Genomic DNA, 57,671 nt, shown 5'->3' on the forward strand with positions numbered 1-57,671 from the left:
AAGCCCGCCTGCGCCGATGGTACTGCGCTGCAATGCGGGAGAGTAGGTGGCTGCCTTTTTTAATTTCGCGTCCGTTCGGGATAACTTCCGTGCGGACGCTTTTTTATATATACAACCTATACCTATTGTCTGAATACGAGCGGTTTACATCGTGAACCACGGAGGTTGACACCGTGAAGCACGGAGGTTGACACGATGAAGTACGGAGGTTGACACGCTGAAGCACGGAGGTTGACACGCTGAACCACGGAGGTTGACGCGATGAAGTACGGAGGTTGACACGCTGAAGCACGGAGGTTGACGCGATGAACCATGAAAAATCCCTCATAAAACAATTTGTTTATGAGGGAACAATTATTGTATAATTATTGTATATCCGTGCTTACGGTTTGGCTATGCCGTCTTTCTGTGCCCGATCGCTCATGGTCTTGATTCTCTTGTCAAGGTCGGGATGTGACGAAAACATACGTTTCCATTTGCTATCTTTTTGGTATCCGGCATCAGATTCCAGCTTTTTAAGTCTCTCGAATGCCAGTGCCATAGCCCATGGGTTTTTGCCATTTTTCTTCAAGAAATCATATCCATAAGTATCGGCATTGCTTTCTTGCTTTTGTGAATAGGTAGCGTTAACGAGCGCTTCGCCCAGTTCGCCGAGCTGAGAGTCTGTAAGTGCCGCTGCTTGTCCGCTTGTTGAAGATACGCCATCTTTAAGTGCAGAGGTGAGCAATGCCGTGCGGAATGCCTTTTTAGAGTCTTTATGAGCCACATGACCGATTTCGTGACCGATAACACCTAACAGTTCTTCATCCGACATAACGTCCATCAACGATGAGAATACACGCACGCTACCGTCGGGACAAGCAAAGGCATTGACATCTATTACGTAGTAAACTTTGAAATTAAGCGGTATTCCTTCCACATCCGTCAGGCCTTTGGTCAGTTTGTTGAGCCTCGCCGTATATGGGCTTTTCGCGTCGCACACCTTGTTATGAGCATCCATCCAATTAATATACTCCTTTACATAGTTGGCCATATCTTCATCGGTGAGTGTCATTGCCTTTCCGGCCTTGATAGCCCCCGAAGCCGCTTTACCGATGTTGAACTGTGCCATTACCGGCATTCCACTCATGAAGCATATTGCGATGAGTGCCGTTTTGAAAGTTTTTGTTTTCATTGACTGTTATGTTTTAGTGATAAAATTAATCCATATAATATTTTTTGTAATCAAGGTGTTTAAGTGTGTCGGTGCTCGAAGCGAGGCGGTATGTTTGATACAAAAGTACAAAAAAATATAAAAACTTAAGTCGTTTTTATTGAAAAATATTTGTGAATATTCCAAATGGCATAGTCTGTCATAGTATATAGATGTACGCTGTAAGGCGAACAGACCATACCTTTATGCCCGTCGGATAATACTCCTACCGGCGTTATACGGTGCCCCTATATGTTGCATGCTCGGCAGTGTGGCCGGTTATTCGTTAAGGATAAAACAAAAAGGCTATAAATACTGTTTGTTTGGTAATGTCGCTTCTTTGTTGTAACTTTGCTTTTGATTTCAAATCTGATCGGATGCTCAACCGTATAAAGAGAATGTTTATTTGGCTTCGTCGATGCCGCCATTGTCGCGGGTTCGGCATTCAATCGCCATGGGCATATCGGTTTGTGAGGTATGTCGTCAATGAGCATTACCCTTATTACGCTTACGATGAGTTGAAAAAGACCTCTCCATTGACAGATAAAACACGGCTTAAACTCTATAGGCTCTACTTTCGTATAGCCAACTTCGCACAAGCCGAGCAATGGACGGTTTGTTTATCCGGACAAGAAGTCGTTACACGTTACATAAATGCCGGGTGTAAGAAAACAAGAGTAATAAACAACTTACACGGTAATGTAGCAGACAGTCTTAAAAACAGCACTATACTGCTGGTAGATTTAAGGAATGATCGGAAAGAGACGTACTTGCAGTTTATCGAACATGCCGGCCAGCATTCGATACTGATTATAAACGGCATCTATACAACGGCAGAATCGATACGGATATGGCGACGTATAGAACAGGACTATCGTACGGGTATCACTTTCGATTTATATTATTGCGGCATCGTGTTTTTCGATATGAAGAAACATAAACAGAATTATATCATCAATTTTTAACCTATTATACAATGAAAATCTATACTAAAAAGGGCGATAGAGGCGAGACGGTTTTGGCCGACGGAACACGTGTATCCAAATCGGATGTGCGGATAGACGCCTATGGTACGTTGGATGAGTTGAATACCCATATAGGTGTACTTGCGGGGCAAATGCCCCAATCCTTACGTGAAGATAAAGAATATCTCGGCAAGTTGCAGAACATGCTCTTCTCGTTGGGTGCCTATTTAGCATGTTGCAAGGACAGCGAACGCTATATTCCGACTGATGAAGACTTGCTGGATTTAGAGGCTTGTATAGACGGTATGCTATGCCTTTTGCCATCGTTGCGCGAGTTTATTCTGCCGAGCGGCACACCTGCTGCTTTGCAAGCGCATGTTTGTCGGACTGTTTGTCGCCGTTTTGAGCGCCGACTTGTCGATCTGTCATCGGTAGGCAGCTTGCACGCGAATGCCATCCGTTTCGCCAATCGGCTGTCGGATTACCTTTTTGTATTGGCAAGGAAATTAAACTTTATTGAAGGAGTGGATGAAAAAAAATGGCAGAAACCTTGCAAATAATATAAAAATGATTACTTTTGCACGCAAATCAAGTATAACATATAAAAATATAGGCTTATGTATTGGACATTAGAATTAGCTTCTAAACTCGAAGATGCGCCGTGGCCTGCAACGAAGGAAGAGCTTATCGATTACGCGATACGTTCGGGTGCACCGCTTGAAGTGTTAGAGAACTTGCAGGAGATAGAGGATGAAGGTGATGTCTACGACAGTATTGAAGATATTTGGCCCGACTATCCCACAAAAGAAGATTTCCTTTTCAACGAGGACGAATATTAGGCATGTTTGTCCATGTTGCGGAAAATAAGCAGCATGCAGGCAGCGGATATGACTTTACAAACCGGACATTTAAAGCGGCAGAAGCTTTGGGTGTCCGGCTTGTTTTTATACAGCTGGGAATAAAAAATGGGTGTATGTGCTTGATAGGAAACTTGTATATTTTTCTCATTTGTACGGAAAATATCGTTAAAATATATAAAATAACTTGATTGTGTTGAAAGAAAAGCTAACTTTGCAATTATAAATTAGACTGACACGGAAAAGAGATATTTTTAACGGCGATGATGAACAACCGATTGCTTTGTATGGGCAATTGAGAGTAAACCATGTTGCCATATTTTAAACCTAAACCAATAAATAAACATTAAAATGAAACACAATTTACTTTTAACAACTGGACTCTTCCTGTTTTTAAGTATCATGTCTGTGCAAGCAGCCCAAAGTATTCCTGCCGGCGAGGGCGAAGAACCCGACGCAAAGATGAGCATGGACCAGAAACGTGTGGATGTAGGGACCGATTTCTCTATCCACTTCACGAATGCGCCCGTGGGTGTAAACGCATGGATAGGTATCTATCCTTTCGGTAAAGGGCCGGAGAATTCCGCTTCTTATACGTATAAATATACCGAAGTTGCCAATGGTTCGGTTACTTTTAATATCGGTGAATCGAACGCATATACTGCGGTATTATTCAAAGACGGAGATGTTCATAACCCTTATCCCGACAGATTGTCTTTCTTTGTCGGCAGAGAAGGCTCGTTTTCTATAGATAAAACAACTTACGAAGAGGGCGAAGAGATTACGATAACCTATGCCGGATTGCCCGCTTTAGATAAAGACTGGTTCGGCATCTATACCGAAGGTAAGGATCCGAATGGTGCCGGTATTACTGCCGATAGGTGGAAATATGCCCCTGTAGGGGTTGCGGATGGAACGTTAAAGATGGCGACCGGTGAAGGTGATGATGCCGTATTACCCCCGGGAAACTACTTTATAACGTATATGATTCGCGATGAGCACTATGAACCGATGGCACGTCAACACTTTACAGTAACAACTCCGACATCCATCAAGCAGGTATCCGAAATCGATGAAATAACTTATGACGGAACTCACAAATGCCTTTTATTGGCAACCTCGCAAAGCGGTACCGTTAGCGTGTATACAGCCGACGGCAAGAAAATTGCAGATAAAACTCTGAAAAGTGGTAAGAATAGCGTGCCTCTGAATGCCGCATCTCACCGGCTCTTGATCGTGACATGGAAAGGTGATGATGGTAATACCATTATTCGCAAGGTGCAGTTATAAAGATATATGTACTGTTAGATGGGCATAAATATGTCATCTTGCATGTAAGAGAATTGCTCGTATCTTTTACGGATATAGGCAGTTCTCTTTTCTTTTTGGCATTATGTCGGGAATATACTCTTTGCCGTTTATACAATAAAATATAATATGATGCGTTATCAGTACGTGTTTAAACGTATTTTGATATTGTCATTCCTGTGTGTTTCCGTGGTTGGTGAGAGCATGGCACAGTACGATGTGTCGTTCAGCCATTATTTCGACATGGAACCTTCTTTCAATCCGGCATCGGTAGGCAAGCAGTCGAAGTTGAATATTACGGCGGCATATGCCCTCGATATGGCAGGTTTCGAACATAATCCGCAAACGATGTATGCAGCTGCAGATATGCCGTTTTACTTTTTTAATGCCTATCACGGGGCCGGATTGCAGTTCATGAATGATAAAATAGGTCTGTTTACCCATCAGAAGTTGGCTTTGCAATATGCTTATAAGCATCGGCTGTTTGGAGGAACTGTTGCTATCGGTGTGCAAGCGGGGCTGCTGAATGAGAGTTTTAACGGCTCCGGACTTGATTTGGGAGAGTCGAACGATCCGGCTTTTACAGCTTCCGAGCTCAACGGAAATGGTTTGGATATCGGTTTCGGGCTTTATTATATGCATGGTCCGTGGTATATGGGTGCTTCGGTGCAGCATGTAAATTCGCCGTTGATAGAACTGGGTGAGAGAAACGAATTGAAGATAGGTGCGACGTATTATTTAACAGGCGGATACAATATTAAGTTGAGAAATCCGTTTTTGACAATAAAGCCCTCGTTCTTGGTGCGTACCGATGGCGTAGCCTATCGTGCCGATATCAGCGGACGGCTTGTGTATGCGTATGAGAAGAAAATGATGTATGGGGGGGTAAGTTATAGTCCGACCAATTCTGTTACTTTCCTTGTAGGGGGAAATTTCCATGGGATTGTCGTAGGATATAGTTACGAATTATATACATCGGCAATTGCTCCGGGGAATGGAAGCCATGAACTTTGTGTGGGATATCTGATGGATATAAACCTTGTGAAAAAAGGAAAGAATAAACATAAAAGCGTTCGGATATTATGACGTGTCGTCAGTTTGATAGTGATAAAGGAAAAAAAGAATATATGAGAAAGAGTGTCATAGCCCTTGGTTTTTGTACGATATCTTTGGTTGTTACCGGATGTTTTGGCAGCAAGACTGCCTCTTCATCCGGTAGAGGCGGTGAAGTTGTCGGCGTAAGAGGTCGCTCGTTTGTTGAACCTACGCCTTATGGAATGACCAAAATAAACAGAGGTTACCTCCACATGGGACTTGAAAAACAAGATAGTTTGTGGGGAAAAAAGACGCCGGTTAAAGATATTTCCGTGGATGGCTTTTGGATGGATCAGACCGAGGTAACCAATTCACAATACAAACAGTTCGTTATGTGGGTTCGCGACAGTATACTTCGTACCCGCTTGGCCGATCCTTCTTTTGGCGGAGATGAGACTTATATGATTACCGAAGATAAGAATGGTGATCCCGTACCTCCTCATGTCAATTGGAAAAAACCGCTTCCCCGAAAACCCAATGAGGATGAACAGCGTGCCATCGAAAGCATGTACGTTACCAATCCCGTTACCGGAGAGAAGTCTCTTGACTATCGTCAGTTGAATTATCGTTATGAGGTTTACGATTATACCACGGCTGCATTGCGTCGCAATCGTATAAATCCACAGGAAAGAAATCTCAATACCGATATGACTGTAAATCCTGATGAGGTTGTTATGATCTCGAAAGATACGGCATATGTAGATGATGAAGGACGGATTGTCAGCGAAACGATCAACCGGCAATTAACCGGTCCGTGGGACTTTCTCAATACATATATCGTGAATGTGTATCCTGATACGACTTGTTGGGTGAACGATTTTCATAATTCGGAAAACGAGACTTATTTACGTAATTACTTCAGCAATCCGGCTTATAACGATTATCCTGTTGTGGGAGTTACATGGGAGCAGGCAAACGCTTTTTGTGCGTGGCGCACCGATTATCTATTGAAAGGACTTGGTGGGGAGGCACGCTATATTCAGCGTTACCGCTTGCCGACCGAGGCTGAATGGGAATATGCCGCCCGTGGAAAGGAAGGAACGGAGTTTCCATGGGAGAACAAAGATGTGATGAATGGCGATGGTTGCTTCTATGCCAACTTCAAACCCGATAAAGGGAACTATACTAAAGATGGAAATCTGATAACGAGCAAGGTCGGAATTTATTCTGCCAATACTAACGGACTTTATGATATGGCAGGCAATGTTGCCGAATGGACAAACACTATTTATACTGAAGCAGGAGTAGAAGCGATGAATGATCTTAACCCGGAACTTTCGTATAAGGCGGCTAAGGAAGATCCTTATCGGTTAAAAAAGAAGAGTGTTCGTGGCGGATCATGGAAGGATCCCGAGTCGTACATCCGCAGTGCATGGCGCACATGGGAATATCAAAATCAGCCTCGATCTTATATCGGTTTCAGATGCGTACGCAGTTTAGCGAATACAATAAGTGATAAACAGAAAAAAAGCAAGAAATAATGACTGAATATAGTAAATATAATATCGTCTATCGTCTGCAGAAGTGGATGGATAGTGTTCCCGGGCAAACATTCTTGAATTATGCCTATAGCTGGGGTGCTTCTATCGTTATTCTTGGAACGCTTTTTAAGCTAACCCATCTGCCCGGTGCCAATATTATGCTTTTTTGCGGTATGGGAACCGAGGTTTTGGTATTCTTCATCTCTGCATTCGACCGTCCTTTCGATAAAACAGCCGAAGGACGTGAGCTTCCTACACGTATAACAGAAGAATATCTTGAGACAGGACAAGTCGAGTATAAATACGGAAAGGACAAACAACAGGCTATACCGACAGCGATAGAAAGTGGAACGGTTGCTGTCGGAGGTAATCAGGTTGCCGCCGTAGAGCAAGCTGAATGGATTTCGCAACAGCAAAATGCATCGCCTGAAATGGCAGAAGCACAAAGTAATTATATAGAGGAATTGAAGAAACTTACGGAAACTCTTGGTAAAGTTAGTGAGCAAAGTGCTCGTCTTACGCGCGATAGTGAGGAGATGGAGAACCTCAATCGTACACTTACCGGTATCTGTAAGGTTTACGAGATGCAACTGAAAGGTGCCAGCCAGCAGATCGGTACCATCGATCAGATAAACGAGCAGAGCCGTCGAATGGCGCAACAAATCGAGCAACTCAATAAGATTTATACCCGTATGATCGAGGCCATGACCGTTAATATGAAGGCTACGACGGGTGTCGGTGAAGGATGATAAACGGATCGACGGCAACGATATTTAATGTAGCTCTTCGATGCAATAGGCATTCTTGAATAAAAATTATCGATTAGAAAGATGGCAATAAAGAAACGACCGGTATCTCCACGCCAAAAGATGATCAATCTGATGTACGTCGTCTTGATGGCAATGCTTGCGCTGAATATCTCTACAGAGGTGCTCAACGGGTTCTCCATCGTGGAAGAAAGCCTGAACCGTACCACAGAGAATTCATCTAAGGAGAACGAATCTTTATATGATGATTTCGCTTTGCAGATGAAAACGAACCCCGAAAAGGTGAAAGCATGGTTCGAAAAGGCTACATCTGTGAAGCAAATGAGCGACTCTCTTTATGATTTTGCGCAGCAATTAAAGGAGCAGATTGTAAGAGAAGCCGACGGTAAAGAGGGAAACGTCCGAGATATAGAGAACAAAGACAATCTCGAGGCAGCCGGTATTGTGATGCTGGCCCCCGCAACGGGGCAGGGCGGAAAGCTGTTTCGCGCAATCAACTCGTATAGGGAGCGCATTCTCAATATGGTTACAGACGAGCAACAACGCAAGATTATTGCCAGTAATCTAACCACCACCTTGCCCAAGAAGGCCCATACGCTGGGCAAGAATTGGCAGGAATACATGTTCGAGAATATGCCTGTGGCAGCTGCCGTTACTTTGTTGTCTAAGTTGCAGAGCGATGTACGCTATGCAGAAGGCGAAGTGCTGCACACGCTTGTTTCTAATATCGATGTTAAAGATATACGCGTCAACAAACTCAGTGCATTTGTTATTCCCGAATCTCGTACAGTCATCACTGGCGACCAGTTCTCCGCACAGATCGTTATGGCAGCTGTAGACACCACGCAACAACCGCAAATTTATGTCGGAGGTCGATTGATCGGTGGCGGAAGCTATAGGTTTACGGCCGGCGGAGTAGGAGAACATGAGTTTGGCGGTTATATCACCATGCGTAATGGTAACGGAGAAATCATTCGTCGTAACTTTACGCAAAAGTATTCCGTAGTAGCTCCGAGCGCTACAGTATCGGCCGACCTTATGAATGTGCTCTATGCAGGCTTCGAAAATCCCATTAGCATCAGCATACCCGGTGTGCCTTTGAATGCTGTATCGGCTATCATGACGGGTGGGGGGCTCCGTTCAATCGGCATGGGTAGATTTATAGCACGTCCGACTACTGTGGGTAGCGATGTTTCAATTACCGTTTCGGCCAATCAAAACGGGCGCGTACGCCAGATGGGAAGCTTTCCGTTCCACGTACGTAAACTGCCTGATCCGATTGCATACCTGCAATTAGGCACCGATCGCTTCAAAGGAGGCAGTTTGGCTAAGGCTTCGTTGATGGGAGTTTCCACTGTCAAAGCTGCTATAGACGACGGGTTGCTTGATATTCAATTCCGTGTAATAAGTTTCGAAACCACGTTTTTTGATAATATGGGTAATGCCGTGCCCATGGCTTCTGACGGTGCACAGTTCACAGAACGGCAGCGCGATGCTTTCCGCAAGCTCTCACGCAGTAAACGTTTCTACATTTCGCATGTAACGGCTGTAGGGCCCGACGGTATTACCCGTCGTTTGCCGACTGCTATGGAAGTAGTTGTAAAATAAATATACGATCCGGTCTTTTGTAATATACCCAATCTGGATTCGGAGAAGAGGCCGCGGTTAATAGAAATAAGATACAGAATAAGAATATAGATTATGAAGCAATTATTGTTGATATTGCTATTGGTTTGTTTCGTACAATCAGCCGATGCCCAGTCTGCACGGCGCAGAGCAGAGCAACAGGCGGCACGCAAATCGAATGCCGACAATATGTCTGTACGTGCACAACTGTCGTTTCCTACATCCGATAAGATGTCTGAAGACGTGGTATGGCGTAGGGATATCTATCGTGAAATCAATCTTACCGACGATGCCAATGCCGGACTTTACTATCCGGTAGAGCCTGTAGGTTCGCAAGTAAACCTGTTTACCTACATTTTCAAGCTCTTTATGACGGGCAATATCCGTGCTTATGAGTACCGGCTCGATGGTAATGAGAACTTTGAAGACTCCTCCGCGGTGAAACGCATGGCCTTTCTCGACAATTATCATATCTATTATGAGCGCACGAACGGGCAGGTTCATATCGATAATAGCGATATCCCTTCGCGCGAAGTCACTGCTTATTATGTGAAAGAAAGTGCTTATTACGATCAGTCTACGGCCACTTTTCATACCAAGGTGTTGGCGTTATGCCCTATAATGAAGCGTGAAGACGATTTCGGAGATGGCGCTACGCCCTATCCTTTGTTTTGGGTAAGGTATGATGATCTGGCACCTTTCCTTGCTAAACAGACCATTATGACGAGTAATCTTAACAATGCAGCCACTATGAGTGTAGACGATTACTTCACAAAAAATATGTATCGTGGTAAAATATATAAGACCACAAATATGTTGGGGCGCACTTTAGCGCAATATTGTACCACGGATTCTGCCATGACAAAGGAGCAGAAACGTATCGAAAAGGAGATATCGGACTTCGAAACGAACATGTGGGGCGACAAACTACGTAAGGATTCGCTCGACAGCATTGCCAAACTCGACAAGAAGAGTTTGAAAGCTGTCAAGGAAAACCGTCGTAGCAGCGGTATTGCACCGAAGACCGTACGCACCAATCGTCGCAGTTCCGGCAGTTCGTCTTCTTCCTCTTCCTCTCCGAGAGTAACCGTGCGTCGTGAACGTCATTGATCTGCTGCGGTTTCTCTCGCAGGATGTTTAATTATCGGATCGGTAACTTTTACCGGTCATATTATTTACAAAATTCAGAAATCAGTATGAAAAAGCTTTTCATTTTGGTATTGCTAACATTTGCAATGTGCTTTACCACAGAGTCTCAGGCTCAGGTAAAGTTCGGCTTGAAAGGTGGTCTTAATGTCACCGATATGTCGTTTAACAAGAGTGTTCTTGCAAGTTCCAACCGTGCAGGCTTCTATATAGGTCCTACGGTTCGGTTTTCTTTACCGCTTGTTGGCTTGGGTGTCGATGCTGCAGCTTTGTACGATCAGCGTCAGGCCAAGCTTGATGATGCGGAAACTGTAAAGCAACAGGCCATTAATATCCCTATCAATTTGCGTTACAGCGTAGGTTTAGGCGACCTTGCTTCGGTTTATTTCGCTGCAGGTCCGCAGTTTGGCTTCAATGTAGGTGATAAAGAATTCAAATGGACGAAGAAAGCAGACTATCAGAACACGTTCCAATTCAAGAATTCCAATTTCAGTATAAATCTTGGAGCGGGCGTTTCGTTGATCAAGCATCTCGAAGTAGGTTTCTCATACAATATTGCTTGCGGTAAAACAGCCGATGCCAATGTGTGGGAAACAGTAGGAACAGCCGTACAAAATAAGCTTAAAGGACGGTCAAATTCATGGCAGATCGGCTTAGCTTATTATTTCTAAGTCTTGTTTTCGGTGCAGACGCCATCGGTGTGGAAAGGTTATAAGACTTTTCCATGCCGATATAAGGCAGAATCTTTGCAGGTTCTGCCTTTTTCAGATGACAGCCTTTTTTGCACAATAGGCAGTTACTATATAGAATATTTGTGCTCCGTATCTTTTTTGCGATTTTTTTCTTTTCTCCATTTTTCGGTAAGATATTTTTGATATGGTTTAGGCGAAAGAGAGGTTTCTGTGCTGCCTGTCGCCGATAGACGGAACTTGTATTGCCGGTAGGCATGCGATTTATTATCGGTAGATATATAGCCTGTTCATGAAAGGACGGGCAGATTGCGCCCATAGGAAATATACTCCGTACCAATGCAGGCTTTGTAAAAAATATATCTGTTTTACGGGTACTTGTGTACTCTCGACCGTATGTTTCCGATGCCTAAGTAGTTTGACGCAGACTCATGCTTCGGCGAGCTTACATAGAATAGAGCTTTCGGTGGCACAGGCGGGCTTTCTCTTCGGCTTCGGCTGTGCTTTCTTCGGTGTCGTTTTCGAAGTATGTCGCGATTACGTCTGCCTTGTTGCCCCGCAAAACAGCTTTCCAGTTACCTGCAACCTTTCCTTTTTGCAGAATTACAGGGAAGAAAATGCCATTGTTCGTAAAAGCTTTACGGGCATGGTCGGGAGCAAGTACGTCGCCCCGATACTTATAAGAAATAATGTATTCGTCGTAGGAAGGCAGGAAAATGGTATGCTGTGGCATTCTTACTTTCGTGTTGCATGTCTCGTGTATCAGATAAACTCGATTGCCGAAAGTTGCTTTGTGCAGCTCGTTTGCAATGAATTCCACCGCTAAGCGGGCCTCTTTGAGCGACAATCCCGACCACCAACAGAAATCATCCGTTGTAGCTGGCGCGTGACTTCTGAAGTAATTGCGTGCCAACATGGCAAGGGCTTCTTCTTTTGAGGGCAGAGGCGCTGGCGCTACGCGCTCGTCTAAGAGCATGTAGGTGTGTTCTTTGCCCGTGTTGTGCCCGCTGCATATCAGCGCTTCGTTTTCGGCGTTTTCCAAGAAGCGGGTAAGAAAAACATTCTCGGTGTTGATGCCTGTTCCTGCAAGTCGGTCGGCGATTTGTCGTTTGGTCAGGCTCCTGCCGCCTGTGAGCATATCGTGCAACTGCAGATTAAACTCGTCGTACATGCGTTCGGTGATACCGATACCGTGTGTTTTTACTAAAGATGCGTAGGCCGCCTTGAGCCTGTCGTGCGACAAGGCGAGCATCCAACGAACGTCGTCCGGTGCCACATAATGCCATGTGGGGCGCATTACATGCGTGCGAAGCACACGTCCTTGGTCGATTGCCTGCTCTACCTGCTGCAGGTTTCCGCCGCGTATTCTCATGGCGAGGGCAAGTTTTGCCATCGACGGTTGTTGCGCCTGCATGGCTCCCATCCACTTTACAACGCTTTGCGCATCGGTAAATATGGGCTTTGCCAGTTGTTGACAGTGCAGACGGATTGCAGGGATATTCATTGTGTAGCGGCTTTTTCTAATACCAAGTTTTAATGTTCATATAGTGTGCGGCGAACTCCTCGGCCTGATGCTCGCGTACTTTTTTGATGAATTTTGCGGGTATTCCGCCCCATATCTCGCATGGAGGTATCTCCGTTCCCTGCGTGACGACGGCGCCGGCCGCCACGATTGCTCCCGCTCCGATTACCGAACGATCGAGCACTACGGCCCCCATACCGATGAGCGCCCCGCGGTGTATGGTGCATCCGTGTACGGTGGCATTGTGACCTATCGACACTTCGTCTTCGATATTTACCGGTATTCCGTGCGATTGATGTATGCAGGCGCCGTCTTGCACGTTCACCTTATTGCCCATGCGTATGCCGGCCACGTCGGCTCTGAGCACAGCATTGAACCACACCGAGCAATCGTTACCCATCGTAATATCGCCCACAATCGCCGCATTCTCTGCGAAATAACAATCTTTACCCCATTGCGGGGCCTTTCCATTCACACTTTTTATAATTGCCATATACCTGTTTTATGGTCGCAAAGTTAGGTAAAATCGCCGTAAAATCGGACAGCCTGTGAGAGAAAACCCACTTTAATGTTCCGAACAGACCGTTTTTTGATACAATTTAGTATATTTGTACGAGTAAGTAGTTCGTATGATAAGAATAAGATTAAGGCATATAATATGACTGTTTGTAAAAAGATATTGGTTGTTCCGTTGTTATTATTATCGAATGTTTACGGGCACCCCGACGGCTGTTTATGTTTTGAACGACACGCATAGCCTGTCGTTCGACATGCGCAGAACGAAGACAGAAACGGAAGAACATATCGAGGCGTATGCAAAAATATCTGTGAATAACTTGCCCGTAGACTCGCTTCTATGCTATGAGCATTATAACAATGCCGATACGCTGTCGTACTATGAACAGTTGTATTATATCAGTATTCCTCTGCTAAAAGTCTGCACTGTGCGGATAACTTACGATGAAGATAGTGCTGAGGCTGATAGCATAAACGAGTTTTCTGTAGATTTGAAATCCGATTGTTTTAAGAAATGTGTCGGAAAGGCGGCAAATTCATGATCAGTACTTCTTTTTCCCGCTTTCTGTAAGGATAATCGGTAAAAAGTATGTACATTTGCAATGTTAAAATCAAACTGTACTGATCATGAAATTTTTAAGACTGTTTTTTTCAGCCATGTTGGCGGTATGTCTGGGCGCGAAGGCCCATGCGCAGCACCCCGCCTTAATTCCTGTTCCCAACGAAGTGCATTGGGCAGACGGCTATGTAACGATTACGGACAAGACGACCATTGGGTATAGCGATGCCAAGTTGAAGGCTGCAGCAGAATATCTGAAACAAATGCTGGACAGAGCCACGGGATATAATCTGCATGTGAAGAAAGGGAAGGGTGCCATTCTGCTATCGTTAACGAGGACAGACGCCAATCCGGGCTATTACAAATTGAATGCAAACAGCGGACAGATACGTATTGCGGGAGGCTCGTATCAAGGTGTTATCAATGGTATTTCTACGTTGCGCCAGTTGCTTCCTGCCGATATAGAGCAGAAGAAAGTCGTAGCGGGACAGGTTTGGAGAGTGCCCTGCGTGGCGATTACCGATAAGCCGCGTTTCGAATGGCGCGGACTTGAGCTCGATGTGTCGCGCCATTTCTTCTCGAAGGCAGAGATCAAAGAGTTCTTGGATGTAATGGCTCTCTACAAGATGAATAAGTTTCATTGGCACCTGACGGACGACCAAGGGTGGCGAGTCGAGATAAAAAAGTATCCTTTGCTTACGCAGAACGGTGCATGGCGTACTCTTAACGGGCAGGATGATATATGTCTTGACCGTGCTAAACGGGAGGATAATCCAGACTTCAACTTGCCCGAAGACAAGATGAAGATGAAAGACGGCAAGAAAGTGTATGGCGGATACTACACTCAAGACGATATCAGAGAGGTGGTAGCCTATGCGGCTCAGCGCGGTATAGATGTCGTTCCGGAGGTTGATATGCCCGGACATTCGGCATGTGCCATTAGCAATTACGACGGTCTTTCGTGCTTCAAAGAAACCAAATGGCGTTCTTTTTCTTCGCCGATGTGCCCGGGGAAAGATCGCATGTTGGAATTCTGTAAAGACGTTTATCGCGAGATATTCAGCCTGTTCCCGTATAAGTACGTGCATATAGGCGGCGATGAAGTGGATATGACCGACTGGAAAACATGCCCCGATTGCCAGAAACGCATGCGTGAGAATAACCTGAAAAGCGAGCCGGAATTACAGGCTTGGTTCAATAAATATATGGAACGTTTTTTCCATGAGAACGGCAAACAGATGATAGGCTGGGACGAAATTCTCGATGGAGGGATTTCTCCCGAAGCTACAGTTATGTGGTGGCGCAGTTGGGCACCCAATGTGTTGGGACGAAGTTTGGCAAATGGAAACAAAGTAATATGCACTCCGAACACACAGTTCTATCTCGATTATAACGAAGATGGCAACAGTATCGGTAAAATATATGATTTCAGAACTATTCCCGGTGTAGAGAATGCACAGCAAGAAGCAATGGTTATGGGCGTTCAGGGGAATATCTGGGCCGAGTTTATCCCGTCGAGAGAACGCATGTTTTTTATGGCTTATCCGCGTGCCGTGGCTATTGCAGAGCTGGGTTGGAGCAATGTAAAAGACATGAACCTCGGTGATTTCAATAAAAGGCTGATTGTACATTTGAAACGTTTGCAGAAACTGAATATACCGTATCATACGCCCGTGCTGCAAGGATTTAACGATGTAAACGTGTTTGTAGATAAAGCAAAGGTGAATGTTAGTTGTTCCGATCCCGATGCTGTGATAAGATATACTACGGATGGTAGCTTCCCGAACGGGCAATCGCCTATGTATAAGGCTGGTATGACTGTGGACAGTACGACGAATTTCATCTTCCGAACGTTCGATCATGCCGGTCGTCGCGGTGAAATGTTCAGAGTTCAGTACCTGCAGGAAGATTATGTACCGGCAGTACAGGTGCCTGCCAAGCTCAACGGTTTGTCTGCAGCATGGCACGATTATGCCGGAGAAAGCTGCCGAGAAATAGACAAGTCGCCCCTCAAGGGTAACTATGTGGCGAAAGGTGTTGTAATACCTGAAGGGGTAAAAGGTAACATCGGATTGATTTTAACGGGCTATATCGACGTGCCGGAAGATGATATTTATACTTTCAGACTGTTGTCTGACGATGGCAGCCTGCTGTATTTGGATGGAAAACTGATGCTCGATAACGACGGCGGGCATGCTCCCATAGAGAAGAATACGCAGCATGCTATGTGCAAAGGCATGCACAAAATCATGGTAAAATACTTCGATCACAACGGTGGGGTGTTGAAAATGACGGTTTTGGACTCTAAGGGTAACCCGCTCGATACACAGAATTTGTACTGGCATTAATATAAAACGCAGTGAACGGCGCTACGGCTGTTCACTGCGTTTTGTTTTATTTATTTTCATCTGAACGGTTGTCTGCCGTTCTTATTTATTTCAATTTACTTCGTAACAACCTGCTTAATACGCTGCAATCCCTCCATCATCTGGCTGCGAGGACATGCAATGTTCAGCCGTATAAAGCCCTCGCCGGTCTGCCGGCCATACATGGTACCGCTGTTGACTTTTACTTTTGCTTCGCTCAGGAGCTTTTCGGTAAGTGCGTCGGAAGATATTCCGAGAGGCTTGATATTTACCCATACAAGGTAAGTTCCTTCGAGGCGTGTAACTTCTAACTGCGGCATGTTGGCCGCAAAATAGGTTTTCAGTGTCAGATAATTGTCATAAAGATAGGCGTTGAGGGCATCTAACCAATCGGAACCTTCGTTGTATGCTGCCTGCAGGGCTATGACTCCGAATGGATTTACATCGCATACTTCGTTGATATTGATAGCACGGTCGATACGCAGGCGTGTTTCCTTATCATTGCAGATGATGTTGGCGATCTGTAAGCCAGCCGTGTTGAAAGATTTCGAAGGTGAGTTGCAGGTTATTGAGTTGTTGAGTGTATCCTCCGAAATCGATGCAAACGGCACAAACGTATGGCCGGGCATAACGAGCTCACAGTGTATTTCGTCGGCTATTACTTTCACTCCGTGCTTCATACACAGTTCGTTCATGCGCAGCAGTTCTTCGCGCTTCCACACCCGTCCGGCAGGATTGTGGGGATTGCATAGAATGAACAGCTTGACAAGAGGATCGCTTAATTTGGCCTCGAAGTCGTTCCAATCTACATAGTAGGTGTTTTTCTGATAAACGAGGGGGCTTTCTACCGCCTCGCATCCGTTGTTTTTTATTGAAGAAAAGAAGCAGTTATATACGGGAGACTGTATAAGTACTTTGTCTTTAGGCTGCGTAAGTGCCTTGATAATGGCCGAAAGAGCGGGCACAACGCCCGATGTATAAAGAATCCACGAGCGGTCTATCTGCCATTGGTGGCGGCGATTGAACCAGCCGATGACCGCATCGTAATACGAACTCGGTACGAGTGTGTAGCCGAAAATGCCATGTTCTACACGGCGTTGCAGGGCTTCGATAATGCAAGGAGCTGTTTGGAAATCCATATCGGCTACCCACATCGGGATGATGTCGCTGTCTTTAAGTTCGTCCCATTTATAGGAATTAGTACCTCTTCGTGTAATGATTTTGTCGAAATCGTAGTTCATAACCTATTTAAGTTTAATGAGCATTTGTTATGATTGGCGGGTGATGATCTCGCAGTCGGCAGGAGCAATCACGTTCTTGTCTATTGTTACCGAGCCAATTTCATCGGCAATGATCTTTCCGGAAGTAGGATTTTTAATATTTGTGATGGCTCCTTTGATGTCTGCGTTTACGGTTGAATATTCGAAAGCGCGGTCGCAATCCTTGTCGAACGTACAGTTTTCGAGAGTCAGGTTGTCTGCATAGCACAGCGGTTGCTCCCCCTTGATGTGACAGTTTACGAGTCTAAGGTTTTTAGAGTGCCACCCTAAATATTCTCCATCGAGTTCCGAGTCGTACACAGTTACGTTTTCGGTTTCCCAGAACGAGTCTTTTGTAGTGATTTTTGCATTGCGTATTTCTGCATTCTTCACATACTGGAACACATATTTGGCATCGCTGGCAAGACCGTCTACCTTGATATTCCGGCTTCCCATGAACGGGTATGTGCCGTCGTGCAGCTCTACATTCTTTAAAATAAGGCCGTCTATGTTCCAAAAAGTCTCGTCTGCATCGGTTATCTTTACGTTTTCAAGCTCCAAATTCCGCATCTCTCGGAAGAATTTAGGGCCGTCTATAATGCTGTCGGTTATCCTCATATTGTATGAATACCATATTGCCGAGCGCGATTCCGGTGCGAAATAGCAATCTGAGATATTGGCTCCATCTACGTGCCACCATGGATATTTGCCGTAAAATCTACAGTTATGAGCATCTACATCGGTACATTCTTTAATGGCCGATTCCCCGTCTGTGATCGTTACATTTTCTAATTGTACGTTATGAATTTCGAAAAGAGGACGCTCGCCACCGAACTCTTTGTCTTTTATAATTTCTTTCTGCATGATAATTTATTTCTATTTGTGCCGGCAAAAGTACAAATATAATCATAATAAACATGTAAACGAATTACGGATAATCGTACCAAAATTGCAGGAGGAAACTGAAGGCATCGGTTCTAAATGCCTATTGTTTCAATATTTCCACGTGCAATGTTTGCTCTATCAGGTCAATGATATAGTCTATATTGTCTGTGTTGAAATCGGCTGTAAGCCGTTTGTTGTAATCATTGGCTGAAAGTTTTACGCCGTAATAGAGTTCGAGATCGTCTAATACTTGACGCATAGATGCATTGTGAAAGTAAAATTTATGCGTCGCCCATGCCAGATGATTTATGTTGCCATTGGCCATAATCCGTGGCTTATCGCTGCCTTTACCAAGCGTAGCACGCATGCCTTGCGTAAGTATTATGCCGTTGTGTGAATTTTTCGAGGAGAATATAACTTTTCCGTTGGTAACGAATACCGTTGCTGCATCTAAGGTTTCGGCGATTTCGAACTTGGTTCCGAGCACTTCCACCTGTCCCATATCGCCTGTAATCCTAAAGGATTTCTCCGGATCATGGTGCACCTCGAAGTAAATTTTACCCGTCATAGCCACCGTACGACAGTCGTTCTCGCTGTATTGAAGTGAGGAGTGAGGCGAAAGCGTTACTTTTGTACTGTCGGGAAGTATAAAGGTTTGCACTGCATTTTCTGCCGTCAGTACCGTTTGTTTTTGGTGGAAAAGCATGAATGCTCCGGCAATTATCAAGGTTATCACGGTTGCCGCTACTGCTGATATGCCCCATGTAGAACGGCGACATGTTCTGCCTGTGCGAACTTTGAACAGGCCGATGGCACGTTGTGTATCGATTTTTCCTTCGCTGTAATATCGAAGTACGAAATCAATTTCTTTCTTGTTGTTCTTTTCCATTTTAAGGTTTCTTTTCATACTGTTTGATTATGTGGGGGAAATGTTATTGTTGAGGAAGGTCTATCCAGTCGCACTGGGTATGGTTGCAGGCGCCCATTACACCGATACCTCCCGTTATATTCGAGAATGTAGGGGTAATTTGTGCCAGTCCGTGTTTGGCCAGATCGTTGTTGATAATATCGTTCAGCGATTTCAGAAAATGATAATATTCCGGAGAGAGCTTATATAAAAATATCTTGAATTGCACTTTAGCCTCGTTTGTAGATTGCACCTGTGTCTGGTAGGTCGGGATATTCAAGTGCAAGGTATAGCTTTTACCGTTGATGCTTCGGTCGTTGAAGATATAGAAATATTGATAGAAATGATTGCTGAAGCCTAAGTTTTTATCAAGATCGGATAGCGGTTTAAAGAGCTCTTCTCCATGTATATCGAGTGCAGCCCATATCAGAGACGTATCTCGTTGTGCCGAAGGATTGCCCTGCATGCCGTTTTTTTGCTTATTGCCATGGCCGGATGACCGCTGTGGAGAGATAGTTCTAATGAGTACTTTTATGCCATAAAAGTCTTCTGTGCCGACAAGATCGGAAAAGGAGGCCTGCAATTGATAGTAGTCGGTCTTAGTATAATCATCGTCGATACGGCTGACCAAATCTATTTGTTTGAATAATATGGGTACGGATTCCGGAATAACTGTGGATGAAGAAATGGCCGGATAGCCTTCGGCAGATACTTGCATTTGAATTATATCACCCACATGTTGTTTGGCCAAAACATAATAGTACCCATGTTTGTAAGGGTGTACTTTGCATATATTGCCGTTTACTGTGTATTTGATATCTGCATTGTTGATCGGGGGTATCTGTTTTTTATCTTTTTCCTGTGAAAGACTTATGGGAATAGAACCCGACAGATAGATGAAAGTTGTATCGTTAAGAGAGGGGAAAGTATATGCTACGATCTTCCGCGTATCGCCCAACTTTCCCAAATCGAAGTTATCGCGACACGATACGTTAATTACAAATATGGATAATATAAATAGGTACCTTTTCATATAGGAGTCAGAATTTGATGGTATAACTTGCCGATGGAATAATCGGAATAAAGCCTTTTGTTTGCGCATAATATTGCCCGTTGTTGTTTCGTTTGATTTTTACATATAAAGTGTTAAGATGACAGTACGCGTTGAAAATGCTTATATTCCATATACGTTCGTGCCCGCGTTTGGTTGTATGGCGAAAATCTACGCCTATATCGAGCCGGTGATATGCCGGCAACGATACATTGTTGGGACAGTTGTAAACAAATCCATGCCTTTCTGTTTGTTCTTCTTCGGGATAAGTGGCTTGCGGGATATGGCCGGGAACTCCCGAAGGTATATCCGGAAAAGCGATATATTGTGTGGGCAATGTGAGCCGATTACCGGTGTGATAGTTCCATGATGCAAAGCCGTAAATACGGTTGGAAAGTCTGTAACGGCATACGATGTTCAGTTTATGACGATTGTCGAACTTATCGTAATACCAGTCTTTGTAAAAGTCGTTAAACTTTCTTTCGTTCCATGATAGTGTGTAAGCGGCATCTAAGTTTATCCGTTTGTTTTTATACGACAGGTCTACTTCCATGCCGTAAAAGCGTCCTTTCCCGGCTATAATATCGTTGTCCCACTTGTCGGCAGGCGGTTCCAGTCCCATCCAATTCTTGTATTGCGTAAGATGACGTGAGTATTTGTAATAACCTTCTACAGAGATAAACAAACGTTTGTTCAGTTGTGAGTATCCTCCCACGGCGATTTGATAAGATCGCATAGGCTTTAGACGTGCGGTTGTGGGCACCCAATAGTCTGTAGGCATATCTAAATAAGTATTCGATATTTTGTGTATGAATTGCGTCATGGTGGTAAACGACGTTTTCAGAGAAGTGTATTGAGAGAGCTGATACTTTATAGCAAAGCGCGGATCTATATTGGCAAAGGTTTTTCTATCTGCATAGAACGTGTCGAAGTGTAGCCCCGCATTCAGACTCCAATGCCTGTTTACCGTAAATTCATCTTCTATATAAAGGTTTGTTTCGAGTGCCTGTTGGTAGTTTCTGCCTTCCATTCTTACGGAATCCAGTTGCTTTGTATCGTCTGCACTTCCATATATATCGAGCCTACTGTAAGTCTGCGGGCGAAACATGTGGTACGTGTAATTGTTGCCGAACCTGATATGATGCTTAGGAATAGGGCGATAATCGAACTCGGTGCGGTAACCCACATCGTAAATGGTAGAGCGGTAACCATGACGGGTGTACGTTATGTTACGCACATCGCCATTGTGTATCGTGCGATCATCATCATAATTATCGTAGATGGAATTATAATATGAGCATACGGCTGTAAAGTTTGCGAAGAGTTTTGGCGATAACTGTATGTTCCAGTTGAGGGCTGCATTGAAGTTACCCCATTTGAATGAAGTCTCTGTAACGTTATGATTGACGGATTGGCCAGATTCCCATTCGTATCTGTCCTTTGTTCTCAATGCATCATGTCCGGAATAAATGCTTAGCGAAATCTTGTTTCGATTGTTGAACAGATGGGTTATTTTTCCGTTGATGTCATGGAAGTGATAGTTTATCGTAAACTTTTCTTCCTTATTGTTGTGGTTGATGATGGCGAAGATCGGTTTCGATAATATGTCTATCCAGCTGCGCCTGATGCCGAAGTTGAAGGATGTTTTTCCTTTACATATCGGACCTTCTACTTGGAAACGGCCGTCGAGTAATCCTATGCTGTAGCTGCTATGGAAACTGTTCATGTTGCCATCGTTGGTACGTACATCTATTACGGAAGACAATCGTCCGCCATAACGTGCCGGAAAGCCGCTCTTGTAGAAATCCACGTTCTTTACAACATCGGTATTGAACGAAGAAAACACGCCGAGAGTGTGATTTGTGTGATATAGAGGGGTGCCGTCGAGCAAGAAGAGGTTCTCGTCGTTGTTGCCACCATGTACATATAAGCCCGATGTAATTTCAATTCCCTCAGCTACACCCGATATGCGTTGCAGACTTTTTACCACGTCAGGCGAACTGAATAGTGCAAATTCCGTCTTTAGGTCTTTCGATGTGAGCGATCGTTTGCCCGTCTGTGTGGTCAATATGGGCGAGTTAAGGTTGCCCGTTACCACTATTTCGGCGATATTTGCATTCTCTATGAGCGATACATCTATGGTCTTGTTGCTATAAAGCATAATTGTATCGTGCACATCTTTATAACCTATGTAAGACATTGTGATGTTGTGTTGCCCTTCGGGCAGGGTAAGACTGAAATAACCATGCTCGTTTGTCATCGTTCCTATGCCGGTTGTTTTATCGAACACGGTAGCATTGATCAGCGTTTCTCCCTTTGTATCGCGGATATACCCGTTTAGTGTGTGGCGTAGCGGTACAGTTTCCTTGCGCTGTTCTGTCCGTTTCTTTTTCTTCTTGGTAAGTATTATGTAATTGTCTTTTAGTGTCCATTCTATTTCCGTATCTGCAAATAGTAAGGTGAGGCACCTTTTTAAAGGGAGTCCGGTAAGCGGTTTACCTCGGTAGGGGCAGTCTACATCGATAGAGGCATCGTAGATGAAGTTTACTTTCAGTTCACGGTGCATACGTTTCATCTGTTGCCTGATGGTCGTAAACGGTTTTTCCGCCCTGCACACATCCGGCAACAGTATGAACAATGATAGAATGATATATGTATAGAAGATTTGCTTCATCCGTTCAAATATATACGCTTTAACTGTTTAATTATTGCGTTTTCAACCTCTTAACCATCTGTTTTAAGGAGTCGGGCGCTTCGATCAGCAGGCGAAATGTTAGTATCTATGATCAAATGTAGTGAATGTATCCTGAAAAAATCAAGCGAGATATTTATGCTATTCTTGCTGTATTCCTGCCTTTCGAGCGCCTTATCCTTTCTTTTTGAGTTAATTGTCTTTTTTGAATATGAATGAATTACTGTTTATGTGTCTGCATCTGCTTCGTGGTTTATAGACCTTTCAACAGAATGCGGGTGTCGTTCTTCGTATCAAATATAAGGCTGCCGTGGCCTTGTCCTATACGGATTTGTCCACAAAAGTTTTATTCATATACATTTTTAAGACGCGAGAAAGAGGAAATCCCCTATACCTATATCGCTTTTTTTCTAAAAATATTTTTTCGGAGGAATGGATGATATACTTGGCTCCATGATACAATTACAGAAAATGCACCCTTGTGGGTGCATCGATATTTCTTCCGTATATATAATATATTTACGTTTAAATATTAATGAAAGACAGTATCTTATCGGTGGCGCCAGCTCTGTTCTTAACGAACATACCGGCTGCGAGACCGCTGTTCTTTAGGTAATCTGAATTGTTGATGAAGCGGTTCATCTGATGTGTAAACGATGGATAATTGATTATTTCGAAGCCTCCTTGGGCCATGAGCAGTCCTTGTGCTTCCTGAAAATGGCGGTTGTTGGGACCGAAGATTACCGGAACTTGCCATACGGCAGCCTCCAGTACGTTATGAATACCTACGCCGAAACCGCCGCCTACGTAAGCAATTTCGCCGTAATGATAGATACTCGATAGTAATCCGAAGCAATCTATGATGAGGCAATCGGCCTGTTGAGCTTCCTCGGGAGTGGCTTGCGTGTAGCGTATGGCCTTGCGATGAAGTTTCTGGGCGATTTCTTTCAGATGGTCTTCCGAAATAACATGCGGCGCAATAATTACTTTCCAATCCTTGTGAATATTGAAGAATTTAATGAAGATATCTTCATCTGGTTGCCAACTTGAGCCTGCCACGAAAACTTTGTTCTCACCTTTGAATGCTTCGATAATAGGAAGTTGTTTGCTTGCCTCTTTGATTTGGAGTACACGGTCGAAGCGTGTGTCGCCTGTAATCGTAACGTCTGTGATACCAATAGTGGAAAGAAGATACTTGCTTATTTCGTTCTGAACGAAGAAATGGGTAAAGCAATTGAGCACTTTACCGTATTGACGGCCGTACCATTTAAAAAAAACTTGATCGGGACGGAATATGCTTGATACGCTATATACGGGTACATGACGGTGTTTGAGGATATGTAAATAGTTGTACCAGAACTCGTATTTGATGAAAAACGCCATCACCGGACGTATGGCACGCAGGAACCTACGGGCATTACGAATAGTGTCGAGGGGGAGATAGCAGATAATGTCGGCTCCCTTGTAATCCTTTCTGACCTCATAACCTGATGGTGAAAAGAATGTCAGTAAAATCTTGTATTCGGGATGCTCGCTTCGTACACGCTCCATCAACGGGCGACCTTGTTCGAATTCTCCCAAGGATGCGGCGTGGAACCAAACGTATTGATCATTGGGATTTACCTTTTCTTGCAGTATCTTAATAGTTTGGCGTTCGCCATGCCACATCTTCTTGACTTTCTTACTGAAGATGCTGGCTATCGCTACGCCCAATAGGTATATGTAAATGGTGAGATTGTACATGCCTTATTTCAGTATCTCAATAGCTCTTCGTAAGCGTTTTATTGTTTCTACTTTCCCGAGGAATGCGCTGATGTCGAACATACCGGGCCCTTTGCCTATGCCTACGAGTGCCAAACGGAAAGCGTTCATCACATCGCCGAGTTTATATCCTTTTTCCGCAACCCATGCAAGTACTGTCTTTTCTTGTTCTTCAATGGAGAAGTCTTCGATATTTTCAAGTACGTCGGCAAGTTCTCCCATTACTTGGGCAGAGTCTTCTTTCCAACGTTTACGTACGGTCTTTTCGTCGTATTCTATCGGGGCGATGAAGAAGAATGAACAAAGTTCCCATAGTTCTTTAACGAAATTTACGCGATCTTTCATCATGTGAACAACGAGTGTAATACGTTCCATGGTCTCGTCTATGCCATTATTGGCGACAATCGGGGCAAAGAGATGTGCGATCTCATCATCGCTTTTTCTAAGAATATATTCATGATTGAACCAAATTCCTTTCTGATAATCGAAACGGGCACCCGATTTAGAGCATTTGGTTATATCGAAAAGGTTAACCAACTCTCTAAGCGAGAAGATTTCTTGGTCTGTTCCCGGGTGCCATCCTAATAATGCAAGAAAATTAACTACGGCTTCGGGGAAGTATCCGCTTTCACGGTAGCCGCTGCAAACTTCACCTGTTTTTGGATCATGCCATTCCAATGGAAAAACTGGGAAGCCGAGGCGGTCTCCGTCGCGCTTGCTTAATTTGCCTTTACCTTCCGGTTTTAGCAGAAGCGGAAGATGTGCGAATTGGGGCATTGTGTCGTCCCAACCGAAGGCGTGATATAGGAGTACGTGCAATGGGGCACTTGGTAACCATTCTTCACCGCGGATTACGTGAGTGATCTCCATCAGATGATCGTCGACAATATTAGCAAGGTGATAGGTAGGAAGCTCGTCGGAACTCTTATAGAGAACCTTGTCGTCTATGATATCGCTTTTGACTGTCACTTCGCCACGGATGAGATCGTGGATATGGATTTCTTGTCCGGGTTCGACCTTAAAACGAACTACGTATTGTTCTCCGTCTTCTATACGTTGTTTCCACTCGCTACGATCCATTGTAAGAGAATTACGCATCTGCATACGTGTATGGGAATCGTATTGGAAGTTTGGAGTTTTATTGCGCTTCTGGTCTAATTCTTCCGGGGTATCGAAGGCAATGTAAGCTTTACCGTTATCCAGCAATTGCTGGACATATTCTTTGTATATCTCTCTTCTTTCACTTTGACGATAGGGACCATGTTGCCCGCCAAAGCTTACTCCTTCGTCGAATTTAATGCCTAACCATTTAAAGGATTCTATGATATATTCTTCTGCTCCCTGTACAAAACGGTGCGAATCTGTATCTTCAATTCTGAAAACAAGTTCTCCATTATGTTGGTGTGCGAAGAGATAATTATATAGTGCGGTACGTACGCCACCGATATGTAAAGGCCCTGTAGGGCTCGGTGCAAAGCGCACTCTGACTTTTCTTTCTGCCATCTTAGTAAAAAGTAGATAAGATATAAATTTTGTGCAAAAATACATCTTTTTTTGCATTTTGGCGTATTTTTTTTCGTATTTTCGCAAAGTAAACGTATTAAAGCAGGATTATATGAATGTTTTAGATAGGGCGCAGCAACATTTTTGGCGTAATTTCTTTACGCGCTTTGTATTGGTTTTTATTACTGTTGTGCTTATAGTTTGGTTTCTTCCGCGCAATGAAGAGGTAAGACTGCGATATGATATCGGTAAGCCGTGGACTTATGGATCGTTTATCGCAAAGTTTGATTTTCCGATCTACAAGACAGATGAGGCTATAAAAGCAGAGCAAGATTCGTTGATAGATACTTTTCAACCTTATTATAATTATAAATCCAAGATAGAATCTCAGGCCCTTGCAAAGTTCTCTGAGGACTTTAAAGAAGGTATTCCCGGGCTTTCTCCGGAGTATAAAATGATAGTAATAGACCGTTTGCATCGTCTCTATCAAGCTGGTATCATGAGTACGCCTGAGTATAATGTTATGTCGGCAGACTCAACAAAAATGATTCGTGTTGTCAATGGAAAGAAAGCACAGAGTGTACTTGTCAACTGCATTTTCTCTACGATGTCGGCATACGAACGTCTTTTTACGGATGAACGGCTCGCACCGGTGAGACATCTCCTGCAGAAATACAATTTGAATGAATATATAGAGCCCAACCTTGTTTATGACAAGGAGCGGAGTGTGACCGAAAGAAACGATCTTTTGAGTGGAATACCCATTGCAAGCGGTATGGTGATGAGCGGACAAAAGGTGATTGATCGTGGCGAGATTGTGGATGACAATACTTATCGGGTGCTCAGTTCTTTCGAAAAGGAGATGAAACGACGTAGCGCCACGTCTCAAGAAATAACCAACGCATTGATAGGGCAAGTCATCTATGTGGCTATTTGGGTAATTCTGTTCACGCTCTATCTTGCGCTTTTTCGAAAAGATTATTTTGAGAAGCCACGTTCCATAATGATGCTTTATACCATGATAACGATCTTCCCAATTGTGGTATCGCTGATGATGGAACACAATTTTTTCAGCGTATACATTATTCCTTTTGCCTTGGCACCGATATTTATTCGGGTGTTTATGGACTCCAGAACGGCATTTATCGCCCATGTTACGTTGGTTCTCCTTTGTGCTGCTGCGGTGAAATACCAGTATGAATTTATCATTATCCAGCTTGTTGCAGGTCTTGTTGCCATTTATTCGCTCCGTGAGCTCTCCCGAAGAGCACAGGTATTCAAAACGGCTGTTTTAGTTACCATAGCAACAGCCGTGATGTATTTTACTCTTCAGCTGATGCAGAACAGCAATATCAATACGTTCAATAACGACATGTATTACCATTTTGTAGCTAATGGAGTATTTTTATTGCTTGCATATCCTTTGATGTATCTCATAGAAAAGACTTTCGGTTTTACTTCAAATGTAACTTTGTTCGAATTATCTAATACGAACAAAGGGGTATTGCGCGATCTTAGTGAGATAGCCCCGGGAACGTTCCAGCACTCTATTACGGTAGCTAATCTGGCAGCCGAGATCGCCAACAAGATAGGAGCGAACAGTTTGCTTGTACGTACAGGCGCACTATATCACGATATAGGAAAAATGCTAAATCCGGTTTTCTTTACTGAAAATCAAGCCGGTGTCAATCCTCACGATAAAATGTCGTGTCAAGAGAGTGCGAAAATCATTATCAACCATGTCTACGACGGCATCAAACTTGCCGAAAAATACGGCCTGCCACAATTTATCAAAGATTTTATTTCTACACATCATGGGCGGGGAATAACAAAATATTTCTACATAAAGTATAAGAATGAGCATCCCGATGAGGAAGTCGATCCGGAAGTGTTTACCTATCCCGGCCCTAATCCCTTTACTCGCGAGCAGGCAATTCTTATGATGGCCGATTCGTGTGAGGCTGCATCTCATTCGTTGCAAGATTATACGGAAGAAAGCATCAGCACACTTGTCAACAGAATTATTGATGAACAAGTGGCATCAGGTTTTTTTACTAACTGTCCTATCACTTTCAGGGATATCTCATTTGCCAAACAGGTATTGATAGAACGTTTGAAAGCCATCTATCATACTCGCATCTCCTATCCCGAACTGAAAAAAGAAGAAAAGGATAAAAACGATATTTAATCTTGCACAAATTAACCGATTTGCGCAAGATTAAATGGCTGCATGGTTAACGTATATTAAATAATTGTTCCGTTTAAAGGAATAAAAGAACAATTTAAATACCTTTGCAAACAATTTTTTAAAGGTATTTAAGATGAATAAATTTAAATTGTTATGCGTTGTTATTGCGATAACATACGTTTCCAACACACAGGCAGGAGGCTTGTTAACTAATACAAATCAAAACATTGCATTCAACCGCAATATGGCACGCGACGGTGCGATAGGCATCGATGGTGTGTATTCTAATCCGGCGGGAGTTGCTTTTTTGAGCAAGGGATTGCACCTTTCATTCAATTTCCAGAATGTTTATCAGACGCGTGTAGTTCAAAGCGGCATTACTGTTCCGGCTTTGAAGGGCACACCTTATTATCAGCCATTCAAGTTGAATGGTGGTAATGAGAACGGCGTTAAAGAGTTCAAAGGCAAGGCATCTGTACCTATTCTTCCATCTTTTCAGGCAGCTTTGAATTACGATCGATGGGGATTTCAGGTGGGTTTTGCACTTAACGGAGGTGGAGGCAAGGCCACTTTCAATCACGGGTTGGGCTCATTCGAGCGCGAAATCTCCATGATACCGGCATTGCTCCATTCTCAAAATCTCACAACCACCACTCCAAGTTATGGTGTGAACAGCTATATTAGCGGGCAACAGTATGTATTTGGCATACAACTCGGAACCACCTATAAGATTAATAAGCACATGGCAGCCTATGCAGGTTTACGCTTTAATTACGTTTGGAATAAGTATGAAGGAAGCATAACCGACATCAGAGCCAATATAAACGGCAATAACGAGAACCTTTATGAATACTTCAACAAGCAGGCAAATACCTATAAAAACATGGGTTTCTATTATAAAATGAGGGCAACGGAGATAACTGATCCTGCTACAAAGGCGAAGTATGAGCAAATGTCGGCCAAATACGAGGCCGGAGCGGAACAACTATCCAAGACAGGAGCCCGTTTTGCAGATAAATACCTTAATTGTACGCAAGAGGGATGGGGCGTTACGCCGATTATCGGTTTCGACTTCAAGTACGGAAACTGGAATGTAGGTACCCGACTTGAGTTCAATACTCATCTTAACATAGAAAACCATACCAAGCGCGACGATACCGGACTCTTTCAAGACGGGGTGAACACGCCGAACGATTTACCGGGCATTTGGACATTGGGTGCCCAATATTCGGTGTTACCCAACCTTCGTGTGATGGGCAGTTACCATTATTATTTCGACAAGAGTGCCAAGATGGCTAACGATAAGCAGACCAAATTGGGCGGCAACACGCAGGAGTATCTTGCCGGAGTGGAGTGGGATATCAATAAAGATGTGCTCGTGAGTGCCGGCGTGCAACGTACCAAGTACGGATTAGGCGACGGCAGTTACCTTACGGATATGAGCTTTGTTACAAGCAGTTATTCTGTCGGTTTCGGTGCTTCTTTCCGTGTAATGAAAAATGCCCGTATGAACGTGGCTTATTTTTGGACGAATTACGAGCATTTTGATAAGACCTACACCCAGAAAGTTGGCGGAATGGATACAGAAAACACCGATAACTTCTATCGTACGAATAAGGTGTTCGGTGTGGGCTTGGATATTGATTTTTAAACATATACAGTAATTAATTTTAATTTTTTGACCGTTTGGCAAGGCTATGGAGACGTGACGAAAGCCGCACCCTAATGCTTTGACCTGACGGTTTTTTTATTGTGTAATATATAGGCGGCAAGTGTAAGCGGTATGCAACATCGGTCTATTATCGATAGACGGGTATTGCATACCGCTTATATATATTGTTTATCTTGAAAGGATAAAATATGTGTGTTAGCAGTTCGAGGCTGCCGGTTGACAAAGACGATACTTTATAGCGGATCGACATCGTAATACACCTGCAACGCAGCGTTCCTCTTGTCTTGCATGAGCTGCTGCAGAGCACTACGAAGATATCGGCGTACAAGTTTTTGGTCGATATTGTTTTCGAGCTTTATCACGATTTTGCGTATATACATTGTTTTTATACGGGCAACGGCAGGCCTGTCGGGGCCTAACACACGTTCGCCGAACCATCCGCGCAAACGGCTCCCCATTTCGATGGCCGCCGTTTCTGCCACGTCTTCATGGCGGTGGCGCAGGTAGACATAGATCAGTCTGTAAAACGGAGGGTAACGGAACATGCGACGCTCTTCCAGCATATCTTGGTAAAAGCCGGCGTAATCGTTGTCGACAACTTGCCGTATAACGGGATTGTCGGGACTCTTCGTCTGTAACAGAACGAGGCCCTGCTCACTTTTTCTTCCGGCCCTTCCGCTCACTTGCGCCATCATCATGAACGCATGTTCATAGGCTCTGAAGTCGGGATAGTTCAACATAGAGTCGGCATTCAGTATGCCTACCACGCTCACCTTGTCGAAATCCAGCCCTTTGCTGATCATCTGCGTGCCGATGAGCACGTTTGTTTTGCCGTTAGAGAAGTCGGCTATCAGCCGTTCGTAGGCGTTTCGTGTGCGCGTGGTGTCTAAATCCATGCGCGAGACATGGGCTTCAGGGAAGATATCTCGTATATAATCTTCTATTTTCTCCGTGCCATACCCCCGCCCTTTCAGATCTGTGTTGCCGCAGTTGGGGCATTCCGTGGGCACCATGTAGGTAAATCCGCAATAATGGCAGGTCAGTTGGTTCATGTTCTTATGGTAAGTCAGCGACACATCGCAGTTGGTACATTTGGGCACCCAGCCGCATACGTTGCACTCAATCATGGGGGCAAAGCCCCGTCTGTTTTGAAATAAGATGACTTGTCGGCCGTTGTTCAATGCTTCTCTGATAGCTGCAAGCAAGGTAGGCGAAAATGGTCCCGTCATCATCTTGCGGTGCTGCAGGTCTTTAATGTCGATTACCTTGATATGGGGCAGCTGTATATCTTTGTAACGCGATGCAAGCGTTACCAGTCCGTACTTGCCCTGTTTGGCATTGTAGTAGCTTTCCATCGAAGGTGTTGCTGTACCCAGCAGCACTTTAGCGCCGTACATCCGTGCCAAGACAATAGCTGCAGAGCGGGCATGGTAGCGGGGCGCCGGTTCTTGTTGCTTGAAACTCGTTTCGTGTTCCTCGTCGATAATCACCGTTCCGAGTCTTTGGAAAGGCAGAAAAACGGCACTTCGGGCACCGAGGATAATGTCGTAGGGGTTCTTGGAGAGTTGTTTATTCCAAATCTCCACACGTTCTGCGTCGCTATATTTGCTGTGATAAATGCCCAATCGGTTGCCGAAAACCTTGTGCAACCGCTCCATGATCTGTACCGTAAGGGCAATTTCGGGCAATAGGTAGAGCACTTGTTTGTGTTCTTGCAGGGCTTTTTCTATTAGATGGATATAGATTTCCGTCTTTCCGCTTGATGTTACGCCGTGCAAGAGCACCACATTTTTCCGCATCATCTGCATGAGTATGCGGTTATAAGCATCCTCCTGTGCGGGGTTCAATTGTTTGATGAGTTCGGGATGAGGCTCGCCTCCGTTGTTCAGCCGGCCTACTTCCTTACGGTAGGTGTAGAGTATTCTCCGGTCGACGAGTGCTTTTACGGCAGTCATGGTGCAGTGCGAAGCGTTCATCAGCTCCTCCCTTGTTACCTCTTGCGGTTTGTCTGTGGCGGCGTTATGGCACAGCAAGTCCCAATGAGAGAGTGCAAGAAAATCGATGAACGCTTTCTGTTGTTTGGTTGCCCTCGCCAGCATATTGAGCGCGATGTGCAGTGCTTGCTCGTTACGATATGCGGGTGTCAGCCCCACATACAGTTCCGTTTTCGGTTTGAACCCCTCTTCAGCCTTGAGACCTGCGGGCAGTGCGGCCGTGAAAACATCGCCCAACGGTGCCATATAGTAATCTGAAATCCAGTTCCACAGCCGTAGTTGTTCGGGTAAAAGCACCGGCCGGTCGTCTGATATCGCCTTTATTTCCTTGACGTCGAAGTCTGGTTTGTGGTCATGAAGGCGCAATGTAATGGCTGTATATGTCTTGCTGCGTCCCAACGGAACGAGCACCCGCATGCCTTCGGTGAGCTTTTCGGCCATCTTATCTTGCACGGCGTAGGTGAATGTTCCGTCGAGCGGCAGAGGCAATATCACGTCTACATATTTCATCAATCGATAGTATAAAGGGGCTGTTTATGTTGACAAAGGTATATAAAAATGCGGAATTATGTAGATGTTGTGTTGGCATTTCTGATATTTCGTCTGCGTATTCTCCATTCGGTTGGGCGGAATAACGGTCGAATATTTATTCTCTAAGGTATTTTCTCTGAACTCGAATGGAAGCGGTATAACGGTTCCAGCCATCGTTTTTCGGTAAAAGTATATGTGAGCAACCGTAGGCTATACGATGAAGAAGTGGATAGTATTACCGATATATTCGAGCCTTTATACAGGCAGTCATGTTATCTGATAAGAGCTGCTCGGCAGGGTAGGGTGCGGAATGTTGGCGAGTTGGAATGCAAGGAATACGGAAAAGTCCCGCGAGCTGCTAAATGAACGGCTGACTGTTTCGTATGATAGCCTACGCGGTGTAGAAAAATAAGTAGAAGAAGTCGTCCACTTTTCCCCTCAATACCTTCAGTGCTTTGCTTATCTGATGCTCTACTGTCCTCTCTGAAATGCCCAGTTCGGCAGCTATTTCGCGATATTTTTTATTGTCGCGTTTACTCATTATGAACACTTGGCGGCATCTCGGTGGCAGCGAGTCGATGGCTGTCCATAGCTCAGCCTCATGCAGTGAGCGTTCTGCAGCCTCTTCATCAGAGATGTTCCCATCGAGGTCGGTAGGTGAGATATTCGTGTCTATCGGATTTGTACGGCGCAATGTGTCGATACATTTGTTGCGTACAGCGGTGTAAAGAAATGCTTTCGGATTTTCTGCCTTGCATTCCCATAGCTTTACAAAGCACTCCTGCACGATGTCTTCTGCTGCATCTGCATCTTTCAGATAGTGGATGGCATAAAGACACAATGGCCTGTAATAGTAGCGAAATGTAAGGTCTATGTTCAATCCTGAAGAAATAAAATAAGGGAAAATACAAAAAATAATTGTAAAGAAGTGAAGAGGCGAACTTGTCGTTTACACCTCTTCACTTTGTTTTTATTCTTGCGGAATGGAATTACAAGTTCGGATTAAGCTTGCTCCATTCGGAGATTGCCGGAACTATGTTCAACGTTACCAGTTCGTCGCGCATCTTACAAAGATGCTCATAGCTTGCGTCTAACTTTGCATTTTCCTCTGTTGTCCCCTGCGGAACCTTGAAGTGAGCGCCGGTAGTGTCGAGTGTGGTGTCCATTGCCATCATGATATGGTCGTATTTGTCGGTCTTTACGTATGTGCCGACTGGGTATTTGAACGGTTCTCCACCCATCACTGAACGGATCATCTCTACGGAGAGATAGGCCGGACTTTGGAAAGACGAGCGTCCTCTGAGTTCTATAATCTTGGCACCGCCCTTGGTAACATCGGTCTTCATCTGCTCCCATTCCTCGGTCGGGAATGCCGGTGTGCCGATGAGATCGGTCAGTGGTTTGCCGTCGATCGTGGTGTGCGAGCCGAATACAGCCATCTGTTCACCGTGTCCGCCGTATGTTGCGCAGCCCTTTACTTCACTCTGCATCACGTTGAACTTTTTAGCCAATGCGCTTTGCAGGCGTGTAGAATCGAGAGCGGCAAGCGTGGTTACCTGCGACGGTTTCAGTCCGGAGTACAGCAGGGTTACCAATCCAGTGAGATCGGCAGGATTGAAGATGATCACTACATGCTTCACATCGGGGCAGTATTGCTTGATATTCTTGCCCAATCCTTCGGCTATTTCGCAGTTACCTTTCAGCAAGTCTTCGCGTGTCATGCCTGCCTTGCGGGGCGCACCGCCCGAAGAAATGATGTATTTTGCATTAGTGAATGCTTCTTTAACATCGGTTGTCGCTGTGATTTTTACGTCGCCGAAACCGCTCTGGCGCATCTCTTCTGCCACACCTTCGGGCGAAAATACGTCGTAGAGACAAATGTTGTTTGTTAAACCCATGGTAAGTGCGGTCTGTACCATGTTGGAACCAATCATGCCGGCAGCACCGACGATTGTCAATTTCTCATTGGTTAAAAATGCCATAACTGTAAATTATTTATTTTAAATGTATGATTATATCCTTATTTTTATATGTGCGCAAAGTTACAAAAAAATAGAGTATTCGTGTTATTTATTAAGTCTTTTATTTGTTATTTATTATAAAAAGCGGAACGCTTTGTCATCTGTATTTGGCAAAATGCATCAAGAATGATAACTGTTGCTTGTGTGTTTCGTTTTATTTCTCTATCTTAGCGCGGTGAAAGTCATACTTATTTAAATCCGAAAGAATATGGAAACCATTCAAAAACGACTGATAGCCTTGCGCGAAGTGATGAGGCAAGAGCATTTGGGAGCGTTTATCGTTCCGAGTACCGATCCGCACAACGGCGAATATGTGCCAGAGCATTGGAAGTGCAGAGAGTGGCTCTCGGGTTTCAACGGATCGGCCGGAACGGTGGTGGTGACGGCAGACAGAGCTGCTCTGTGGACAGACTCGCGCTACTTTATTGCCGCCGCGGAACAGTTGCATGGTACGGGTATCGAGCTTATGAAGGAATGCGTGGCTGGTACACCTACCATCTCGCAGTGGATAGGGGCGCAGCTGGCGGATACAAACAGCAAAGAAGTGGGCATAGACGGCATGGTGGCTTCGCTTGCCACTGTAGAAGAGCTGAAAAAGGAATTGCGAAAGGCGGGCGGACTCACTCTGCGCACCAATCTCGATCCGTTTGCTGAGGTGTGGAAAGACCGCCCCCCGTTGCCCGTAGACAAGGTTTCTGTTTATCCTATATGTTACGCCGGCGAGCCCGTAAAGGACAAGTTGCAGCGCACCCGCCATGCCCTGCGCACGCTACACGCGGATGGTATGCTGGTTACGGCGCTCGACGAGATTGCGTGGCTGCTCAATCTGCGCGGTACAGATGTGCGTTGCAATCCCGTTTTCGTAAGTTTCCTGCTCATTTCCTCCGTCGGCGCGACGCTCTTCATCGACCGCGACAAGCTCACTGCAGAAGTCGTTGCGCATCTGCAGGAGTGCGGCGTGGGCACCGCCCCCTATCAGGATGTGGCGAAAGGTCTTACTGCCTACTTCGAGTACAGTATATTGATAGATCCTGCCAGCAGCAACTACACCTTGGCGCGGGCTGTGAAATGTCATGAAATTGTCTATGCTCCGTCGCCCGTAGCACTCCTTAAAGCGGTGAAAAACAAGATTGAAATCGCCGGTTTTCGTAGCGCCATGCTTAAAGACGGCATCGCTATGGTGAAGTTCCTCCGTTGGCTTATGCCTGCTGTATCGACGAATAAAGAAACCGAGCTCAGTGTATCGCGCCGGTTGAGGGCATTCAGAGCGCAGCAACCGTTGTTTCGTAGTGACTCTTTCGATACCATCTCGGCTTATCAGGCACATGGGGCAATTGTGCATTACGAGCCTACCGAGGCCACCGATGCGCCACTGAAACCCGAAGGATTGCTGCTTATAGACAGTGGGGCGCAGTATCTCGATGGTACTACGGATATCACTCGAACCATTCCGCTGGGCCCTCTAACCGAGGAACAACGCCATGTATACACCTTAGTTCTTAAGGGTAACATTCGTTTAGCCATGGCAAAGTTCCCCGATGGTGCCTCGGGAACGCAGATTGATGTCCTTGCACGCGAGGCAATGTGGCGTGAAGGAATGAACTATCTGCACGGAACAGGCCACGGTGTGGGTGCATATCTGAACGTGCACGAGGGCCCTCAACAGATACGAATGGAATGGAAGCCCGCGCCGTTGCGTGCAGGCATGACCGTTACCGACGAGCCCGGGCTCTATCTTCCGCAGCGTTTTGGGGTGCGCATAGAGAACACCATGCTCGTCACAGACTACCGCGAGACAGACTTCGGACGTTTTCTGCAGCTCGAACCCCTCACGCTCTGTCCCATCGACACTACTGCCGTTGACCGCAGCATGCTGCTTCCCGAAGAAACGGAGTGGCTCAACGCCTACCACAAGATAGTGTACGACCGCTTGAGCCCCCACCTCTCGGCCGAAGAAAACGAGTGGCTCCGTCGTGCTACGGCGCCCCTCTGAGACGATAATATACTGATGTGAAAGGAGCGAATTATCAGATACAAAAGACTTGTAACAGCATTTAAGATAAAACATACGACGAAAATGTATTTTATAAACGTATATTCTATTAGTCTTATATCTATCTTATATCGGTCATATACCTGTTTTATACCAACGGTATTTTATTATTGTATGAAGAACTAAAATCGTTTTTTACGGTTCAGAATATATCGACTGACAGTATATTGTTGTCATGGTATCAGTTTCAGAATTCTCGGATTTCGATGATGATCAAAGTTTTATAAATGCTGTGACAAATGCATAAAAGAAGTATTTTTTATTCCTCAGTATTATTTTATTCCGAACCATTGTGGTTGTATCGATAATCTATGTACGATACTTGTGTGGACTAAAACTGATAGATAGTTCGTGTATAGTATCAGGGCGATAGTTATATTGAAATAATGTAGAACGTTTGTTGATCGATTTTTTATATAAAGAAAGTAGATGGAAAACTGTTTAATTAATGAAAAAAAACAGTTGAAGTCTTGGCATATTGATAAATAAGCTGTAATTTTGCACCCGCTGATTGCGGCATCATGCCGATTTGCATAAAGTATAACAAATAAATTATTAAGAACAAAACATGATTATTGTACCGGTTAAAGATGGCGAGAACATCGAAAGAGCGCTGAAGAAATTCAAGAGAAAATTCGAAAAGACAGGCGTTGTTAAGGAATTGCGTGCCCGCCAGCAATACAACAAGCCTTCTGTTTTGAAGCGCCTTAAGATGGAACATGCCATCTATGTACAGAAACTGCGTGATGCCGAGGAGTAAAAAAATCTTGGTAATCTTTGGTAGTTTGAATAATTTTACGTACATTCGTTGCCAGAAGTGATCGGGCACCTTTCGGGTGCAGAAACGGTAAGACGGTGTGAAAGTCTTGCTGTTATTTAGACAGTCTTTGGCAATATATGATGATAGAAGAGTTTTTGGACTACTTGAGGTATGAGCGAAACCGCTCTGCACAGACGGTGAAAAATTACGACGAAGACCTGAAAGCGTTTGAGTCGTACTTCAAAAAAATAAATAAAGAACTCTCTTGGGAGTCGGTAGACTCCGATGTCATCCGCGGTTGGATGGAGAGCATGATGGATAAAGGAAACATTGCGACGTCGATCAATAGAAGACTGAGTGCTTTGCGTTCCCTTTATCGTTTTGCCCTTTCTAAAGGTTATGTAGATAGTGATCCTGCTTACGGCGTTGTGGGGCCAAAGAGAGCCAAACCGTTACCACAGTTTTTAAAGGAACGCGAAATGGATGAGTTGCTTGGCCTGACTGTCTGGAAAGATGGTTTTAAGAATGTTCGCGCGTACACGATTCTAATAATGTTTTATGAAACGGGCATGCGTTTGTCGGAGCTCGTTGGTTTAAATGATTCCTCTGTCGATTTCGTTAACCGGCAGTTCAAAGTTTCCGGCAAGCGCAATAAGCAGCGTTTGATACCTTTTGGTGACGAGCTGGATACTTCTTTAAGAATGTATCTCGAATTGCGCAATGAGTCGGTCGGTAGAAAGAGCGATGCTCTCTTCGTCACTTCTGAAGGAAAGCGGATGAATCAGGATCAGGTGAGGTATGAGGTGAAAAAGAACTTGTCGAAGGTATGTACGTTGAAAAAGAAGACGCCACATGTGCTCCGGCATACATTTGCCACAGCTATGTTGAACCATGATGCGAATATAGAAAGTGTGAGAAAGCTGCTCGGACACGCAAGCGTCGGCACGACGGAGGTGTATACTCATACGACATTCGAGCAACTGAAGCGAGTTTATAAGAATGCCCATCCACGGGCTTAACCCTTAAAAACAGGAGGTAATTATGGAAATTAAGATTCAATCGATTCATTTCGATGCTACCGAGAAGTTACAGGCGTTTGCAGAAAAGAAAATCGCCAAGTTGGAGAAATCGTATGAAGATATAAAGAAAGTAGAGGTGCTGTTGAAGGTGGTTAAGCCGGCTACTGCATTAAATAAGGAGGTGAGTCTTACGGTAAATGTGCCCGGAAATACTCTGTTTGTGGAAAAAACATGCGATACGTTTGAAGAGGGGATCGATTTGTGTGTTGATGCAATGAAAGTGCAGCTGACCAAAATTAAGGAAAAACAGCACGGTCGTTAAAAAAAACTTGAAAAAATTTGGGCGGAAAGAAAATAATGTATATCTTTGCAGCCGTTTTACAACACGTCTTAAGACGAGTCGCTTGGCGGCTGCAAGTATTTGCCTCTTTAGCTCAGTTGGCCAGAGCACGTGATTTGTAATCTCGGGGTCGTTGGTTCGAATCCGACAAGAGGCTCGAGAAAATTAAAGACGGAGCTGAAGAAAATCTTTGATAGTGTAAAATGAAGGGTGGTTACCAGAGTGGCCAAATGGGGCAGACTGTAAATCTGCTGGCGATGCCTTCGGTGGTTCGAATCCATCACCACCCACTTCAGTAGAAAGCTTTGCGGAAATAGCTCAGTTGATAGAGCACTAGCCTTCCAAGCTGGGGGTCGCGGGTTTGAGTCCCGTTTTCCGCTCTAACTGCTGTAATAGCTCAGTGGTAGAGCACTTCCTTGGTAAGGAAGAGGTCCTGAGTTCAACTCTCAGTTACAGCTCTGCTTCGGTTCTATTTTGTAGACGAAGAAAAACAAAAACAATACTGATTATTCATTAAATTATAAATAAAAAAGTAAAGCTATGGCTAAAGAGACATTCCAGCGTACCAAGCCGCATGTTAATATTGGTACAATTGGTCACGTAGACCACGGTAAAACAACTTTGACAGCCGCCATCTCTAAGGTTCTTCACGATAAGGGTTTCGGTGGTGAAGATGTAAAGTCTTTCGATCAGATCGATAATGCTCCCGAGGAAAAAGAGCGTGGTATAACCATTAACTCTTCTCATATTGAGTATGAAACAGCAAAACGTCACTATGCACACGTAGACTGTCCGGGACACGCTGACTATGTGAAGAACATGGTTACTGGTGCCGCTCAGATGGATGGTGCTATTCTTGTAGTAGCTGCTACTGACGGTCCTATGCCTCAAACTCGTGAACACGTGCTTCTTGCTCGTCAGGTGAACGTACCTCGTTTGGTCGTTTTCTTGAACAAGTGCGATATGGTTGACGATGAAGAAATGCTTGAGCTCGTAGAAATGGAGCTTCATGAACTTCTCGAGCAGTATGAATATGAGGAGGATACTCCTATTGTTCGTGGTTCGGCACTTGGCGCTCTGAATGGAGTAGAGAAGTGGGTTGACAGCGTGATGAAGTTGATGGATACCGTTGATGAATGGATACAGGAACCACCGCGTGATCTTGATAAGCCTTTCTTGATGCCGGTAGAGGATGTATTTTCTATTACTGGTCGTGGAACGGTTGTTACAGGCCGTATTGAAACTGGTAAGGTTAAGGTGGGCGATGAAGTTCAACTTCTTGGTCTCGGTGAAGATAAGAAGTCCGTTGTGACAGGCGTTGAGATGTTCCGTAAGATTCTTGACGAAGGTGAAGCTGGTGATAATGTAGGCTTGCTGCTTCGTGGTATCGATAAGACGGAAGTAAAGCGTGGTATGGTTGTCGTACATCCGGGGGCTATTACTCCTCACGATCATTTCAAGGCTTCAGTTTACGTATTGAAGAAAGAAGAAGGCGGTCGCCATACTCCGTTTGGTAACAAGTATCGTCCACAGTTCTATCTTCGTACCATGGACTGTACTGGTGAAATTACTCTTCCGGAAGGAGTTGAGATGGTAATGCCGGGTGATAACGTCGAAATTGAAGTTAAGTTGATCTATCCGGTAGCTTTGAACGAGGGACTTCGTTTCGCTATTCGTGAGGGAGGCCGCACAGTAGGATCTGGTCAGATTACTGCTATCCTCGATTAATTCGAATATCTTAAACAGATATATGGGTTCCCGCAACTGCGGTTACGGGAACTTTTTTACGGGTTTAGCTCAGTTGGTAGAGCACTGGTCTCCAAAACCAGGTGTCGAGAGTTCGAGTCTTTCAACCCGTGCTAATAGAAAGATAATATGTTTAAGAAGATAGTAAATTATTGTAAAGCTTGTTATGATGAGCTTGCGCATAAAACTACTTGGCCAACTTCTGCGGAATTGACTCATAGTGCAATGGTTGTATTATCTGCTTCCCTTGTCATTGCATTGGTGGTATTCTGCATGGATAGTTTGTTTAGGTTCATGTTGCATTTAATCTACTAAAATAACAAGTAAGGAAAAATGGCTGAAACTGGAAAGAATTGGTATGTGCTTCGCGCTGTAAGTGGAAAAGAGGCTAAGTTGAAAGAATATATCGAGGCCGAAATGAAACACAACGAGTTGCTTGCTTCGCATGTCTATCAGGTTTTGATACCGGTTGAGAAACATGCTTCTTTGCGTAATGGTAAACGTGTTGAAAAGGAGAAAATCAGTCTCCCAGGATATGTGTTTGTTGAGGCTATTTTGAAAGGTGATGTGGCGCATACTTTGCGCTTTATGCCAAACTGCTTGGGATTTCTTGGAGGATTGGATGATCCGTCCCCAGTTCCTCAGTCTGATATCAATCGGATGCTTGGAGCTGCGGAAGAGACGGAACTTATCAATGACGTGGATGTTCCTTATACAGTTGATGAAACAGTAAAGGTGATTGACGGTCCATTCAGTGGTTTTAGCGGTGTTATCGAAGAGGTAAACACTGAAAAGCATAAGCTGAAAGTGATGGTTAAGATTTTCGGAAGAAAGACTCCGTTGGAGCTTAGTTTTATGCAAGTAGAAAAAGAAGGATAAATATTGTTACGGATACGTCTTTCTTTTTATAAATCAATTTAAATATTAACAAAAGAAATGGCTAAAGAAGTTGCTGGATTAATCAAATTACAGATTAAAGGTGGCGCTGCGAATCCTTCTCCTCCAGTAGGACCGGCATTAGGTTCTAAGGGAATTAATATTATGGGGTTTTGCAAGGAGTTCAATGCCCGTACCCAGGATAAAGCAGGGAAAATAATTCCTGTTGTTATTACTTACTATACCGATAAGTCATTCAGTTTCGAGCTTAAAACACCTCCTGCAGCAGTACAGTTGAAAGAGGCAGCTAAAGTGAAGACAGGTTCTGCTCAGCCGAATCGCCAGAAAGTTGCTTCGGTTACTTGGGAACAAGTAAAGGCAATTGCTGAAGATAAGATGAAAGACTTGAACTGCTTTACGGTAGAAAGTGCGATGAAGCTTGTTGCCGGTACTGCAAGAAGTATGGGTATTACTGTAAAAGGGAGCTTCCCTGATAAATAATTATAACTTCAATTAAGAAAATGAGTAAACTGACAAAAAATCAAAAATCAGTAGCTGATAAGGTTGAAGCAGGGAAGGTGTATACATTGGAAGAGGCTTCAAAATTGGTTAAGGAAATTACTACGACCAAGTTTGATGCATCTCTTGACATTGATGTGCGCTTAGGAGTAGATCCGCGTAAAGCTAATCAAATGGTCCGTGGCGTTGTTTCATTGCCTAACGGAACAGGAAAAGTTACGCGCGTGCTATGTCTTTGTACACCTGATCAGGAAGCTGCTGCTAAGGAAGCGGGTGCTGATTATGTTGGTCTTGACGAATATGTAGAAAAGATCAAAGGCGGATGGACAGATATTGACGTTATTATCACTATGCCGTCTTGTATGGGAAAGCTCGGCCCTTTAGGTCGTGTACTCGGTCCCCGTGGATTGATGCCGAATCCAAAGAGTGGAACTGTAACTATGGATGTTGCTAAGGCAGTAAAGGAAGTTAAGCAAGGTAAGATTGACTTTAAGGTTGATAAAGCAGGAATTATTCATACTTCTATCGGTAAGGTAAGTATGACTGCTGAACAAATATATGGTAACGCCAAAGAGTTTATTTCTACCGTTACCAAATTGAAACCTGCTGCTGCTAAAGGTACATATATCAAAAGTATCTTTATTTCAAGCACGATGAGTAGGGGTATTAAGATTGATCCGAAATCAGTTGAATAACTCTAAAAGTTTTGTAAAATGAAAAAAGAAGTAAAAGATACGATAATTGTAGAACTTGGCGAGAAGTTGAAAGAGTATCCTCATTTCTATTTGGTTGATGTAACCGGTTTGAATGCAGAGGCTACAAGCGCACTTCGTCGCAAGTGCTTTAAGAGTGAGATTAAGATGGTCGTTGTGAAAAATTCGCTTCTTCACAAGGCTTTCGAGGCTTCAGATGTTGATTTTGAGCCTTTGTATGAAAGCTTGAAAGGTAATACGGCCGTTTTGTTTGCACAAACAGCTAATGTTCCTGCAAAGCTGCTTAAGGAGTATAAGGACCAAGGTATTCCTTCTCTCAAGGCTGCGTATGCAGAAGAGAGCATTTATGTAGGTGCAGACAAACTCAGTGAACTTGCAGCTCTCAAGAGCAAAAACGAAGTCATTGCAGAGATTGTCGCTTTGCTCCAGTCTCCGGCGAAGAATGTTGTTTCTGCTCTCCAATCAAGTGCTGGTACCATCCATGGTGTGCTTAAGACTTTAGGTGAGCGTGCTGAATAAAATAAGGAGGATGAAAATCCTACCCATAAAGTCAAATCAAAGTAAAATAAAAACAATAAAATTTAGAATAAAATGGCAGACATAAAAGCTATTGCTGAAGAATTAGTAAATCTTACAGTTAAGGAAGTTAATGAGTTAGCAACAGTCCTCAAGGACGAGTATGGAATTGAGCCTGCTGCTGCAGCTGTTGCTGTAGCTGCTGGCCCTGCTGCTGGTGATGCAGCTGCAGCAGAGGAGAAAACATCTTTTGATGTTGTTCTCGCAGAGGTAGGTGCTACGAAACTTCAAGTTGTTAAAGCCGTTAAAGAAGCTTGCGGTCTTGGTTTGAAAGAAGCTAAGGATCTTGTAGATGGCGCTCCTGCTACTATCAAGGAAGGTCTTTCTAAGGATGAAGCCGAGAACTTGAAGAAGGCTATTGAGGAAGCTGGTGCTAAGGTTGAACTCAAGTAATTGAGAAATAAAGTTGACTCGTTCTCTTATTTTTAGTGGATATAATTTATATTATTGTCTATAGAGATAGAGAATATTTGACAGATAAACAATAAATGATGGTTAGGATTTACCCGGTAGGTGAGTTCTAACCATTTTATGTCTTTTACTATTTAATGATATAAGTGATAGAAATTTTCTGATGTTGTGTTCATGAAATATTCTAATCCCTAATCCTATTTTTATGGCTTCAAAAATTGTTGATAACAGAGTAAATTTTGCCAGCGTGCATAATCCGATGCCATATCCGGATTTTCTTGATGTGCAGCTAAAGTCGTTCAGAGACTTTTTGCAGTTGGATACTCCGCCTGAAGAACGCAAGAATGATGGTCTTTATAAGGTATTTGCAGAAAATTTTCCGATTACCGATACACGTAATAATTTCGTTCTTGAGTTCTTGGATTATTATATTGATCCGCCACGTTATACCATTGATGAGTGTCTTGAGCGTGGTCTCACGTATAGTGTGCCCTTAAAGGCTAAGATGAAACTGTATTGCACAGATCCGGATCATGAAGATTTCGGAACGTTCATTCAAGATGTGTTCCTTGGTACTATCCCGTATATGACGGATAATGGTACTTTTGTGATTAATGGAGCTGAACGTGTAGTTGTTGCTCAACTTCACCGTTCGCCGGGCGTATTCTTCGGACAAGGCGTGCATGCGAATGGTACGATGTTGTACTCTGCACGTATTATCCCGTTTAAGGGTTCTTGGATAGAATTTGCTACAGACATTAATAATGTTATGTATGCATACATTGATCGCAAGAAAAAATTACCTGTTACAACATTACTGCGTGCTATCGGGTATGAAGCAGATAAAGATATTCTTCGAATATTCGATTTGGCAGAAGAATTGAAAGTCAATAAGAAGAATGTAAAGGCAGCTGTGGGAAGAAGACTCGCCGCAAGAGTTTTGAAGAGTTGGAATGAAGATTTTGTTGACGAAGATACTGGAGAGGTTGTTTCTATTGAGCGTAATGAGGTGATTATGGAGCGCGAGACGGAGATAACTGCTGATAATGTAGATGAAATTCTCGATAGTGGCGCCTCTACGATTTTACTCCATAAGGATGCTGATTCAGCAGGTAAGTATTCAATCATTTTCAATACTCTTGCCAAAGATCCCAGCAATTCAGAAAAGGAAGCTGTGAATTATATTTACCGGCAACTTCGTAATGCAGATCCAGCAGACGATGCAAGTGCACGCGAGGTATTCCAAAACCTGTTCTTCTCTGATAAACGTTATGATTTAGGAGAAGTTGGTCGTTACCGTATCAACCGTAAGTTGGGACTTAATACGGATATGGATATCCGTGTGTTGACAAAAGATGATATTATTGAAATTATCAAATATCTGATTCAGCTAATAAATTCCAATGCTACTGTAGATGATATTGATCATTTGTCCAACCGTCGTGTACGTACGGTTGGCGAACAACTTGCCAATCAATTCTCTATCGGTTTGGCACGTATGAGCCGTACTATTCGCGAGCGTATGAATGTTCGTGACAATGAGGTGTTCACACCTACTGATTTGATTAATGCGAAGACGATTTCAAGCGTAATCAATTCGTTCTTTGGAACGAATCCGTTGTCTCAGTTCATGGATCAAACCAATCCGCTTGCAGAGGTAACACACAAACGTCGTCTCTCTGCACTTGGGCCGGGTGGTCTCTCTCGTGAACGTGCGGGCTTTGAAGTACGCGACGTTCATTATACCCATTATGGACGTTTGTGCCCTATAGAGAGCCCAGAAGGTCCAAATATCGGTCTTATATCGTCACTTTGTGTTTATGCGAAAATCAATGAACTCGGTTTTATTGAAACACCTTATCGTAATGTGAAGAATGGAAAGGTGGACATGGATAACAAAGATATAGTATTCTTGACAGCTGAAGAAGAGGAAGATAAGCTCATTGGACAGGGCAATGCGCCTTTGACAAGTAGCGGTTCTTTTGTTCGTAATTATGTAAAGTGCCGCCAAGATGCAGATTATCCTGTCGTATCTCCCGATCAGGTAGACCTGATGGATGTGTCTCCACAGCAGATAGCCTCTGTTTCTGCCGGACTTATTCCATTCTTAGAGCATGACGACGGGCACCGCGCCCTTATGGGATGTAACATGATGCGTCAGGCTGTACCTTTGCTCCATAATGATGCTCCTATTGTTGGGACCGGTTTAGAGAAGAAAGTGTGCGAGGATTCGCGTACGATGATCACTGCAGAAGGCGATGGTGTTATAGAATATGTGGATGCAACAACGATCCGTATACTTTACGATCGCACGGAAGAAGAAGAGTTTGTAAGTTTTGAACCGGCATTGAAAGAATATCGAATTCCGAAATTCCGTCGCACTAATCAGAATATGACGATAGATTTGCGTCCTATCTGTAATAAAGGACAAAAGGTGAAAGCCGGCGATATACTGACAGAAGGTTATGCTACGGAAAATGGCGAACTAGCTTTAGGGCGTAATCTTTTGGTGGCTTATATGCCATGGAAAGGGTATAACTATGAGGATGCTGTAGTTATCTCTGAACGTATGGTTCGCGATGACGTTTTAACTTCGGTACATGTAGATGAATATTCTCTTGATGTTCGTGAAACTAAGCGTGGCGTAGAAGAATTCACGAGCGATATTCCCAATGTGAGTGAGGAAGCAACGAAAGACCTTGATGATAATGGTGTAATCCGTGTCGGCGCCCGGGTAGAGCCGGGAGATATTATCATTGGCAAGATTTCACCGAAGGGAGAAAGCGATCCTTCTCCGGAAGAAAAACTTCTTCGGGCTATCTTTGGAGATAAAGCCGGCGATGTAAAAGACTCTTCGTTGAAGGCTAACCCTTCTTTGAGTGGTGTTATTATAGACAAGAAGATGTTCTCTCGTGCAATAAAGACTCGTGAAACCAAGAAGCAAGATAAAATCACTCTTGCCAAGATAGATGAAGAGTATGAGGCAAAGAATAATGATTTGAAGGATATTCTTGTTGACAAACTGCTTACTCTCCTCGAAGGAAAGAATTCGCAAGGTGTTAAAGATTATACCGGTGCAGAGATTATTACAAAGGGCAGTAAATTTACGGCTGCGGCCTTGAAAAATCTCGAATACGACGGTATACAGTCTAATGGATGGACGAATGATGAACATAAGAATGTGCTTGTTCAGAAACTTATCATGAACTATATCCGCAAGTATAAGTTGCTTGATGCAGAACTTAAACGCCGTAAGTTCGCCATTTCGATCGGTGATGAACTACCTTCGGGTATTCTTCAAATGGCGAAAGTTTATGTTGCCAAGAAACGTAAAATACAGGTTGGCGATAAACTTGCCGGCCGACATGGTAACAAGGGTATTGTATCCAAGGTCGTTCGTATGGAAGATATGCCATTCCTTGAGGATGGGCGTCCTGTAGATTTGGTGCTTAACCCGATGGGTGTGCCTTCTCGTATGAACCTTGGGCAGATATTTGAGGCCATTCTCGGTGCTGCAGGAAAGAAACTCGGTGTGAAGCTTGCCACTCCTATTTTTGATGGAGCCAAACTTGAAGACCTACAGGAATGGACGGATAAGGCCGGACTTCCTCGTCTCTGTTCTACATATATTTACGATGGTGAGACGGGAACACGTTTCGATCAACCAGCTACTGTAGGTATTACCTACTTCTTGAAACTTGGTCACATGGTTGAAGATAAAATGCATGCCCGTTCCATCGGTCCATACTCTTTAATTACTCAGCAGCCACTCGGTGGTAAAGCACAGTTTGGTGGACAGCGTTTTGGTGAGATGGAGGTTTGGGCTATTGAGGCATTCGGTGCAAGCCATGTACTGCAAGAAATTCTGACAATTAAGTCAGATGATACTGTAGGGCGTAGCAAGGCGTACGAGTCGATAGTTAAAGGCGATGCGATGCCAACACCGGGTATCCCCGAATCGTTGAATGTATTGCTCCATGAACTTAGAGGACTTGGTTTAAGTGTTAAACTTGACTAAGAATGAGATAAATCGTAAAGAGTTAAAAGTTAATAGTTAAAGAAGCATGGCTTTTAAAAAAGATACAAAGGTAAAGAATAATTTTACCAAAATAACCATCAGTTTGGCATCACCGGAGGAAATTCTTGAAAATTCGTATGGTGAGGTTACGAAGCCTGAAACCATCAACTATCGTACATATAAACCAGAGCGTGATGGCCTTTTCTGTGAACGTATTTTCGGTCCGACGAAAGATTATGAATGTGCTTGTGGCAAGTACAAGCGCATACGTTACAAAGGCATCGTGTGCGATCGATGTGGCGTAGAGGTTACTGAAAAGAAAGTGCGTCGTGAACGTAGCGGGCATATAGAACTGGTAGTACCTGTAGCCCATATATGGTATTTCCGTTCTTTGCCGAATAAAATCGGTTATTTATTGGGATTGCCAACAAAGAAACTCGATTCTGTTATATATTATGAGAAGTATATTGTAATCAAACCGGGTGCTCTTGAAGGAAGAAAAGATGCAGAAGGCGTAGAACTCAATGGTTCTCATAAGATGGATCTTCTTTCAGAGGAGGAGTATTTTGATATTATCGATAATCAACTCGATCAGAACAATCAGTATCTTGATGATACCGATCCTAATAAGTTTATAGCTAAGATGGGGGCCGAAGCAATCTATGATTTGCTTTCGAACATAGACCTTGACGGCCTTTCGTACGAGTTGCGCGATCGTGCAAACAATGACTCCAGCCAACAGCGTAAGACAGAGGCGTTGAAGCGTCTTCAGGTTGTTGAGTCATTCCGTTCTTCGACGAATATTAATAAGCCGGAATGGATGATTATGAAAATCATTCCAGTTATCCCACCAGAACTTCGCCCTTTGGTCCCCTTGGATGGCGGACGTTTTGCAACATCTGATTTGAACGACCTTTATCGGCGTGTCATTATCCGTAACAATCGTTTGAAGAGACTTGTAGAAATCAAAGCGCCTGAAGTAATTCTTCGTAATGAGAAGCGTATGCTTCAGGAGGCTGTCGATAGTCTCTTTGATAACTCTCGCAAAAGTTCTGCAGTCAAAAGCGAAAGTAATCGTCCGTTGAAATCCCTTTCAGACTCTCTGAAAGGAAAGCAAGGACGTTTCCGCCAGAATCTTCTTGGTAAACGTGTTGACTATTCGGCACGTTCGGTAATCGTTGTCGGGCCGGAATTGAAGATGGGCGAGTGCGGTCTTCCAAAATTGATGGCTGCCGAACTTTACAAGCCTTTTATTATTCGTAAATTGATAGAGCGAGGCATTGTAAAGACGGTTAAGAGTGCGAAAAAGATCGTTGACCGTCGTGAACCAGTTATTTGGGATATCTTGGAGAATGTGATGAAAGGTCATCCTGTTCTCCTTAACCGTGCTCCGACACTTCACCGTCTTGGCATTCAGGCTTTCCAACCTAAATTGATCGAAGGCAAAGCCATCCAGTTGCATCCATTGGCATGTACGGCATTCAATGCCGATTTCGATGGAGACCAGATGGCTGTTCATCTTCCGTTGAGCAATGAGGCCGTGCTCGAAGCGCAGGTACTTATGCTTCAAAGCCATAATATTCTTAATCCTGCCAATGGAGCTCCTATTACGGTACCTTCGCAGGATATGGTGCTTGGGCTTTATTATATTACGAAGATGCGTCCCGGGGCTAAAGGGGAAGGTCTCATGTTCTACGGTCCTGAAGAAGCTCTTATTGCTTACAACGAAGGCAAGTGCGATCTCCACGCTCCTGTAAAAGTTGTTGTTGTCGATCTAATCGATGGCAAATTGCAGAAACGGATGGTCGAGACTTCTGTCGGACGTGTTATTGTGAATGGCATTATCCCTGAAGAAGTTGGGTATTTCAACGATATTATTTCGAAGAAAACATTACGCGGTATTATTGCCGATGTAATCAAGGGCGTAGGTATGGCCCGCGCCTGTGAGTTCCTCGATGGTATCAAGAATTTGGGATATCGTATGTCTTATGTAGCCGGTCTCTCCTTTAACCTCGATGATATTATCATTCCGAAAGAAAAAGAAACAATCGTTCAGAAAGGACAAGATGAGGTAGACCAGATTAAGACCAACTATGAAATGGGTTTCATTACCGATACGGAGCGTTACAATCAGGTTATCGATGCATGGACGCACGTAAATAATGAGCTTGGAGACGTTTTGATGAAAGAAATGACCGAGGCCGACCAAGGTTTCAACGCTGTATATATGATGCTTGATTCCGGAGCCCGTGGTTCCAAAGATCAGATAAAGCAGCTTTCCGGCATGCGTGGTTTGATGGCGAAACCCCAAAAGGCCGGTGCCGAAGGAGCACAGATCATAGAGAACCCGATCTTATCAAACTTTAAGGAGGGAATGTCGGTGCTTGAGTACTTCATCAGTTCTCACGGTGCTCGTAAAGGTCTTGCCGATACAGCTATGAAGACTGCCGATGCCGGATATCTTACACGTCGTCTTGTCGATGTATCTCATGATGTGATCATTACAGAAGAAGACTGCGGTACGTTACGTGGACTAGTATGTACAGCTTTGAAGAGCGGCGATGAAGTCATCTCTACATTGTACGAGCGTATTCTTGGTCGTGTATCTGTTCATGATATTGTTAATCCTACGACAGGTGAACTTATTGTTGCTGCCGGAGAGGAAATTACCGAAGATAAGGCACAAGCTATTGAAGAATCTCCGATAGAAAGTGTTGAAATTCGTTCGGTACTTACTTGCGAGAGTAAGCACGGTGTCTGCATGAAGTGTTATGGACGTAACCTTGCTACAGCTCGTATGGTTCAGATGGGAGAGGCTGTAGGTGTCATTGCTGCTCAAGCTATCGGCGAGCCCGGTACTCAGCTTACTCTGCGTACGTTCCATGCTGGTGGTGTTGCCGGAAATGCAGCTGCTAATGCCAGTATTATAGCTAAGAACGATTCAAGAATAGAATTCGATGAACTTCGTACTGTTCCTTATGAGGAGAATGAGGGCGAGAGCGATATTAAATGCCAGAAAGTTGTCAGCCGTCTTGCTGAGATCCGTTTTGTCGATCCCCATACTAATATTGTACTTAGTACGTTGAATGTGCCTTACGGCAGTTCACTCTATTTCAAACATGGCGACAAAGTAACTAAAGGAAATCTCATTGCTAAGTGGGATCCGTTTAATGCTGTCATCGTTTCAGAGTATGCCGGAATCTTGAAATTCAATGGGGTTGTCGAAGGAAAAACCTATCATGCTGAGACTGATGAGACTACCGGTCTTACAGAGAAGATCATTATGGAGTCGAAAGATAAGTCGATGGTTCCTACTTGTGATGTTGTCGGTAAGGACGGAAAGGTAATTGGAACTTACAACTTCCCTGTGGGTGGTCACGTTGTAGTAGAAGACGGACAGACTATCAAGACGGGTGAAACTCTTGTAAAGATACCGCGTGCTGTTGGTGGTGCGGGTGATATTACGGGTGGTTTGCCCCGTGTAACTGAACTTTTCGAGGCTCGTAATCCGAGCAATCCGGCTATTGTTTCTGAAATAGACGGAGAGGTTACTATGGGTAAGGTAAAGCGTGGCAATCGTGAGATCATCGTTACATCGAAGACGGGCGACCAGCGTAAATATCTTGTATCGCTATCTAAACAAATTCTTGTACAAGAGCACGATGCCGTGCGTGCCGGAACACCGCTATCAGATGGCGTTATTACCCCGAGCGATATCCTTGCAATCAAAGGTCCTACGGCCGTTCAAGAATACATTGTGAACGAAGTTCAAGATGTATATCGTTTGCAAGGTGTGAAAATCAACGATAAGCATTTCGAGATAATCGTACGTCAGATGATGCGCAAGGTACTTATCAATGATCCCGGTGATACGACTTTCCTTGAACAGGAAATGGCTGATAAGCTCGATTTTGCGGAAGAGAACGATCGTATATGGGGTAAGAAAGTCGTTACCGATGCCGGTGATTCTGAAACATTGAAGGCAGGTCAGATTATTTCTGCACGCAAGTTACGTGATGAGAACTCGAGTCTGAAGCGCCGCGATCTTAAACTTGTTCAAGTTCGTGATGCCGTTCCGGCCACTTCTACTCAGATATTACAGGGTATTACTCGTGCAGCATTGCAGACTAAGAGTTTCATGAGTGCCGCTTCGTTCCAAGAAACAACCAAGGTACTCAACGAGGCTGCTATCCGTGGAAAGGTAGACCGTTTGGAAGGAATGAAGGAAAATGTTATCTGTGGTCATCTGATTCCCGCCGGAACAGGTCTTCGTCAGTGGGATAAGATTATCGTTGGTTCGAAAGAAGAGTACGAGCGTATGGAAGCTAACCGTAAGAACGTGCTTGATTTTGTAGACCAAAGTGCATCTGCAGAATGATTTTCTGTCGTAAATAGATGATAGTGACAGAGTACGTTCTCTGTTATTCTACGAATTATAATCGCAAGTTGTTCGGAGGTTCCGAATAGCTTGCGATTTTTTATTTGAGTATGTTTTTAAAGCACACAATGAAAGTTATATCGGGATAAATGATACTTCTGATATCGATATGAGCAGCATTTATTCTTGATACATATATCGGTTAATCAAGATTGTTGTAGTATATGTATGCCGATTATGTATTTTTCAACTGTAGAAGAAACCGGAATGTTTTCTCTCAGAAATGCGTAAATTTAACTTTATCCTGTTTTTACAGTTGGGGAGAAACCGGTATTTAAAGTATACACATAGTAAAGATGTACCCATTTGTCAAATTTGCTAATTTGTATGGAACTGTATTATTTTTTTGTTCAATATATGAAGAATTCTGCTTTTTTTCGTATCTTTGCAGCGATAGATGAGGGGTATTTGAGATAATTGCAGACTATATTGAAGTGCAAAACTCGGACAGTAATCGACTCGCATACTTTTTCTAAGTGTTTAACTATTCAAAATAATATATTGATGATTTTATCCCTCCATGTCTTCCAATATCTACAAAACAAATAATAAAAATGACACAAAGTTTAATTGAAGTTTGTAAAAACCTTGTTTCTTTAATGATTAATCGGAGAAATTCCAATAAGGCATTAACTTTACTGGTAAGTATTTCATTACTTTTTTCTTATATTTGTCCGCTTCGGGCGGCTCATATTTCGCCCAAGCAGGCACTGCAGATTGCCAAGAAATATATTACCCCGAGTCGTGATACCCGCAAAGGTGTACAGACACGCAGCGTGAGCGGAAAGAAAGAGTTGCCGCTCTATATATTCAATGATAATAAGGGGCAAGGGTTCGTCGTAGTTGCCGGTGATGACAGGATGGGCGAGGTCCTAGCCTACAGTCGCGAAGGAGCCCTCGATACATTGCATGCTAATGACGGAGTGCGTCTGTTGTTGGCTGGTTATACACAGCAATACTATCACCTGAAGCAGGGTGCCGTGGCTTCGTCTCCTATTCAGCAAGCTGTGCGCCGTGTAACAGAAGTGGCTCCGATGGTGAAAAGTAAGTGGGGACAAGGTTATCCCTATAATGCTAAAACGGGGCATCTTTATTCGGGATGTGTAGCTACGGCGATGGCACAACTAATGTATTATCATCGTTGGCCTGCACAAGGTAAGGGGAAGAATGACTATGTAGTGAGTTATTATCGCGAAACTAAGACTGCTGATTTCAGCAAATCGCATTACGATTGGGAAAATATGTTGCCCGATTATCGATATCCGGTTCAAGCAACTGCTGCACAGAATGATGCTGTAGCGTTGCTGATGAGCGACGCGGGCATATCTGTAAATATGCAATATACGCCAAGATCGAGCAGTGCTAGTAGCTGGATGGCTTTTTATGCATTTAAATTGAATTTCGATTATACGGCAGCTTACGTTACAAGAGATTTGGAAGGACCTGCCGGTTTTGCCCAAATTTTGCAAAAAGAAATACTCAATGGTTTTCCTGTTTACCTTTCAGGTTCCAGTAGTAGCAGTATCTCGGGCCATGCATGGGTAACCGATGGCTTCGATGAAAACGGCCTTTTCCACATGAACTTCGGGTGGGATGGGCAGAGCGATGGTTATTATTCGCTTACTGCACTCGATGTTTCGCAGTCCGGAAACGAGTTTAATGGCAAGTCACTCTCATTTAGAAGGGGGCTCACAGCTATTCTTGCACATCCCAATAAGCCGGATGTGTTGCCGATAGATAAAGAATTGATGCAAGACAGTCCGCAACTCGTGTTCAATAGCGAAGGCTATTTATCGTTGCCGAAAGGTTTGGGAAAGAGCTTCGAACGGAGCAAGATGCCCGATGTGAGGATGGCCTATTTCGTGAATAGAGGAGAGGCATTCAATGGAGATATCGGAATCGGTATTTATGATTCTAAAGGAGAACGCGTGAAGTTATGTGCTTCGAATGATCATGCCAATGGAAGTTTCACGCAACGTGTGTTTGGACAATACAATCAGGGGTACATGTTAAAAGATGCGCTTATCGTAGATTCGCAATATGTCAAGATAGATCTATCCGGCTTGGAGGACGGTTATTATCGTTTTGTTCCCTTATGTGCGGCTGCAAAAGACAACGGAGAGTGGGATGATTGGCTGAAAATGAAGCGAGCACCCAATATGGAGATCGAACTTAGAGGCAATATAGTGCGCATATCAGAGGAGGATAATATGCAGGCAGGTTTCCAATTAATGGAAAATCCTATACTTAGAGAGCAGCTGGAACCGGGCAATATGGCTAAAGTAGTTCTACGGTTGAAGAACTTGAGCGGTATGCTCCGTGATTGTTATGTGAAAATGCAATTAAAAGATGAGAATGACTCTGTGGTTGTTGAAAGTCGTACCAAACGGGTTACTGAATTCGATGGATTTTCGATATCGAATGTGCCTGTTATGGTTTCATTGCCTGCCGATATCGTTCCCAAACGTTATCAAGTATATATAGAAGTACTTGGCAACGATGGAAAAGGCGGCACGGATGATGCCCATGCTGTACGTTATGGGGTGAAGAATATCCATGATAAAGACACAGCCTATATCGATGTCGCCAAAGTGAATGAGAAATCGTTGATGGAGAAAGTGGTAGTACAGGTGCTGGATGGCAGTGGGAATGATATCGATAATAATAAGATAGACTTTTCTCAGAATTCTCTTTTGAAATTCGGTTTACTGTTAACAGCGAACACTCATCGTAGCTATGACGGCAGCATAAAGCTTTTATTGGAGGATAGTGAAACAAAGATGCAAATTCCCTTGTGGAGCGAATGGAAACGAGTTTCCATTTCTTCGGGAGTAGCCACCGCTATTTATACGGGTTGGCGTAAGCCCCAAGATATCAAGGTACTTAATAAGCGGCCTTATCGTGTGGTAGTTAAAGGTGTTGTTAATGGCAGTGAAGTGGAGTTATGGAACCCTGAACAACCTGCTCATTATGTCACTTTTGAAGGAAGCAAGGTAACGCTTGCCGATTATCTTACCTTAGGAATAGAGAGAGCAGAGACAGATAACTGCCCATTAAATGTTTGGTATGAAGGGAATGAAGTTACAGTAACGGGGGATAATCTGCGTACCGTGTCTGTTTTCAGTTCCAATGGTGTGCTCTTTAAACGATTTGTAATGCAGGGAGATAGGCAGTTTAAGTTCTCTCTTTCCTCTTTTGTGAAAGGTGTTTATATCGTAAAGGCAAGTTCCGATAGCGATGAAAAAGTATTGAAAGTACGGATAAAATAAGGTGTTATCTAAAGATATGTTTTTATTATGGCAGAAAATAACAATGAAAATCAGCTGGGATTTCAAATTGAGTTAAATCCCGATGTAGCACAGGGCGAGTATGCAAACCTTGCGTTGATTACTCATTCCAGTTCTGATTTCGTACTCGACTTCGTACGTATTCTTCCCGGAGTACAGAAACCGCAAGTGCGTAGTCGTATTATTATGGCACCGGAACATGCCAAGCGTTTGCTTGCAGCCCTGCAAGAGAATGTTTATAAGTATGAACAAATGTTCGGTAAAATCAATATTCCTAATCAACAAGAACGGACGATAGATCCATTCAATAGCAGTAAAGGAGAGGCATAGCCTTCTCTGTAGGGCCGAATTGGGAAAAAGGGTTAGTGAAACAGAACGGTAATAAAAGAGGTGTGCTCGAATTAGAGGAACACCTCTTTTTTATTTCAAATTATAGATATTTTTTGTTGTTTTAAAACAAAAATGGTATATTTGCACTTGGTAATTACTCTATAGAAACATTCGACATTGCATATAACAAACTTATAAAACTAATATAACCGGATCTTAATATCCAAAAACTCAAACTAAAACAAATCTATATGAAACTGACATTTCGGTTGGCACTGGCGGTGACGACTCTTTTCTTGTGCCATAATATGGCTTTTGCCCAAAGTGTAATTCTCAATGAAACCTTTGACGAGTTTACTAATAAGGGCGGTAATGATAATGATTGGGCACCTAAAGGATATTCTACAGTTCCTGATAATTATAATAACTTTACCTTGCAGAATGTGTATAAGGCGAATAAATGTATAAAACTCGGTAAAACTAACGAAGGCGGTTCTATAAAAACGCCCTCTTTAAAGTTCGAAGGAAATGCGACGCTTACCTTTAGAGCCGGCGCATGGAATAACAGGAAAGAGCATTCGGCGATAAAAGTATCTATTTCCAACGGTAAACTTAGCAAAGGTATCATACAGATAAATAAGGGCAAATTTATGGAATATACGGTCTCTATTACCGATGTTAAAGAGAGTCCGACCATTACTATAGAGGCGGAAAAGCCTAAGAATAACCGTTTCTTTCTTGATGACTTGAAAGTGGAAACTGCTGCTCCCGATCCCAATACACCTGTTGCCGAACCCATTCTGCCGAACGATTTTACATTCTGGTTGATTAATAATAAGGAGCATAAACCCACTTTCACCATCAAAGCACCGCATGGAACAACGGTTTATTACAATATAAACAGCAGGGTTACTCCAACAAAAGATAATGCGCAGAAAGTGGTCGGAGAGCAGACGTTCATACTGTCTGAAACCGCTAAAGTGCAGGCTGTTGCTTATAATAGGGCGGGTAAAGCAAGCAATGTGGTTGCCCGTACCTATACATTAGGCCCTACTGTAAAGACTATCGGGGCATTTAAGGAACTGCAGGATGGTACTGAGGCATGTTTATATCTAAAAGATGAGCAAAACGCACGCGTACTCTTTGCAAAGGATGGTAAGGCGTATGTGAGAGATAACAGCGGTGCCATGCGCTGCCATATACCCCATGCAAGCAGAACGTTTATGCATAATCAGCACATTGCAGGGTGGGTTATCGGCAAGAAAGAAATAAAAGATGGAATGGCGGTGTTTGAGTCTACCGAACATACCAATACCATCTATCTGATTATTGCAGATAAAGTAACCGAATCAGATGTAAAGCCTAAGACGATTACACCTACTGTTTATTCCGACCATTATTCCGACTGGGTAACATTGAAGGATGTCATAGTAGGTGAAGAAGGGAGGGGTAACGCAGATGGAAGTGCTATTAAAGTGGCTGATTGCTTCCATCTTTCGAATAAAAAATATATACCTCCTTATGCCGGTTCCATTGTCGATATCACCGGAATAGCCTTGCCAACGGCAGAAGGGGGGAAGCAAATTTGCCCTATTTTCGAAAATAATCGTAATCCGGTGGTGTACGTAATCGACGAACAGAGGCCTTTTACAATTCCCAAAAGGCGAATTGAGCATGCTACAGTGAGGGTATTGCGTACTTTGTCGCCAAATTATTGGAATACGTTGTGCCTACCTTTCAGCACAACGATTAAAGGCTGTAAACTTCGAGAGTACGACACAGTTGCCGGAGAAATAATGAAGTTCAAACCTTCGGATGCGATAGAAGCCGGTAAACCTTACCTGATAAAGCCTGAAGCGGAATTATCTGTGCTTTATTTTGAGAATGTGGATATAGAGCCGGTTCATGAAATAACCGTCACGCACGGTAGCTACAGCTTTGCAGGAACGTACAGCCCGTTGACTTTGAAAACGAATAAAACAGAAAGATTTCTTAAGCCTAACGGTTCTTTAGCCTATCCGCAGACAGAAGA

The 57,671-nt window shown here is 43.8% G+C and carries 43 protein-coding genes and 5 tRNA genes (1 of these 48 running past the window's edge); 35 read left to right on the plus strand and 13 right to left on the minus strand.

Features of this window, described 5'->3' with window-relative positions; all coding sequences use genetic code 11:
• Positions 1 to 382: 382 nt before the first annotated feature.
• Complete coding sequence (locus HMPREF0663_RS06185) at positions 383 to 1,174, minus strand: M48 family metallopeptidase (RefSeq protein ID WP_004369464.1); 792 nt, start codon at positions 1,172 to 1,174, stop codon at positions 383 to 385.
• A 416-nt stretch (positions 1,175 to 1,590) separates the two neighbouring features.
• Between HMPREF0663_RS06185 and HMPREF0663_RS06190 the strand changes: the two genes are divergently transcribed.
• From HMPREF0663_RS06190 to HMPREF0663_RS06240, 10 genes are all read left to right on the plus strand, one after another.
• The gene (locus tag HMPREF0663_RS06190) at positions 1,591 to 2,157 is read left to right on the plus strand and encodes a hypothetical protein (protein ID WP_143150404.1); all 567 of its coding nucleotides are present in this window, start codon (positions 1,591 to 1,593) and stop codon (positions 2,155 to 2,157) included.
• A gap of 11 nt (positions 2,158 to 2,168) precedes the next feature.
• A complete protein-coding gene (locus HMPREF0663_RS06195) occupies positions 2,169 to 2,717 on the plus strand; it encodes a cob(I)yrinic acid a,c-diamide adenosyltransferase (protein WP_004369469.1) in 549 nt (182 codons plus the stop codon).
• Positions 2,718 to 2,774: 57 nt separating this feature from the next.
• Positions 2,775 to 2,996, plus strand: a complete 222-nt coding sequence (locus HMPREF0663_RS06200) for a DUF2795 domain-containing protein (RefSeq protein WP_004369470.1) — start codon at positions 2,775 to 2,777, stop codon at positions 2,994 to 2,996.
• Between the two features lie 369 nt (positions 2,997 to 3,365).
• Positions 3,366 to 4,304 carry a hypothetical protein gene (locus HMPREF0663_RS06210; RefSeq protein ID WP_004369472.1) on the plus strand — a complete coding sequence of 313 codons (939 nt, stop codon included), beginning with the start codon at positions 3,366 to 3,368 and terminating at the stop codon, positions 4,302 to 4,304.
• 150 nt (positions 4,305 to 4,454) lie between these two features.
• Entirely contained in the window at positions 4,455 to 5,408 is a 954-nt protein-coding gene (locus HMPREF0663_RS06215; RefSeq protein ID WP_016665330.1) for a PorP/SprF family type IX secretion system membrane protein, read from the plus strand.
• A 41-nt stretch (positions 5,409 to 5,449) separates the two neighbouring features.
• Positions 5,450 to 6,898, plus strand: coding sequence for a T9SS ring complex lipoprotein PorK/GldK (gene porK, locus HMPREF0663_RS06220; protein WP_187115887.1), 1,449 nt, complete (start codon positions 5,450 to 5,452; stop codon positions 6,896 to 6,898).
• Positions 6,898 to 7,647, plus strand: a complete 750-nt coding sequence (gene porL, locus HMPREF0663_RS06225) for a type IX secretion system motor protein PorL/GldL (protein WP_004369475.1) — start codon at positions 6,898 to 6,900, stop codon at positions 7,645 to 7,647. The genes porK and porL overlap by 1 nt, the downstream gene beginning before the upstream one ends.
• Before the next feature lie 81 nt (positions 7,648 to 7,728).
• A complete protein-coding gene (gene porM, locus HMPREF0663_RS06230; protein ID WP_004369476.1) occupies positions 7,729 to 9,273 on the plus strand; it encodes a type IX secretion system motor protein PorM/GldM in 1,545 nt (514 codons plus the stop codon).
• A 93-nt stretch (positions 9,274 to 9,366) separates the two neighbouring features.
• Positions 9,367 to 10,401, plus strand: a complete 1,035-nt coding sequence (porN, locus tag HMPREF0663_RS06235) for a type IX secretion system ring subunit PorN/GldN (RefSeq protein ID WP_004369477.1) — start codon at positions 9,367 to 9,369, stop codon at positions 10,399 to 10,401.
• An 86-nt stretch (positions 10,402 to 10,487) separates the two neighbouring features.
• Positions 10,488 to 11,108: a porin family protein gene (locus HMPREF0663_RS06240; RefSeq protein ID WP_016665329.1), complete on the plus strand. Its 621-nt coding sequence runs from the start codon at positions 10,488 to 10,490 to the stop codon at positions 11,106 to 11,108.
• A 463-nt stretch (positions 11,109 to 11,571) separates the two neighbouring features.
• On the opposite strand, the gene HMPREF0663_RS06245 is transcribed toward HMPREF0663_RS06240, so the two are convergent.
• Positions 11,572 to 12,630, minus strand: a complete 1,059-nt coding sequence (locus tag HMPREF0663_RS06245) for a winged helix DNA-binding domain-containing protein (protein ID WP_004369480.1) — start codon at positions 12,628 to 12,630, stop codon at positions 11,572 to 11,574.
• A gap of 16 nt (positions 12,631 to 12,646) precedes the next feature.
• Positions 12,647 to 13,141, minus strand: coding sequence for a gamma carbonic anhydrase family protein (locus tag HMPREF0663_RS06250; RefSeq protein WP_004369481.1), 495 nt, complete (start codon positions 13,139 to 13,141; stop codon positions 12,647 to 12,649).
• A 214-nt stretch (positions 13,142 to 13,355) separates the two neighbouring features.
• On the opposite strand from HMPREF0663_RS06250, the gene HMPREF0663_RS06255 reads away from it, so the two are divergent.
• Together HMPREF0663_RS06255 and HMPREF0663_RS06260 are read left to right on the plus strand one after the other, a co-directional pair.
• Positions 13,356 to 13,706: a hypothetical protein gene (locus HMPREF0663_RS06255; RefSeq protein WP_004369482.1), complete on the plus strand. Its 351-nt coding sequence runs from the start codon at positions 13,356 to 13,358 to the stop codon at positions 13,704 to 13,706.
• 85 nt (positions 13,707 to 13,791) lie between these two features.
• Positions 13,792 to 16,071 (plus strand): family 20 glycosylhydrolase, encoded by a 2,280-nt coding sequence (locus tag HMPREF0663_RS06260; protein ID WP_004369483.1) that lies wholly within the window; start codon positions 13,792 to 13,794, stop codon positions 16,069 to 16,071.
• 95 nt (positions 16,072 to 16,166) lie between these two features.
• Here the strand turns inward: HMPREF0663_RS06260 and HMPREF0663_RS06265 are convergent, their stop codons facing one another.
• From HMPREF0663_RS06265 to gltX, 7 genes are all read right to left on the minus strand, one after another.
• The gene (locus HMPREF0663_RS06265) at positions 16,167 to 17,330 is read right to left on the minus strand and encodes a MalY/PatB family protein (RefSeq protein WP_004369484.1); all 1,164 of its coding nucleotides are present in this window, start codon (positions 17,328 to 17,330) and stop codon (positions 16,167 to 16,169) included.
• A 27-nt stretch (positions 17,331 to 17,357) separates the two neighbouring features.
• On the minus strand, positions 17,358 to 18,212 hold the full coding sequence (locus HMPREF0663_RS06270) for a DUF3737 family protein (RefSeq protein ID WP_004369485.1): 855 nt from the start codon (positions 18,210 to 18,212) through the stop codon (positions 17,358 to 17,360).
• A gap of 121 nt (positions 18,213 to 18,333) precedes the next feature.
• Positions 18,334 to 19,140 (minus strand): FecR family protein, encoded by an 807-nt coding sequence (locus HMPREF0663_RS06275; RefSeq protein WP_004369486.1) that lies wholly within the window; start codon positions 19,138 to 19,140, stop codon positions 18,334 to 18,336.
• 25 nt (positions 19,141 to 19,165) lie between these two features.
• Positions 19,166 to 20,173, minus strand: coding sequence for a DUF4249 domain-containing protein (locus HMPREF0663_RS06280; RefSeq protein ID WP_004369487.1), 1,008 nt, complete (start codon positions 20,171 to 20,173; stop codon positions 19,166 to 19,168).
• A gap of 7 nt (positions 20,174 to 20,180) precedes the next feature.
• On the minus strand, positions 20,181 to 22,865 hold the full coding sequence (locus tag HMPREF0663_RS06285) for a TonB-dependent receptor (protein WP_004369488.1): 2,685 nt from the start codon (positions 22,863 to 22,865) through the stop codon (positions 20,181 to 20,183).
• A 543-nt stretch (positions 22,866 to 23,408) separates the two neighbouring features.
• A complete protein-coding gene (locus tag HMPREF0663_RS06290; RefSeq protein WP_004369489.1) occupies positions 23,409 to 24,626 on the minus strand; it encodes a 3-deoxy-D-manno-octulosonic acid transferase in 1,218 nt (405 codons plus the stop codon).
• A gap of 3 nt (positions 24,627 to 24,629) precedes the next feature.
• Entirely contained in the window at positions 24,630 to 26,147 is a 1,518-nt protein-coding gene (gene gltX, locus HMPREF0663_RS06295) for a glutamate--tRNA ligase (RefSeq protein ID WP_036875525.1), read from the minus strand.
• A 112-nt stretch (positions 26,148 to 26,259) separates the two neighbouring features.
• Here gltX and HMPREF0663_RS06300 point away from each other — a divergent pair, with 112 nt between their 5' ends.
• Positions 26,260 to 28,335 carry an HD family phosphohydrolase gene (locus tag HMPREF0663_RS06300; protein WP_004369491.1) on the plus strand — a complete coding sequence of 692 codons (2,076 nt, stop codon included), beginning with the start codon at positions 26,260 to 26,262 and terminating at the stop codon, positions 28,333 to 28,335.
• 133 nt (positions 28,336 to 28,468) lie between these two features.
• Positions 28,469 to 29,986 (plus strand): membrane protein, encoded by a 1,518-nt coding sequence (locus HMPREF0663_RS06305; RefSeq protein ID WP_004369492.1) that lies wholly within the window; start codon positions 28,469 to 28,471, stop codon positions 29,984 to 29,986.
• Between the two features lie 254 nt (positions 29,987 to 30,240).
• Here HMPREF0663_RS06305 and priA read toward each other — a convergent pair whose 3' ends face one another.
• From priA to HMPREF0663_RS06320, 3 genes are all read right to left on the minus strand, one after another.
• On the minus strand, positions 30,241 to 32,511 hold the full coding sequence (priA, locus tag HMPREF0663_RS06310) for a replication restart helicase PriA (RefSeq protein ID WP_004369493.1): 2,271 nt from the start codon (positions 32,509 to 32,511) through the stop codon (positions 30,241 to 30,243).
• A 412-nt stretch (positions 32,512 to 32,923) separates the two neighbouring features.
• Positions 32,924 to 33,412, minus strand: coding sequence for an RNA polymerase sigma-70 factor (locus HMPREF0663_RS06315; RefSeq protein ID WP_016665325.1), 489 nt, complete (start codon positions 33,410 to 33,412; stop codon positions 32,924 to 32,926).
• A gap of 109 nt (positions 33,413 to 33,521) precedes the next feature.
• Positions 33,522 to 34,514: a malate dehydrogenase gene (locus HMPREF0663_RS06320; RefSeq protein WP_004369496.1), complete on the minus strand. Its 993-nt coding sequence runs from the start codon at positions 34,512 to 34,514 to the stop codon at positions 33,522 to 33,524.
• Positions 34,515 to 34,761: 247 nt separating this feature from the next.
• Here HMPREF0663_RS06320 and HMPREF0663_RS06325 point away from each other — a divergent pair, with 247 nt between their 5' ends.
• From HMPREF0663_RS06325 to HMPREF0663_RS06420, 21 genes are all read left to right on the plus strand, one after another.
• Positions 34,762 to 36,546, plus strand: a complete 1,785-nt coding sequence (locus HMPREF0663_RS06325) for an aminopeptidase P family protein (protein ID WP_004369497.1) — start codon at positions 34,762 to 34,764, stop codon at positions 36,544 to 36,546.
• A 628-nt stretch (positions 36,547 to 37,174) separates the two neighbouring features.
• Positions 37,175 to 37,366 carry a 30S ribosomal protein S21 gene (rpsU, locus tag HMPREF0663_RS06330; RefSeq protein ID WP_004369499.1) on the plus strand — a complete coding sequence of 64 codons (192 nt, stop codon included), beginning with the start codon at positions 37,175 to 37,177 and terminating at the stop codon, positions 37,364 to 37,366.
• 137 nt (positions 37,367 to 37,503) lie between these two features.
• Positions 37,504 to 38,385: a tyrosine-type recombinase/integrase gene (locus HMPREF0663_RS06335; RefSeq protein ID WP_004369500.1), complete on the plus strand. Its 882-nt coding sequence runs from the start codon at positions 37,504 to 37,506 to the stop codon at positions 38,383 to 38,385.
• Between the two features lie 22 nt (positions 38,386 to 38,407).
• The gene (gene hpf, locus HMPREF0663_RS06340) at positions 38,408 to 38,707 is read left to right on the plus strand and encodes a ribosome hibernation-promoting factor, HPF/YfiA family (protein WP_004369501.1); all 300 of its coding nucleotides are present in this window, start codon (positions 38,408 to 38,410) and stop codon (positions 38,705 to 38,707) included.
• 101 nt (positions 38,708 to 38,808) lie between these two features.
• A tRNA-Thr gene (locus HMPREF0663_RS06345) sits at positions 38,809 to 38,882 on the plus strand.
• Between the two features lie 51 nt (positions 38,883 to 38,933).
• Positions 38,934 to 39,015, plus strand: a tRNA-Tyr gene (locus HMPREF0663_RS06350).
• A gap of 17 nt (positions 39,016 to 39,032) precedes the next feature.
• A tRNA-Gly gene (locus HMPREF0663_RS06355) sits at positions 39,033 to 39,105 on the plus strand.
• A 6-nt stretch (positions 39,106 to 39,111) separates the two neighbouring features.
• A tRNA-Thr gene (locus HMPREF0663_RS06360) sits at positions 39,112 to 39,183 on the plus strand.
• Between the two features lie 82 nt (positions 39,184 to 39,265).
• A complete protein-coding gene (gene tuf, locus HMPREF0663_RS06365; protein ID WP_004369502.1) occupies positions 39,266 to 40,453 on the plus strand; it encodes an elongation factor Tu in 1,188 nt (395 codons plus the stop codon).
• Positions 40,454 to 40,511: 58 nt separating this feature from the next.
• Positions 40,512 to 40,584 (plus strand) — tRNA-Trp (locus HMPREF0663_RS06370).
• Between the two features lie 16 nt (positions 40,585 to 40,600).
• The gene (gene secE / locus HMPREF0663_RS11715) at positions 40,601 to 40,786 is read left to right on the plus strand and encodes a preprotein translocase subunit SecE (RefSeq protein ID WP_004369503.1); all 186 of its coding nucleotides are present in this window, start codon (positions 40,601 to 40,603) and stop codon (positions 40,784 to 40,786) included.
• 18 nt (positions 40,787 to 40,804) lie between these two features.
• Positions 40,805 to 41,350, plus strand: coding sequence for a transcription termination/antitermination protein NusG (gene nusG, locus HMPREF0663_RS06375; protein WP_004369504.1), 546 nt, complete (start codon positions 40,805 to 40,807; stop codon positions 41,348 to 41,350).
• Between the two features lie 57 nt (positions 41,351 to 41,407).
• Positions 41,408 to 41,848, plus strand: a complete 441-nt coding sequence (rplK, locus tag HMPREF0663_RS06380) for a 50S ribosomal protein L11 (protein ID WP_004369505.1) — start codon at positions 41,408 to 41,410, stop codon at positions 41,846 to 41,848.
• Positions 41,849 to 41,868: 20 nt separating this feature from the next.
• Entirely contained in the window at positions 41,869 to 42,561 is a 693-nt protein-coding gene (gene rplA, locus HMPREF0663_RS06385) for a 50S ribosomal protein L1 (RefSeq protein WP_004369506.1), read from the plus strand.
• Positions 42,562 to 42,579: 18 nt separating this feature from the next.
• The gene (rplJ, locus tag HMPREF0663_RS06390; protein WP_004369507.1) at positions 42,580 to 43,098 is read left to right on the plus strand and encodes a 50S ribosomal protein L10; all 519 of its coding nucleotides are present in this window, start codon (positions 42,580 to 42,582) and stop codon (positions 43,096 to 43,098) included.
• A gap of 72 nt (positions 43,099 to 43,170) precedes the next feature.
• A complete protein-coding gene (gene rplL / locus HMPREF0663_RS06395; RefSeq protein WP_004369508.1) occupies positions 43,171 to 43,548 on the plus strand; it encodes a 50S ribosomal protein L7/L12 in 378 nt (125 codons plus the stop codon).
• 223 nt (positions 43,549 to 43,771) lie between these two features.
• On the plus strand, positions 43,772 to 47,584 hold the full coding sequence (gene rpoB / locus HMPREF0663_RS06400) for a DNA-directed RNA polymerase subunit beta (RefSeq protein ID WP_004369509.1): 3,813 nt from the start codon (positions 43,772 to 43,774) through the stop codon (positions 47,582 to 47,584).
• 46 nt (positions 47,585 to 47,630) lie between these two features.
• Positions 47,631 to 51,962, plus strand: a complete 4,332-nt coding sequence (gene rpoC, locus HMPREF0663_RS06405) for a DNA-directed RNA polymerase subunit beta' (RefSeq protein ID WP_004369510.1) — start codon at positions 47,631 to 47,633, stop codon at positions 51,960 to 51,962.
• 614 nt (positions 51,963 to 52,576) lie between these two features.
• Complete coding sequence (locus HMPREF0663_RS06410; protein ID WP_004369511.1) at positions 52,577 to 55,291, plus strand: C10 family peptidase; 2,715 nt, start codon at positions 52,577 to 52,579, stop codon at positions 55,289 to 55,291.
• A gap of 27 nt (positions 55,292 to 55,318) precedes the next feature.
• Positions 55,319 to 55,639 carry a DUF3467 domain-containing protein gene (locus HMPREF0663_RS06415; RefSeq protein WP_004369512.1) on the plus strand — a complete coding sequence of 107 codons (321 nt, stop codon included), beginning with the start codon at positions 55,319 to 55,321 and terminating at the stop codon, positions 55,637 to 55,639.
• A 251-nt stretch (positions 55,640 to 55,890) separates the two neighbouring features.
• On the plus strand, positions 55,891 to 57,671 hold the 5' portion of the coding sequence (locus HMPREF0663_RS06420) for a hypothetical protein (RefSeq protein ID WP_004369513.1). The gene runs 238 nt beyond the window's last position; only the first 1,781 of its 2,019 coding nucleotides appear in the window; the start codon lies at positions 55,891 to 55,893; its stop codon lies off the right edge, out of view.

It is taken from the genome of Hoylesella oralis ATCC 33269, assembly GCF_000185145.2.
GTDB lineage: Bacteria > Bacteroidota > Bacteroidia > Bacteroidales > Bacteroidaceae > Prevotella > Prevotella phocaeensis.

Coding starts and splice junctions, on each gene's coding strand:
- HMPREF0663_RS06245 (WP_004369480.1), bottom strand. CDS start 12,630: ATGAATATCCCTGCAATCCGTCTGCACTGTCAACAACTGGCAAAGCCC.
- HMPREF0663_RS06190 (WP_143150404.1), top strand. CDS start 1,591: ATGTTTATTTGGCTTCGTCGATGCCGCCATTGTCGCGGGTTCGGCATT.
- secE (WP_004369503.1), top strand. CDS start 40,601: ATGTTTAAGAAGATAGTAAATTATTGTAAAGCTTGTTATGATGAGCTT.
- rpoC (WP_004369510.1), top strand. CDS start 47,631: ATGGCTTTTAAAAAAGATACAAAGGTAAAGAATAATTTTACCAAAATA.
- rpoB (WP_004369509.1), top strand. CDS start 43,772: ATGGCTTCAAAAATTGTTGATAACAGAGTAAATTTTGCCAGCGTGCAT.
- rplJ (WP_004369507.1), top strand. CDS start 42,580: ATGAAAAAAGAAGTAAAAGATACGATAATTGTAGAACTTGGCGAGAAG.
- HMPREF0663_RS06200 (WP_004369470.1), top strand. CDS start 2,775: ATGTATTGGACATTAGAATTAGCTTCTAAACTCGAAGATGCGCCGTGG.
- HMPREF0663_RS06210 (WP_004369472.1), top strand. CDS start 3,366: ATGAAACACAATTTACTTTTAACAACTGGACTCTTCCTGTTTTTAAGT.
- HMPREF0663_RS06250 (WP_004369481.1), bottom strand. CDS start 13,141: ATGGCAATTATAAAAAGTGTGAATGGAAAGGCCCCGCAATGGGGTAAA.
- HMPREF0663_RS06265 (WP_004369484.1), bottom strand. CDS start 17,330: ATGAACTACGATTTCGACAAAATCATTACACGAAGAGGTACTAATTCC.
- rplK (WP_004369505.1), top strand. CDS start 41,408: ATGGCTAAAGAAGTTGCTGGATTAATCAAATTACAGATTAAAGGTGGC.
- nusG (WP_004369504.1), top strand. CDS start 40,805: ATGGCTGAAACTGGAAAGAATTGGTATGTGCTTCGCGCTGTAAGTGGA.
- rplA (WP_004369506.1), top strand. CDS start 41,869: ATGAGTAAACTGACAAAAAATCAAAAATCAGTAGCTGATAAGGTTGAA.
- tuf (WP_004369502.1), top strand. CDS start 39,266: ATGGCTAAAGAGACATTCCAGCGTACCAAGCCGCATGTTAATATTGGT.
- HMPREF0663_RS06325 (WP_004369497.1), top strand. CDS start 34,762: ATGGAAACCATTCAAAAACGACTGATAGCCTTGCGCGAAGTGATGAGG.
- HMPREF0663_RS06195 (WP_004369469.1), top strand. CDS start 2,169: ATGAAAATCTATACTAAAAAGGGCGATAGAGGCGAGACGGTTTTGGCC.
- HMPREF0663_RS06185 (WP_004369464.1), bottom strand. CDS start 1,174: ATGAAAACAAAAACTTTCAAAACGGCACTCATCGCAATATGCTTCATG.
- HMPREF0663_RS06260 (WP_004369483.1), top strand. CDS start 13,792: ATGAAATTTTTAAGACTGTTTTTTTCAGCCATGTTGGCGGTATGTCTG.
- HMPREF0663_RS06320 (WP_004369496.1), bottom strand. CDS start 34,514: ATGGCATTTTTAACCAATGAGAAATTGACAATCGTCGGTGCTGCCGGC.
- porK (WP_187115887.1), top strand. CDS start 5,450: ATGAGAAAGAGTGTCATAGCCCTTGGTTTTTGTACGATATCTTTGGTT.
- HMPREF0663_RS06290 (WP_004369489.1), bottom strand. CDS start 24,626: ATGTACAATCTCACCATTTACATATACCTATTGGGCGTAGCGATAGCC.
- porL (WP_004369475.1), top strand. CDS start 6,898: ATGACTGAATATAGTAAATATAATATCGTCTATCGTCTGCAGAAGTGG.
- HMPREF0663_RS06285 (WP_004369488.1), bottom strand. CDS start 22,865: ATGAAGCAAATCTTCTATACATATATCATTCTATCATTGTTCATACTG.
- HMPREF0663_RS06255 (WP_004369482.1), top strand. CDS start 13,356: ATGTTTACGGGCACCCCGACGGCTGTTTATGTTTTGAACGACACGCAT.
- HMPREF0663_RS06275 (WP_004369486.1), bottom strand. CDS start 19,140: ATGAAAAGAAACCTTAAAATGGAAAAGAACAACAAGAAAGAAATTGAT.
- gltX (WP_036875525.1), bottom strand. CDS start 26,147: ATGGCAGAAAGAAAAGTCAGAGTGCGCTTTGCACCGAGCCCTACAGGG.
- HMPREF0663_RS06215 (WP_016665330.1), top strand. CDS start 4,455: ATGCGTTATCAGTACGTGTTTAAACGTATTTTGATATTGTCATTCCTG.
- HMPREF0663_RS06240 (WP_016665329.1), top strand. CDS start 10,488: ATGAAAAAGCTTTTCATTTTGGTATTGCTAACATTTGCAATGTGCTTT.
- HMPREF0663_RS06410 (WP_004369511.1), top strand. CDS start 52,577: ATGACACAAAGTTTAATTGAAGTTTGTAAAAACCTTGTTTCTTTAATG.
- HMPREF0663_RS06300 (WP_004369491.1), top strand. CDS start 26,260: ATGAATGTTTTAGATAGGGCGCAGCAACATTTTTGGCGTAATTTCTTT.
- HMPREF0663_RS06415 (WP_004369512.1), top strand. CDS start 55,319: ATGGCAGAAAATAACAATGAAAATCAGCTGGGATTTCAAATTGAGTTA.
- HMPREF0663_RS06280 (WP_004369487.1), bottom strand. CDS start 20,173: ATGAAAAGGTACCTATTTATATTATCCATATTTGTAATTAACGTATCG.
- rpsU (WP_004369499.1), top strand. CDS start 37,175: ATGATTATTGTACCGGTTAAAGATGGCGAGAACATCGAAAGAGCGCTG.
- rplL (WP_004369508.1), top strand. CDS start 43,171: ATGGCAGACATAAAAGCTATTGCTGAAGAATTAGTAAATCTTACAGTT.
- porM (WP_004369476.1), top strand. CDS start 7,729: ATGGCAATAAAGAAACGACCGGTATCTCCACGCCAAAAGATGATCAAT.
- HMPREF0663_RS06270 (WP_004369485.1), bottom strand. CDS start 18,212: ATGCAGAAAGAAATTATAAAAGACAAAGAGTTCGGTGGCGAGCGTCCT.
- HMPREF0663_RS06335 (WP_004369500.1), top strand. CDS start 37,504: ATGATGATAGAAGAGTTTTTGGACTACTTGAGGTATGAGCGAAACCGC.
- priA (WP_004369493.1), bottom strand. CDS start 32,511: ATGAAATATGTAGACGTGATATTGCCTCTGCCGCTCGACGGAACATTC.
- hpf (WP_004369501.1), top strand. CDS start 38,408: ATGGAAATTAAGATTCAATCGATTCATTTCGATGCTACCGAGAAGTTA.
- porN (WP_004369477.1), top strand. CDS start 9,367: ATGAAGCAATTATTGTTGATATTGCTATTGGTTTGTTTCGTACAATCA.
- HMPREF0663_RS06305 (WP_004369492.1), top strand. CDS start 28,469: ATGAATAAATTTAAATTGTTATGCGTTGTTATTGCGATAACATACGTT.